This window comes from Escherichia sp. KS167_9B, from assembly GCF_030295215.1.
GTDB lineage: Bacteria > Pseudomonadota > Gammaproteobacteria > Enterobacterales > Enterobacteriaceae > Escherichia > Escherichia coli_F.
On record NZ_AP025754.1, the window covers coordinates 3,494,638 to 3,550,642 of the forward strand.

At 51.7% G+C, this 56,005-nt stretch carries 64 protein-coding genes and 1 tRNA gene (2 of these 65 running past the window's edge); 16 read left to right on the plus strand and 49 right to left on the minus strand.

What is annotated here, in order from left to right; genetic code table 11:
• The 30 genes from QUE34_RS17535 to QUE34_RS17675 all read right to left on the minus strand — a co-directional run.
• A protein-coding gene (locus QUE34_RS17535) for a phage GP46 family protein (RefSeq protein ID WP_000130548.1) crosses the window boundary here: on the minus strand, positions 1-98 show its beginning. Its footprint begins 340 nt before the window's first position; the window shows 98 of its 438 coding nt (coding positions 1-98); its start codon is at positions 96-98; its stop codon lies off the left edge, out of view.
• Positions 95-688, minus strand: coding sequence for a phage baseplate assembly protein V (locus tag QUE34_RS17540; protein WP_096938418.1), 594 nt, complete (start codon positions 686-688; stop codon positions 95-97). Before QUE34_RS17540 ends, QUE34_RS17535 begins: the two co-directional genes overlap by 4 nt.
• Positions 676-1,815, minus strand: coding sequence for a phage baseplate assembly protein (locus QUE34_RS17545; RefSeq protein WP_105268652.1), 1,140 nt, complete (start codon positions 1,813-1,815; stop codon positions 676-678). Before QUE34_RS17545 ends, QUE34_RS17540 begins: the two co-directional genes overlap by 13 nt.
• Positions 1,808-3,295, minus strand: a complete 1,488-nt coding sequence (locus tag QUE34_RS17550; RefSeq protein WP_105268653.1) for a DNA circularization protein — start codon at positions 3,293-3,295, stop codon at positions 1,808-1,810. The genes QUE34_RS17545 and QUE34_RS17550 overlap by 8 nt, the downstream gene beginning before the upstream one ends.
• Positions 3,296-3,299: 4 nt before the next feature.
• The gene (locus tag QUE34_RS17555; RefSeq protein ID WP_105268654.1) at positions 3,300-5,372 is read right to left on the minus strand and encodes a tape measure protein; all 2,073 of its coding nucleotides are present in this window, start codon (positions 5,370-5,372) and stop codon (positions 3,300-3,302) included.
• 144 nt (positions 5,373-5,516) lie between these two features.
• Positions 5,517-5,951 (minus strand): phage tail assembly protein, encoded by a 435-nt coding sequence (locus tag QUE34_RS17560; protein ID WP_105268655.1) that lies wholly within the window; start codon positions 5,949-5,951, stop codon positions 5,517-5,519.
• Between the two features lie 9 nt (positions 5,952-5,960).
• Positions 5,961-6,317, minus strand: a complete 357-nt coding sequence (locus QUE34_RS17565; protein ID WP_105268656.1) for a phage tail tube protein — start codon at positions 6,315-6,317, stop codon at positions 5,961-5,963.
• Between the two features lie 9 nt (positions 6,318-6,326).
• A complete protein-coding gene (locus QUE34_RS17570; RefSeq protein ID WP_096938421.1) occupies positions 6,327-7,814 on the minus strand; it encodes a phage tail sheath subtilisin-like domain-containing protein in 1,488 nt (495 codons plus the stop codon).
• A complete protein-coding gene (locus QUE34_RS17575) occupies positions 7,811-8,017 on the minus strand; it encodes a DUF2635 domain-containing protein (RefSeq protein WP_000979224.1) in 207 nt (68 codons plus the stop codon). Before QUE34_RS17575 ends, QUE34_RS17570 begins: the two co-directional genes overlap by 4 nt.
• Positions 8,001-8,549, minus strand: a complete 549-nt coding sequence (locus QUE34_RS17580; protein ID WP_000888927.1) for a phage protein Gp37 — start codon at positions 8,547-8,549, stop codon at positions 8,001-8,003. The genes QUE34_RS17575 and QUE34_RS17580 overlap by 17 nt, the downstream gene beginning before the upstream one ends.
• Entirely contained in the window at positions 8,549-8,974 is a 426-nt protein-coding gene (locus QUE34_RS17585) for a gp436 family protein (protein WP_001104972.1), read from the minus strand. The genes QUE34_RS17580 and QUE34_RS17585 overlap by 1 nt, the downstream gene beginning before the upstream one ends.
• On the minus strand, positions 8,971-9,381 hold the full coding sequence (locus QUE34_RS17590) for an HI1506-related protein (RefSeq protein WP_096938422.1): 411 nt from the start codon (positions 9,379-9,381) through the stop codon (positions 8,971-8,973). Before QUE34_RS17590 ends, QUE34_RS17585 begins: the two co-directional genes overlap by 4 nt.
• A gap of 66 nt (positions 9,382-9,447) precedes the next feature.
• Entirely contained in the window at positions 9,448-10,365 is a 918-nt protein-coding gene (locus tag QUE34_RS17595; protein ID WP_105268657.1) for a Mu-like prophage major head subunit gpT family protein, read from the minus strand.
• Positions 10,362-11,447, minus strand: a complete 1,086-nt coding sequence (locus QUE34_RS17600; RefSeq protein ID WP_105268658.1) for a phage protease — start codon at positions 11,445-11,447, stop codon at positions 10,362-10,364. Before QUE34_RS17600 ends, QUE34_RS17595 begins: the two co-directional genes overlap by 4 nt.
• A gap of 196 nt (positions 11,448-11,643) precedes the next feature.
• Positions 11,644-12,114 (minus strand): phage virion morphogenesis protein, encoded by a 471-nt coding sequence (locus QUE34_RS17605; RefSeq protein ID WP_000050890.1) that lies wholly within the window; start codon positions 12,112-12,114, stop codon positions 11,644-11,646.
• The gene (locus QUE34_RS17610) at positions 12,111-13,430 is read right to left on the minus strand and encodes a phage minor head protein (RefSeq protein WP_286338867.1); all 1,320 of its coding nucleotides are present in this window, start codon (positions 13,428-13,430) and stop codon (positions 12,111-12,113) included. The genes QUE34_RS17605 and QUE34_RS17610 overlap by 4 nt, the downstream gene beginning before the upstream one ends.
• On the minus strand, positions 13,411-14,949 hold the full coding sequence (locus tag QUE34_RS17615) for a DUF935 domain-containing protein (protein ID WP_000532643.1): 1,539 nt from the start codon (positions 14,947-14,949) through the stop codon (positions 13,411-13,413). The genes QUE34_RS17610 and QUE34_RS17615 overlap by 20 nt, the downstream gene beginning before the upstream one ends.
• On the minus strand, positions 14,949-16,604 hold the full coding sequence (locus QUE34_RS17620) for a hypothetical protein (RefSeq protein WP_105268660.1): 1,656 nt from the start codon (positions 16,602-16,604) through the stop codon (positions 14,949-14,951). Before QUE34_RS17620 ends, QUE34_RS17615 begins: the two co-directional genes overlap by 1 nt.
• Positions 16,605-16,611: 7 nt before the next feature.
• Positions 16,612-17,187 (minus strand): DUF3486 family protein, encoded by a 576-nt coding sequence (locus QUE34_RS17625; RefSeq protein WP_001725316.1) that lies wholly within the window; start codon positions 17,185-17,187, stop codon positions 16,612-16,614.
• Between the two features lie 11 nt (positions 17,188-17,198).
• On the minus strand, positions 17,199-17,489 hold the full coding sequence (locus tag QUE34_RS17630; protein WP_000606409.1) for a VpaChn25_0724 family phage protein: 291 nt from the start codon (positions 17,487-17,489) through the stop codon (positions 17,199-17,201).
• Entirely contained in the window at positions 17,486-17,785 is a 300-nt protein-coding gene (locus QUE34_RS17635) for a DUF2730 family protein (RefSeq protein ID WP_000364295.1), read from the minus strand. Before QUE34_RS17635 ends, QUE34_RS17630 begins: the two co-directional genes overlap by 4 nt.
• Positions 17,785-17,979, minus strand: coding sequence for a hypothetical protein (locus tag QUE34_RS17640; RefSeq protein WP_001001316.1), 195 nt, complete (start codon positions 17,977-17,979; stop codon positions 17,785-17,787). Before QUE34_RS17640 ends, QUE34_RS17635 begins: the two co-directional genes overlap by 1 nt.
• Positions 17,936-18,241, minus strand: coding sequence for an Rz1-like lysis system protein LysC (lysC, locus tag QUE34_RS28645; protein WP_032141865.1), 306 nt, complete (start codon positions 18,239-18,241; stop codon positions 17,936-17,938). The genes QUE34_RS17640 and lysC overlap by 44 nt, the downstream gene beginning before the upstream one ends.
• Complete coding sequence (locus QUE34_RS17645; protein WP_000141671.1) at positions 18,138-18,524, minus strand: hypothetical protein; 387 nt, start codon at positions 18,522-18,524, stop codon at positions 18,138-18,140. The genes lysC and QUE34_RS17645 overlap by 104 nt, the downstream gene beginning before the upstream one ends.
• The gene (locus QUE34_RS17650; RefSeq protein ID WP_000907406.1) at positions 18,508-19,023 is read right to left on the minus strand and encodes a lysozyme; all 516 of its coding nucleotides are present in this window, start codon (positions 19,021-19,023) and stop codon (positions 18,508-18,510) included. Before QUE34_RS17650 ends, QUE34_RS17645 begins: the two co-directional genes overlap by 17 nt.
• 94 nt (positions 19,024-19,117) lie before the next feature.
• Positions 19,118-19,540: a Mor transcription activator family protein gene (locus tag QUE34_RS17655; protein ID WP_001163385.1), complete on the minus strand. Its 423-nt coding sequence runs from the start codon at positions 19,538-19,540 to the stop codon at positions 19,118-19,120.
• A gap of 112 nt (positions 19,541-19,652) precedes the next feature.
• Positions 19,653-19,883 carry a hypothetical protein gene (locus QUE34_RS17660; RefSeq protein WP_021526011.1) on the minus strand — a complete coding sequence of 77 codons (231 nt, stop codon included), beginning with the start codon at positions 19,881-19,883 and terminating at the stop codon, positions 19,653-19,655.
• Positions 19,876-20,436 carry a glycoside hydrolase family 108 protein gene (locus tag QUE34_RS17665; protein WP_001113880.1) on the minus strand — a complete coding sequence of 187 codons (561 nt, stop codon included), beginning with the start codon at positions 20,434-20,436 and terminating at the stop codon, positions 19,876-19,878. Before QUE34_RS17665 ends, QUE34_RS17660 begins: the two co-directional genes overlap by 8 nt.
• 82 nt (positions 20,437-20,518) lie before the next feature.
• Positions 20,519-20,908, minus strand: coding sequence for a Mor transcription activator family protein (locus QUE34_RS17670; RefSeq protein ID WP_001725322.1), 390 nt, complete (start codon positions 20,906-20,908; stop codon positions 20,519-20,521).
• Positions 20,905-21,456, minus strand: a complete 552-nt coding sequence (locus QUE34_RS17675) for a gp16 family protein (protein WP_105268661.1) — start codon at positions 21,454-21,456, stop codon at positions 20,905-20,907. Before QUE34_RS17675 ends, QUE34_RS17670 begins: the two co-directional genes overlap by 4 nt.
• A 69-nt stretch (positions 21,457-21,525) precedes the next feature.
• Here QUE34_RS17675 and QUE34_RS17680 point away from each other — a divergent pair, with 69 nt between their 5' ends.
• Positions 21,526-21,792: a hypothetical protein gene (locus QUE34_RS17680; protein WP_105268662.1), complete on the plus strand. Its 267-nt coding sequence runs from the start codon at positions 21,526-21,528 to the stop codon at positions 21,790-21,792.
• On the opposite strand, the gene QUE34_RS17685 is transcribed toward QUE34_RS17680, so the two are convergent.
• The 14 genes from QUE34_RS17685 to QUE34_RS17745 all read right to left on the minus strand — a co-directional run bounded on the left by QUE34_RS17685 (position 21,731) and on the right by QUE34_RS17745 (position 28,895).
• The gene (locus tag QUE34_RS17685) at positions 21,731-22,033 is read right to left on the minus strand and encodes a hypothetical protein (protein WP_105268663.1); all 303 of its coding nucleotides are present in this window, start codon (positions 22,031-22,033) and stop codon (positions 21,731-21,733) included. The genes QUE34_RS17680 and QUE34_RS17685 overlap by 62 nt on opposite strands.
• A complete protein-coding gene (locus QUE34_RS17690; RefSeq protein WP_001059084.1) occupies positions 22,030-22,338 on the minus strand; it encodes a hypothetical protein in 309 nt (102 codons plus the stop codon). The genes QUE34_RS17685 and QUE34_RS17690 overlap by 4 nt, the downstream gene beginning before the upstream one ends.
• Before the next feature lies 1 nt (position 22,339).
• Positions 22,340-22,522, minus strand: coding sequence for a hypothetical protein (locus tag QUE34_RS17695; protein WP_000429706.1), 183 nt, complete (start codon positions 22,520-22,522; stop codon positions 22,340-22,342).
• Positions 22,509-23,039, minus strand: coding sequence for a Mu-Gp12 family protein (locus tag QUE34_RS17700; RefSeq protein WP_000465549.1), 531 nt, complete (start codon positions 23,037-23,039; stop codon positions 22,509-22,511). The genes QUE34_RS17695 and QUE34_RS17700 overlap by 14 nt, the downstream gene beginning before the upstream one ends.
• On the minus strand, positions 23,039-23,569 hold the full coding sequence (locus tag QUE34_RS17705) for a hypothetical protein (protein ID WP_105268664.1): 531 nt from the start codon (positions 23,567-23,569) through the stop codon (positions 23,039-23,041). Before QUE34_RS17705 ends, QUE34_RS17700 begins: the two co-directional genes overlap by 1 nt.
• A 98-nt stretch (positions 23,570-23,667) precedes the next feature.
• Complete coding sequence (locus QUE34_RS17710; RefSeq protein ID WP_001107930.1) at positions 23,668-24,192, minus strand: host-nuclease inhibitor Gam family protein; 525 nt, start codon at positions 24,190-24,192, stop codon at positions 23,668-23,670.
• A 19-nt stretch (positions 24,193-24,211) separates the two neighbouring features.
• On the minus strand, positions 24,212-24,499 hold the full coding sequence (locus QUE34_RS17715; protein WP_198600484.1) for a hypothetical protein: 288 nt from the start codon (positions 24,497-24,499) through the stop codon (positions 24,212-24,214).
• 12 nt (positions 24,500-24,511) lie between these two features.
• A complete protein-coding gene (locus QUE34_RS17720; RefSeq protein ID WP_001101153.1) occupies positions 24,512-24,931 on the minus strand; it encodes a hypothetical protein in 420 nt (139 codons plus the stop codon).
• Positions 24,932-24,945: 14 nt separating this feature from the next.
• Positions 24,946-25,209 carry a hypothetical protein gene (locus tag QUE34_RS17725; RefSeq protein WP_001151291.1) on the minus strand — a complete coding sequence of 88 codons (264 nt, stop codon included), beginning with the start codon at positions 25,207-25,209 and terminating at the stop codon, positions 24,946-24,948.
• A gap of 11 nt (positions 25,210-25,220) precedes the next feature.
• Positions 25,221-25,451, minus strand: a complete 231-nt coding sequence (locus QUE34_RS28650; protein WP_001474059.1) for a hypothetical protein — start codon at positions 25,449-25,451, stop codon at positions 25,221-25,223.
• Positions 25,452-25,453: 2 nt separating this feature from the next.
• A complete protein-coding gene (locus QUE34_RS17730; RefSeq protein WP_000968313.1) occupies positions 25,454-25,681 on the minus strand; it encodes a Kil protein family in 228 nt (75 codons plus the stop codon).
• Between the two features lie 15 nt (positions 25,682-25,696).
• On the minus strand, positions 25,697-26,635 hold the full coding sequence (locus tag QUE34_RS17735; RefSeq protein WP_001026710.1) for an AAA family ATPase: 939 nt from the start codon (positions 26,633-26,635) through the stop codon (positions 25,697-25,699).
• A gap of 38 nt (positions 26,636-26,673) precedes the next feature.
• On the minus strand, positions 26,674-28,674 hold the full coding sequence (locus QUE34_RS17740) for a transposase domain-containing protein (RefSeq protein ID WP_097483554.1): 2,001 nt from the start codon (positions 28,672-28,674) through the stop codon (positions 26,674-26,676).
• Between the two features lie 2 nt (positions 28,675-28,676).
• Positions 28,677-28,895: a helix-turn-helix domain-containing protein gene (locus QUE34_RS17745; RefSeq protein WP_000985458.1), complete on the minus strand. Its 219-nt coding sequence runs from the start codon at positions 28,893-28,895 to the stop codon at positions 28,677-28,679.
• A 200-nt stretch (positions 28,896-29,095) separates the two neighbouring features.
• On the opposite strand from QUE34_RS17745, the gene QUE34_RS17750 reads away from it, so the two are divergent.
• Positions 29,096-29,611 (plus strand): DNA-binding protein, encoded by a 516-nt coding sequence (locus QUE34_RS17750; protein WP_000191335.1) that lies wholly within the window; start codon positions 29,096-29,098, stop codon positions 29,609-29,611.
• A gap of 573 nt (positions 29,612-30,184) precedes the next feature.
• Here the strand turns inward: QUE34_RS17750 and QUE34_RS17755 are convergent.
• Together QUE34_RS17755 and actS are read right to left on the minus strand one after the other, a co-directional pair.
• Positions 30,185-30,258, minus strand: a tRNA-Gly gene (locus tag QUE34_RS17755).
• 78 nt (positions 30,259-30,336) lie between these two features.
• A complete protein-coding gene (gene actS, locus QUE34_RS17760) occupies positions 30,337-31,089 on the minus strand; it encodes an amidase activator ActS (RefSeq protein ID WP_001309712.1) in 753 nt (250 codons plus the stop codon).
• 415 nt (positions 31,090-31,504) lie between these two features.
• Between actS and xdhA the strand changes: the two genes are divergently transcribed.
• The 3 genes from xdhA to xdhC are packed head-to-tail and all read left to right on the plus strand — an operon-like array spanning position 31,505 to position 35,167.
• Positions 31,505-33,802 (plus strand): xanthine dehydrogenase molybdenum-binding subunit XdhA, encoded by a 2,298-nt coding sequence (xdhA, locus tag QUE34_RS17765; protein WP_103253730.1) that lies wholly within the window; start codon positions 31,505-31,507, stop codon positions 33,800-33,802.
• Positions 33,803-33,812: 10 nt separating this feature from the next.
• Positions 33,813-34,691, plus strand: a complete 879-nt coding sequence (gene xdhB, locus QUE34_RS17770; RefSeq protein ID WP_088541702.1) for a xanthine dehydrogenase FAD-binding subunit XdhB — start codon at positions 33,813-33,815, stop codon at positions 34,689-34,691.
• Positions 34,688-35,167: a xanthine dehydrogenase iron sulfur-binding subunit XdhC gene (xdhC, locus tag QUE34_RS17775; RefSeq protein WP_103253729.1), complete on the plus strand. Its 480-nt coding sequence runs from the start codon at positions 34,688-34,690 to the stop codon at positions 35,165-35,167. The genes xdhB and xdhC overlap by 4 nt, the downstream gene beginning before the upstream one ends.
• A gap of 39 nt (positions 35,168-35,206) precedes the next feature.
• Here the strand turns inward: xdhC and QUE34_RS17780 are convergent, their stop codons facing one another.
• Positions 35,207-36,985: a sigma-54 interaction domain-containing protein gene (locus QUE34_RS17780; RefSeq protein ID WP_000417774.1), complete on the minus strand. Its 1,779-nt coding sequence runs from the start codon at positions 36,983-36,985 to the stop codon at positions 35,207-35,209.
• 478 nt (positions 36,986-37,463) lie between these two features.
• Between QUE34_RS17780 and ygeW the strand changes: the two genes are divergently transcribed.
• From ygeW to arcC, 5 genes are read left to right on the plus strand one after another with little or no spacing between them, the layout of a single operon-like run.
• Positions 37,464-38,651, plus strand: a complete 1,188-nt coding sequence (ygeW, locus tag QUE34_RS17785; protein WP_123059881.1) for a knotted carbamoyltransferase YgeW — start codon at positions 37,464-37,466, stop codon at positions 38,649-38,651.
• Between the two features lie 58 nt (positions 38,652-38,709).
• Positions 38,710-39,906, plus strand: coding sequence for a diaminopropionate ammonia-lyase (gene dpaL / locus QUE34_RS17790; protein WP_105268666.1), 1,197 nt, complete (start codon positions 38,710-38,712; stop codon positions 39,904-39,906).
• Between the two features lie 57 nt (positions 39,907-39,963).
• A complete protein-coding gene (locus QUE34_RS17795) occupies positions 39,964-41,175 on the plus strand; it encodes a YgeY family selenium metabolism-linked hydrolase (RefSeq protein ID WP_105268667.1) in 1,212 nt (403 codons plus the stop codon).
• Positions 41,176-41,227: 52 nt separating this feature from the next.
• The gene (gene hyuA / locus QUE34_RS17800) at positions 41,228-42,613 is read left to right on the plus strand and encodes a D-phenylhydantoinase (RefSeq protein ID WP_103253726.1); all 1,386 of its coding nucleotides are present in this window, start codon (positions 41,228-41,230) and stop codon (positions 42,611-42,613) included.
• 47 nt (positions 42,614-42,660) lie between these two features.
• Positions 42,661-43,593 (plus strand): carbamate kinase, encoded by a 933-nt coding sequence (gene arcC / locus QUE34_RS17805; RefSeq protein ID WP_105268668.1) that lies wholly within the window; start codon positions 42,661-42,663, stop codon positions 43,591-43,593.
• A 40-nt stretch (positions 43,594-43,633) separates the two neighbouring features.
• Here arcC and yqeB read toward each other — a convergent pair whose 3' ends face one another.
• Both yqeB and yqeC read right to left on the minus strand, forming a co-directional pair.
• Positions 43,634-45,259 (minus strand): selenium-dependent molybdenum cofactor biosynthesis protein YqeB, encoded by a 1,626-nt coding sequence (yqeB, locus tag QUE34_RS17810; protein ID WP_001020405.1) that lies wholly within the window; start codon positions 45,257-45,259, stop codon positions 43,634-43,636.
• 47 nt (positions 45,260-45,306) lie between these two features.
• Positions 45,307-46,077, minus strand: coding sequence for a selenium cofactor biosynthesis protein YqeC (yqeC, locus tag QUE34_RS17815; RefSeq protein WP_001604791.1), 771 nt, complete (start codon positions 46,075-46,077; stop codon positions 45,307-45,309).
• Between the two features lie 102 nt (positions 46,078-46,179).
• Here yqeC and mocA point away from each other — a divergent pair, with 102 nt between their 5' ends.
• From mocA to xanQ, 6 genes are all read left to right on the plus strand, one after another.
• Positions 46,180-46,758, plus strand: coding sequence for a molybdenum cofactor cytidylyltransferase (mocA, locus tag QUE34_RS17820; protein WP_001272839.1), 579 nt, complete (start codon positions 46,180-46,182; stop codon positions 46,756-46,758).
• 321 nt (positions 46,759-47,079) lie between these two features.
• Entirely contained in the window at positions 47,080-50,178 is a 3,099-nt protein-coding gene (gene ygfK, locus QUE34_RS17825; RefSeq protein ID WP_105268670.1) for a putative selenate reductase subunit YgfK, read from the plus strand.
• A 2-nt stretch (positions 50,179-50,180) separates the two neighbouring features.
• Positions 50,181-51,509: a putative aminohydrolase SsnA gene (gene ssnA / locus QUE34_RS17830; RefSeq protein WP_103253723.1), complete on the plus strand. Its 1,329-nt coding sequence runs from the start codon at positions 50,181-50,183 to the stop codon at positions 51,507-51,509.
• A gap of 50 nt (positions 51,510-51,559) precedes the next feature.
• A complete protein-coding gene (ygfM, locus tag QUE34_RS17835; RefSeq protein WP_000572477.1) occupies positions 51,560-52,339 on the plus strand; it encodes a molybdopterin-dependent oxidoreductase FAD-binding subunit in 780 nt (259 codons plus the stop codon).
• On the plus strand, positions 52,336-55,206 hold the full coding sequence (locus QUE34_RS17840; protein WP_000583669.1) for a molybdopterin-dependent oxidoreductase Mo/Fe-S-binding subunit: 2,871 nt from the start codon (positions 52,336-52,338) through the stop codon (positions 55,204-55,206). The genes ygfM and QUE34_RS17840 overlap by 4 nt, the downstream gene beginning before the upstream one ends.
• Before the next feature lie 164 nt (positions 55,207-55,370).
• Positions 55,371-56,005, plus strand: partial view of a xanthine/proton symporter XanQ gene (xanQ, locus tag QUE34_RS17845; protein WP_286338868.1) — the 5' end (the start) only. 766 nt of this gene lie beyond the right edge of the window; only the first 635 of its 1,401 coding nucleotides appear in the window; the start codon lies at positions 55,371-55,373; its stop codon lies off the right edge, out of view.

Below are 56,005 nucleotides of genomic sequence, written 5' to 3' on the forward strand. Positions count from 1 at the left end.
GTCACATCGGTTGTCAGGCTGTCGTCGGTCAGCATATCAATACCATCCTGCGCAATATCGCCGCGTCCGTTCGTCCAGATAATGGCTAAATCGGTCATTGCATCGGCCCTGTGGTTCCGCCGCTGTCGCCACGGTGGATATGCTTATCCGTCGATTTGCCATTGATGATGGCATCCGGGGCAGTAATATTGCTGTCGAACTGGCTTTTACCTTTAACGCCCAGACCTTTCTGGATCTCAACGTCGCCGGTAAACGTGGTTCTGGGTGTGTCAACGGTCATACTTTCATCAGCGTAAACCTCAACCGTTTTACAAGTAATGATGCAGCGCCCGTCCTTTGTCAGCCTGATACGATGCCCCTCGTGGTGGTAAATGCCTGCATCACCCGGTTCAAGATTTGTCGGGCGGTAGCGGCGGTCTTCCACCACAACGGCAATCCCCTGATCACGTTGTGCGCCTACACAGGCAATCAGCGCCTCTGCGCCCGGCAGGGGAACGCTGAAATGCCCGTAATTTTGCAGGCGCTCCACTTCATCGGCTTCCTCATCATCCAGCAGACCGACCTGCAGGTTCTGAACCTTTCGCCCGTCGTTAATCACGTTAACAACGGCACGCGCAAGCATCAGACGCACACGACGCATCAGCGGTGTCAGCAGGCGGTTCATGGCGGAATCATTTACTCTTTCCACGGCGGCGTTTTCTCCGGGTGTCTGCGATAATAATCTTCAACCAGCGCATCAATACCGCCGTTACTGTCGCCGCCTTTCCTGTTTTTACGGTCGCTTTCAACCGGCACCAGAAAGCCTTCGCGTGGTGCAAGGCTGACGCGGGTTTTCAGCCCGTCCTGGTCATTCAGTATCAGGGTGACTTTGCTGACCAGTAATTCCGTGGTTTTGATGGCATATTTCGAGGCATCAATAGTGACCAGCAGGTTCGGCATCCAGAGTTGCCCGTCCTTGCGTGTCCATCCGTCAATTTCAGCCTCAAAGGTGATGGATTTTGCCAGTCTGCGGCGTTGCTCACGCAGGGCGCGGGCCTGTGCATCCTTCGCCGTAATTTTGCTGTCAGCAATGATGATCATCGGTCTGTAACGGGTCACATCACTGTCAGTGGCGGTCCCTTTCCGGGAGACGATACTTTTCGCATCAATATCATCACCCTCAGCACCATTTGCGCGGGCATACCCCTTGACGGTGTATTCGCTGAACCGGTCGCGGAAGTCTTCCTCAAAATCCAGTGTCAGCAGATTTTCTCCGAGAACCAGCTCATCAGTGGCTGTGCTGGCAGCCCGGCTGAATACCAGCTCTCCGGCGGCATTGCTGGTCATCAGTACACCGCGTGCGCGGGAGGCACGCACCAGCGCCTCATAAACGGTTTCTGAATGGTCCAGCGTGAAGCCGGGAAAAGCTGCCGAACTTTCCTTATCGGAAAGCTCCCAGCGAACGGTAACGCCATAAGGGGTGCACAGGTCACGCGCAATCTGCTCCAGTGTGCGGTTTTTCCACTGTCCGCCACTGTAAACGGCAGCACAGTCAATCAGGTCAGCCGTTTTGTCACGTCCGGCGATAGTGATTTTCATACTGTCAGCGGTCATCTGGCGTCGCCGTGAATCGATATAACCGGTGCAGACAATCTGCCCCCCGATTTCCAGCGTGAACGCCTTCCCCGGTGCCAGACCGGATAAATCCGTACCCGGTGGCACGTTCACCCCCAGCTCAAAATATCCGGCTACGGATTCAATCGAGCGGGTGACAGAGACTGACGTCCAGCCGGTAAAAAGCCTGCCATCCGTTCGCAGCGTGACGGTATTACTCATTAATCACCTCAATACTGACACCACCGGGAACAAACAACGGGTTGCTGATACCGTTCCTGCGGGCCAGCCGTTGCCAGTTCCGGCTGTTTCCTGTGTAACGGTACAGGGCCACCATTGCAGGCATCGTCTCCGGCAGGCGGTGCGTTTCACTGCCCGCCAGTTGCAGCCCGCGTTTTTCCAGGTCGGCAACAACCAGCAGACGCAGTTGCGTAAGCTGAACGCTGTCTGTCGAAAAGCCCTGCTCAGATGCCGTCAGAATGACGGTATCCAGTGCAGCCCCCAGCATGGCGGCTGTTTTTCCGATATCGGACACACTTTCAAATACCGGGGGCGTGGCTGTACCACTGTCTGAAAAGGATACCTGTGAAAAGCCGCCGTCCGGGGTTATGGCAGTTAACTGTAACTGTCCCTGTGTGACGGTAGCAGATGTGCTGCTGGCCCCGCTGGCTGTGCCGGTTGTGGTGGACGGGGCATCCAGTACAGGTGCACGGGCGGCATTATCCATCCGGCGACTGAAATCCAGTGCCGCAGTCAGTGCCTGGCTGGCAGCTTCTGCCCGGTATGTCTGCGCCGCTGCCAGCATGACGTAGTTCAGTGTGGCAATATTTTTTTCTGCAACCGGACTGTTGTACGAGGTTGTGATTGTCCCCTGTCTGCCTGCGGTGGCGGCATGGCGACGTTCTAATCGCTGCGCCAGACGGTTCCATGTGGAAAATGCTGTCCGGGTATCGCATAACGATGAAACGCCGGACAGCGCCCCCATCAGCGAGGAGGCCAGCATGGCAGGCTGGTTAATCAGGCTGGTCACAGAGCCTTTCATCGCAGAAAGCGATCCCATCAGACCGCTGACAGTCTGCGTAACCCCCAGATTGTCCACCGCATCACTGATATCATCGATGACACCGGTTACAGCTTCCATCACGGCGGTTGCCGCCGCAGTGCCATCTTTTACGGTCTGCCAGACAGAGGACAGCGTATCTCCCAGAGAACCGGTTACAGCAACAGCCTGTGCCGGTACGGCTGCACTGGTGTCTGTTTCTGCGTCCGGGGCAGTATCCTGCAACGACGGATAAACGGTAACGGTGAACGCGTAATAATTCAGTTCATCCGCTTTAGTGCGGCATTCCCATGAATCCACCATGACGTCCACAGTGCCGAAATCAGGATGTACCAGCTCACCGCTGCCCGGAGCATCAAGAGCATCCATCAGCGCACCCGCTTCATCTCTGGCTGTTTCTGCGTTGCTGTTCAGAATGCAGGCGCTGAATGTACGGGAGCGAAGCTTTTTCCCCAGGTCATTGACGCCGCCGGTATCACGTAACGGGTACTCACGTTTAACCAGGCGACGTCCGCCAGCCTGTTTTTGCTCCTCGATGACGAGAAACGGCACGTTACGGAACGTGCCTTTGCCGGTTGTTTTCCTGCCTCCACCGGTTTTATCCCGGACAGCATTAACGGCATTTAAAGCATCTTCAAACATGGTTTTACCAGCCCGTAATGTAGTTATCGCCCGCGTAAATATTCAGCCCCATACCGTCCTCGGTGACGCGGGAACTGGTCAGACGTAACCCCTCGCCAAGTTCGACGCGCAGCGAGGCTTCCGCATTCACTTTTTGCTCCTGCGGCTCCTTATCCGGGGCCGTCCATTTCTGATACAGGTCGGTTACAAAACCGCCCAGATACTCCCCGGCGACACTGCCCAGCGTGGCACCGGCAACCGTACCCAGCGGTCCGGCAAGGCTGCCAACGGCACCGCCGAGCCATGCACCGGCTGTACTGCCAATTGCGCCTGCTTTTTCATGGGTTGACGCCTGCTCATCCATCAGGACGGGGGCAAGCTGGAGTGCCCCCATTACCGGGCCACCCAGACGTGACAACGCACGACCGGCACCTTTCCCCATCCAGCCCAGCGCCCCGGCACCTTTTGTCACAACCCGACCGATCGCACTGCCTGCAAGTTTGTTTCCGATACCGGAAAACCACCCGCCAACAGCACGCCCGGCATCAGCCAGCTTTCCGACCGTTCCCGTAACCAGTTGCCCGGCAGCACTGCCTGCAAGCCTGCTCAGAAGACCGGATTTACCGGGTAAAGGTAATGGTGCAGGCCGTGCCGTTACCGGTACGCCGGGTGGGGGTAATGCCAGTACAGGGCGTGGTGCAGGTAATGCCAGCGGCTGTGGCCCGGACAGCAATAACGGCTGGCGGGGTAACAGCTGGGCCATTCTTCCGCCGCTCCGTCCGCGACGACCGCCGCCACTCCCGTAGCCACCAAATCCACGGGGCCAGTTGATGACAAACACACGCTGAATGCCGATACCCTGCAACAGCGTCTCAGACGTCATGGCATCCGGGACCGGCAGACCTGCCTGCCCACGTTTGCGGTTTCGCATCCAGCGCCACATACGACGCCCGGTTTTAAACGGATAACTGGCAACCTGCCATGAGGGTTTTGCCACGGCCCAGCCTGCTCTCAGGGCTTTATTGGCAAGCCAGACAGACACCAGAACAGCAGCCAGTTTTTTCAGGCTGACAATATTCTGGTCAACCCATGCCAGCGCATCTTTACCCGGTTTCAGCCAGCGCCATAATTCCTGCGCCGCGATTTTTACCGTTCTGAACGTGGTCAGAAATTTCTGACCAATGTTTTCTGCCAGTGCGTCAAGTTCCCCGGATTTATCCGCCATGTCGTGCCAGTTAAGCACCCGGCGCATCTCGTTCTTGATTTCTTCAAAGGGGCCGCTGTTTGCCACCTTTATGCGAAATTCAAGCAGGTTAGCTTCCATCTGGGCGAACATCCCGTCCCAGGAGTTCATCGCACTGGCCTGTGCACCTTTTGACTGTTCTGACAGCGTTCTGAATACCGTCAGAATGGATTTCATGCCCAGCTTGCCCTTTGTACCCAGATCACGGATTTTTTTAACGTCCGTTCCCGTTGCATCCGCCAGCGCCTGATAAACGTTGATACCGTAACCGGTCAGCAGGTTGGCATCCGCCGCTGTGATTTGCTGGCGGGCAAACATCTGTTTCAGTTGCAGTGAGGCACCCTGTGCAGTGGGTAAATCCCAGCCGTGCATGGCCCCCTGATCCTGCAACATGGTGATGAACTGTTTCGTCTGTTCATCCGTCATGCCGAAGCCTTTCGACGAACGGATCTCATCAAGGACACCACTCAGCCCCCACGTGGTGTCCTTCGCGTTCTGCTTCGCCCAGGCCATCATGGCCTGCGCTCTGACCTTATCGCCGTGATACAGCGAGTTCATGGCGATGATCTGTTGCTCACGCTGGGCGGCTGCACCAATAAACAGTTTATTGGCGGTGTAACCCACGCCAGCGATACCCAGCGCCCCGGCTGACAGCATTCGGAATGTACGGGTTGACAGTGAACCCATTCTGTCAATGGCACCAGAAACGCGCACAACCTCCATACGCAGGGCACGAAGGGAACTTTGCCCGCTACGGGACAGGGCGTTTATCTGGTTCGAATACTGGCGGGAACGCCGGGAAAGATTGCCATTAAGATCAATAATGACAGACGCCTTTAAGCGTTTCCCGGTCATAGAGATTTCCTGATTTAACGGTGATATTGAGAGAGGGTTTTAGCCTGCTGGCAGTGCCGGAAAAAGCGGGACAGCGGGAGAGACAAGGCCCATTCCGGGCCACTTTTCAGAATAACGCCAATCGCTGTCGCCGCTTTCTCAATATCATTCCGGCACCGCAGCCACTCGCCCCCGTTCTTGTGTCAGCGATGCCGCCACAGCCATGTCGTGCATCTCTGTAGCCAGCGACAGACGCTGGAAGTCATCAACAGACAGCTTGCGCATCAGCGCCAGCGATAACGGGCCTTTGATGCAACCCACGCTGGCAATCTGTCGGCGCAGCATTTCCAGTCCCATCCGGGACGGGGAACTGACCAGCACCGGGCCTTCCTTGCTCATTACCAGCTTTTCAGCAGCCGCCTGGGCATCAATCAGATCGCCTGCGGTCAGTTCACGCAGTGTGACGTCATACTGCATTTCAGTCTCGTCACCGGTGCCGAACGGCAGGCCGTCTTTCAGTTTCAGACCACCGGACTGAAGCTCAGCCACAATGCTGCCACGCAGTTCTTGTGCTTCAGGACTTAAATTCATTTCGTCCATTGTTTCCCCTTATGCAATGCGTTTGCTTTGTTTTGCCATCAGTACCAGCGAAATTTCGCCGCCGTCGTTTTTCGGTTCATCTGCCTGCCAGGCATTCGCCATCATCCAGGTTTCACCGGTGTCTGCCTGAAACTCTGCCGTGATGTTTTCCCAGCCGATGATTTCATCAAGACCGATATCACCACCGCCCGGAATTTTGCATTCCAGCTTTGCGGCACGTGGTTTACCTTTCCAGCCATAAACCCGCGAGCCGGTCACTTCTTCACGGGTGATACCGGAAGGCGTGAAGGAGGAACCTTCCATCGTTTCAAGCTCCATGCCATTGACACGGATGAACGCCACCCCCTGACGCTGATTTCCAGCCATAAATGCTCCTTACAGAATGAACTGAACTTGTGCCGCGAAAATGCGGAACTGGTTAATCAGATTCGGGCCGCACAGCACATCAAGACGGTCTTTGTCGTCCTTGTTACGTGCCACATACAGCTCCTCTTTGAACGTGTCGAAATCCTCGACCAGTCCGGCGTTTTCCCATTCTTCAAACAGTGCCAGCAGCTCCGTTTTGATCACGGATGGCGTCACCACGGCCTGACCGGTGGCAAAGCGGGTGCCATCACTTGCCAGCTTGTAGTTCGGGAATTTCTGCGTGATGCGGGTTCGCAGCGAATAACGCAGATAACTCAGCGTGGCGATGGTATTCACGTTCAGATAAGACGGATCGCTGTCACCGTACTTGTTTGTGCGGTACATCGTGATCATGCGTTCAATCTGCATTTCACCACCATCATTCACGTTAAACGTGGAGATGCCGTCAAACAGCAGCGCATTACGTTCTGACCAGGTGAAACGATCCCCCACCGCAGGCGGCATTCTTCCGGGCAACGTCAGCGTCTGGAGTGGACGCGCCGGGTCGATGGAAAGCGCCTGGCTGGCAACGGCACACAGTGTGGCGGCGTACAGATATGACGGTTCCGGTGCACCGGCAATCCCCATACAGGAAATCAGATGGTCATTACGGCTGACACCAAACGTGGAAATGTCCCCATACGTGCCGGACAGCACTGTCACGGCAAAGCCATCAGCCTGATTGACCGGTCCCCAGCGTTCCTGCAATTCAGTGCGTAACAGATTCAGGTTCGGTTCATCGGTATAGGGCATCACAATATATTTGTATTGCAGATCGCCCATTCCCGCGATACTTGCGCTGATATCCGGGTTGCCATTTTTCCCGGAGGCGGCTTTGAATGCTGTGATAATCCCGTAAGGGGTGGTTTCACCCGCATAATAGTTCCAGCGCACGTCCACGGCAGATAATGCACCCGTAAATTTTGCACTCAGAACCACATCTGCATGGGTGTCATCATCCCCGCTGTCTGCGCGAACTTCTGCCGTCACCGGTAAATCCGGCTGGCCTTTGATTCGGGCAACCAGCAGGTCAGCCAGCGCCGCTCCCGTTGCACCTGCTGCGACAGATACCGCCAGTCGCTGACCGGCAATGTAAGTCACAAGCGAGCCGTTTTCGCCTGCCGTTCCTGACAGTGAAATTTCACCGACAGCAGCATTACCGGTGCCGTTCCCCTGCGGAATACACCACAGCTCCGCCACGCGGTTAGCGTTCAGGAATGCATCTGCCATCAGTGCCAGCATGGAACCCTGACCAAACGCCGCACTGGCCTGTGAGCCGGAACGGATACGGACAGGCACGTCTGGTGCCGCACTGGCTTGACTTCCGCTTTGCCCGAACATCAGCACACGCTGACGGGGTGCCGGTGTTCCACTGACGGCATTACTGTTATCAAATTCGATATACGTCAGAGGAACGCGAACATCTGACGGGATCGCGTTAAATGAAATATCGCTCATTTCGATTTACTCCGTTTTTTCGGCGCAGCGTCGGTATCATCCGCCGTGTTTTCGGTGCTCCCGACTTCAACCACATCACCGGCTGCAAGGCGACGTATCCAGAAACTGTTACGGGGCTTTTCTTCTCCCTCCGGAGCCAGTAATTTCATCGTGAGCGGGTCACGGATGGCTTTTCCCGCTGCGGGTTTAATTTTCAGCATCATGATCCTTTTCCTGATTCACATTGATATGTGCGGCAAATTCCGGGGTTTCATCCGGGAATTTCCAGGTCTGCCAGTGACGCTCGTAATCATCCAGCGAATCCATGTCCACCACGGATGGCAGCGGGGTAGTGCCACTGAACAGAACGCCGTAAAGCACCACACCGGCATTGATACGGTTGTCGTCACAAAGATTTCTGACCTGCGTCAGTCTCATCCCGGTGGTCGGGCCAAACGTCTGACCGTTAACACCGGCAATCAGTCGCTCCACAATCTGATAAATACCGGGCCGGTTTACCGGTTCCCCGTTCAGCAACTCCGCCACGACAAAAAATGCCCAGCGACTTTCAACTTCCCGACGCGTACGCCCCTCACCACAGCCCATCCATGCCAGAAATACCGATGGCGGGGCCAGAAAGAGACGGTGCACATCCTCGTTAGTCCATGTGCCGGTAAGGGGTTCCACCTGCCGCAGGGTTGCCCCAAACAACTCACGAACGCGCGCCAGCAGTGCGGCTTCGGTTTCTTCCAGCATCAGATAAACCCCTTCTGTTTTCGTGAGAAGACCGGCGCGTCAGACTGCACCTGCACAAGGTTTTCACCATCCGGCGAGGCTGCCGTCCTGCTTTCCACGCCGGGATCTGTTTTGCCATCGCGCACCTGTTCCAGCCAGCGCACTGTGTCCCTGTAGGCAGCGGTGATCTGCTCGGTGGGTTGTGATTCATTCAGATAAAACCAGGCCACTACGCAACACTGCCGTTTCAGCAGTGAGGGGACGACGGTAAGCGGCAGAACAAAACGCGCGGCGAGATAGCCATCAATAAAGGCCGAAGCATCTGCCAGTGCCTGTTCTGCCACGGCATCATCCGGCTGCCCGTCCGCTGTTTTAGGGCGGGTGAGAATATCCAGCCGCGTACGCGTATAGCGGGCGCACAGGTCATTTACCGTCGCGTAATTCATGCATCTGCCTCAGCCAGCGCCGCTTTGATTTGCGCACTGCTCACCGATTCCCCCAGCGCCGCACTGACGGCTTTCACTTTGGGTTCTCCCCCTGCGGTAAAGTGCTCCGGGTTTGCCTTATCCAGACCGGCAATGGTCGCACGGATACGGGCGTTCAGATCGCCCACACCCAGAACGTCCAGCCCCCCAGCCTCAGCGAGCGTTTCTGCTGACGATGCAGATACCACAGACAGCACGCTGTCGGCACGAATGATCGCCAGTTGTTCTTCGGTGACTTCCACGGTGTTTTCGCCACGAATAAAGGCGATTCCGGCGCGGCGGTAGACCGGACGAAGGCATTTAATAATCGCCGTGCAAATGATGCGAGAAGTGTCCAGCCGTTGTGAATTAAACGAAGTGCCTGACATAACACATGCTCCTCCTTTTCCTTTAAATCAGGTTAAAAGGCGGTCTGAACCGCCTTTTAATGACGGTTACAGGTAGTCAGCGACAACCAGTTGCAGCTTGCCCTTCATCTCGTTGGAGACGGTGGTATTGCCATCCGCGAACAGCTCACGGTTAAGCAGTTGCTCTGCGGCTTTTTCCAGCCCGACCGGTACAACGATATGCGTCGGCTTCAGGCCCAGCTTCTTACCGCCATCACCTTCAAAAGATCGCATCAGTTGCCAGCCCTTCCAGAGGTTATCCAGCGTCAGATCGCCTTTTACCGCGACAGCCATCTGCCAGAAGCCGTAACCGGCAGCACGGCGGGCGCTGGCACCAAACAGGAACTCGTTATCCATAAAAACGTGGTCGTCATCGATACGGGTACGTGCGACCAGTTCCGGTTTGCGGCGCTCCTGGAAAATCAGCGGTTTGACTGCGCGGGAGCAGTCCAGCAGATAGAATGGCAGACCGCTGAAGCTGTCCTGTTCAACGATGTTGGAGGTATTCGTTGCGTCGCCCGTGCCGTCCACATTCGGATATACCGGATGCTCCTTGTCGAAGAAGTTCTGACCGTCATAGCAGGGCTGGGTAAAGCCATCTTTCAGAAGTTTAAAAATCAGCTCATCCGGCTGAACTGCCGCAGAACGCCCCATCTCCTGAAAAATCGGCGCATAAATACCCAGATTGTCATCCTCGAAGTCATCACGGGAAATACCCACGGTGCCTTCAAACGTTTTATTGGCGATGGAGTAGCCATGCGCTTCCATTTGCTGAATGGTTCGCTTACCCACCCATTCTTTCATGGCAGGGAATTTACCCAGCCAGCCATAGGTATTACTGCGGGTGGAAGAGTTCACCACCATTGCAATTTTGCTGTACTGCGACGGGGCGTCTTCAAGACCGCCCTGAAAATCCTTACGCCAGGAGGTCATCAGGGCTTTAATGGATGCCGGGGTGACAATCATTTTTCTTGTTCCTGTTTCATTTTCAGATACTCAGCCTCTGTAATGCCGAGCGCCTTCACTGCTGCCTGTTCATCAGCAGACAGCACCGCCACAGCCGTTTTTTCCTGCGACGGGATTTTCGCTGTGGTGGTCTGCATGGCAGATAACGCAGCGATGGGCTGTTTTTTCTCAAGCTGTGCCGACAGTGCCGCCACGCCAATCTGACCGCCAAGCTGTTCCAGATAGGCACGTTCGCTTTTGAAAATGCGGCCTTCCTGTTCCGCCTTGTCCAGAACGGCGCTCAGGCTGGCTGTGGCGCTTAGTGCAGTCGCCTGTGCCAGTTCATCACGCAGGGCGTTGTAGCTTTCCACCGGGACGTATTTCGTCAGGTCAACGGCGGCTTTCTGTGCCTTTTCCAGTTCGGCGGATAACGACGCCACTTTTCCGGCATCTGTTTCGAGCGCATCAAGCGCACTCAGGGCCGCGCTGGCCTGTTCATCGGTGATGTCTGCATTTTCGGGGACAGTCACCCCAAGACGCGCAAGCAGCTTGCGCAGCGTTTCATTCATGGGTTTGTTCTCCTGTTGAAGGATGTCGGGAAGGTCTGCCGCCAGTGCGGTCAGCTTTTTCATGCCGGTGGCACCGGGGTCATTGGTCAGCGCAGCAAGGCGGATTTGCAGCACCGCACCGGTGGCGGTGTCATACGGAAAAACCGCAGAGAGATAACCAAATTCGCCGTCATCGATGCGCTGCTGGGCCGCCGCCGTCCAGCGTGGGTGGATAAATAACCCTTCACCTTCACGCCACTGCATTTCATCGGCGTTAAACCAGCCAGCCGCGACGAGTTGTTCCGGGGGTAATCCTTTGTCCTTACGTAGCTGGTTATGCTCGTAATCAATCAGCACGTCCTGGTTGAGCGCGCGAACGCCTTCAACCAGACGCCCGGCAATCTCACCGTCGATGAACCACCCCTGACCACCTGTCACATCAAACGGGCGACCATCACGGGCACTGAAATGACCGGCAGGCAATAGCTGGCACCAGCCGTTATCGTCAATGGACAGCGCATTCAGTGCGGCAATGCCAATCGCGTGTTTTTTCATGTCCTGCTGCTCATCATGGTTTGTGAGCAGTCAGTTTGCGGGAGGTGCGGGAAAATCTGGGGTTATGCTATTTGAGTAATGGAGAAAGAAAGTGAAAGGAAGATAAAACGGGATTCATACACCGTTAAATACCGGTTTAAAAATCCCGTGGCGCGTTTTAAAAAATCTGTGCGGCTGATTTCATGTCTGATTCCGTTTATTGCCTCAGAGCGGCGCTGACGCGTTTTCTGATGGCATCAAAAATTTCCTGTTCCCCGGTCTTATCCAGCCCCATATAAGGACGCGCAGGAACGCCTGCCGGGCGGGGTGCCATATCGGGTGTACCGCCCCACTGATGAATGGCAGCATAAATTTTTGGCGAACCAATCAGGGCATAATCCTGTCCATAATCGGTGGTAATGCTGCGTGCCAGATCGCCATGCAGGGTAAGAATACTGCCCGGAACAAAACCATGATCCTGACGCCATGCCTGCCACGAATCGCTCCACGCTTCCCAGCCTTTCCCTGTATCCGGGTCTGCCTGCCGTTCAAATGCCTGTTCCGTGGATGACAGCAGCGCCGCAGCCATCACACGGGGAATGGCGCGGTCACGTGTAACGGTTCCCAGTTCATCCAGTGCAAGCTGAATACGTCGCACATCCACGGCAACGTTCATATCAAGACTCACTTATTCACCTCCACATGCCCCTCCAGTACGTCAATCATCCCGTCAGCAATCGCGGCTTCAAGCGACTGTGCAGATACGCGGCTGATACTGACCAGCACATCCGCACGGTCATTCTGTCTGCCGACTGTCTGTGATGTTCTGACCACAATCCGGGCCATGCCGTCACGGGTTGCCACAACATACAGCAACTGGTGGTTCTCCCTGTCCCACAATACCGCCTGTGGTTTTGCCATCAGCGACGGCAGACGCTGTAAATCCTCCGGTTTCAGGGCGGCATCAGAAGTGGTCGCCAGACTTTTCCCGTTCATCACAAGCAGACGGGCTGGCATATTCCCGGTGCGCTGATATACGGCCTCCGCCACGGATCCCGTCATAAAACCCAGCGCACGGACCTCATGTCCTGCCCGGCGTGATTTCGCCAGACGTTTAAGCCAGAGGGAAAAAGCAAGCTGACGCTCCCGGCTGTTATTCAGCGTCTGAACAACCTGCTCACGCAGCTGCGCGTCACGAACTTCCACCAGTTTTCGAATCAGTGCCTGATCCGTACCAAATGCCGCCGAACCGGGGTTATATGACCAGCCCACATCTGGCGTCATTTTTACCCGACCGTTGTCAAACGTGGTTGACGATGTGCGGAAAATCTCTCCGGTGCTTTCATCCGTACCGGCATCCACTTCGCGGGTATTCATGAATGACGCACCATAACTGACCTGTAGCCCCAGTTCTTTCATGCGGGCCGCAGACAGCGCCCGGACGCGACAGCGGCAGTTCCAGCCATTGGGCGGGTAATGCGTCTGCCAGAAAATGTCGTCATACCGGAAAACCATATTGTGCAGCCGCGCATGTTCCGGGCGTGTTCTGCCATCCATAACGGCAACGTACTGCCAGTACGGGTACAAATCGGCGGTATTCATCATCTGCGCATAACGTCCTGCCCCATACGCCGTACGGGTATTGACGTTATAAATGGTTGCCAGACGACGCGGACTGCCCAGTTCGATTTCCTTCGCGTTTCCCTCTGCATCCACGATGATTTGTTTTCCCCACCATCCGAGTTTTTGCAGCCGGGGGGCCAGTGTGCGGGTAAATTCCTCACGGGTGATGCCTTCACTGACAGCCCGCTCCACTTCCTCACGGATTGTGGTCAGGACATCCATCCGGGTGGCTTTGGCAACGGTAAAGGCGCGGGCGTGCGCGTCTGCCAGTTGTTCGTACCAGTTCCAGGTGATGTTGTAGCCTTTGGCGCGGAAATACGCGACAGCCTCCTTTGGCGGGAGGCGTGCGGCATACGCCAGATCAATGGTCTGCTGCGGCATCCAGACGCCCCCATATATCGGCAACAAAAATGGCACGGGTCAGCATGTCGATAAGTTCTGCATCATCCATCTGCGGATATAATGAAGCGGCTTTGTTCATGGCGGCTTCCGGGCCATCTTTCAGCACAGAAAAAATGACGGGTTTCAGCAGGGGGTCAACCGAACGCTGCCAGTCTTCCGGTGAGACGCCCATCCGGTCGATATCATCCTCCTGCGGGATATCTTCAGCGGATAATGCGGCCTCTTTCTGCGAACCGTTATCCGGGACAACCGGTTGTATAGTAAACACGGCTTCATCACCGACCGGCTGTGGAATATGAAGTTTTTCCTGTATCCAGGAGACCGGAATACGCATTCCCGCCGCCAGTTTCGGAATGGCGTCAGACAGTGCCGTAATATCACCCGCTTCACTGGTATCAAATACAATGCCCGGCAGGCGGTTAATATCAATGGTGCTGTCACTGTTCAGTGCCAGCAGGGGATAAATCAGGTCACGGTTAATACTGCGGGCAAGCTGGCCCACATCCGCATTACGGATTTCCCGGCGAACCTCATCATGCACTTCACCCAGCGACCGCGCACCTTTATCGCCAGCCTCTGTGGTCAGGGTGCCGCCCAGAATGGCTTTTGAAATCGCTTTTTCTGCCCAGCCAATCATCGCCATAAAAGGGTCTGACTGACCATCTGCGGCGCTCTGAAAATCCAGCGTCATCCCCATCGGAATAATGCCACCGGCACGTCGCCCGATATCCATCACGGCCTGCATCAGCGTGGCTTTCTCGCGGTTCGTTGAGCCGGTCGGATATTTACCGACGCGCATGGGGAGTCCGTAAATTTCCAGAAACTCTGCAAAATCACGCACGGAATAGTTTTTAAAAATAAAAGGCCAGATAAGCGTGCGCACAAGGCCATTGGTGCCGACATACCCGGTGCGGGATTTGGCCCGGTGCATAAACCAGCCGAACGGTTGCAGCTCCAGCCCGTGATAAGACGCATCACGCAGGCGTAATTCGTTCAGATTGTCGGGGTTCGCGCAGAACAGCGCCGGATCGCGATGATGCAGCGCCACCGGCACGCGCATTTTCCCCAGCCAGCCCCATTCAATCTCCTGCATGGAATAGCCCTTGAGAATGGCATCACCGGCATCAAACAGGGCATCTTCAAACCACGCCGCATCATGCAGATATTCATTCAGCATGTCAGCGTCTTTTTTCTCCTGTGCGCTGGCATCACGTGCCGGAGCGATGCGCCATTCCAGCGCCTGAATGGCAAGGCGGCGTTTGCTCAGTTCGGAAAAAAGGTGGGTGTCCTTTTCTTCCATATCAAAGGCCAGGTCAGCCTGTGCTGTCAGATCACCGCGTTCGGCATCACGCAGCATCTGCGCGGCCCGGTTCGGCGTCACACCACTGGAAGGATGCTCCTGCGTACGCTTCATGACCATTGCCAGCTCATCGCTGCGGGTCTGCATTTCATCGTCAAAATCAAACGGCTGCCCGGAAATATCCAGAATACGGCCCATTACCAGCCCCCTCGTTCAAACTGGTGATAATCATCAAAATCATCGTTATCAACACCATCACCACGGTGGCGTGGTGGCAGCGCCTGTATGCTGTCCTCGTCGATAACAAAACCATTCATATAAGACGCCCTGACAGCCATACAGAGCGCCACGGCAAAGTCGCCATGTCGTCGGCCTTTACCGCCTTCGTCTTTTGTGCGCCCCTTATCAATCTGCGGAATACCTTTGTCCACCTTGATGTGGAGCAGGTCATCAAGTGTGGTCTGGTGCCGGGCAATCGTGATGTTCTGCGCTTCAAACTCGCCTTTCAGTTTCGGCATCCACTCCTGATACCAGGATGCGGTCAGATTCACACAGTCGATCATCTCCGGGCCATAAATCAGACGGGCGGCTTCTGCCAGATAACCGCCGTTACCGGTGGCATCAAATGCAGCGCCGGTAAAACGGGGCAAACGGGACAGAATGAATAAAAGGATTTGTCGCTGCTGGTCATAGGTCACATTACGCAGCTCCACGCGGAAACATTCGTGTTTGCGTAAGTCAGGAGTGATGGCAAGCGGCACAAACACCGTCAGGTCGCCACGGCGTGCAAAGTCTTCGCCCAGTACGTGTTTATTGAGCGGCGACAGCGCATCGAGCAACGGGAGCAGCTCCTGTTCACACCAGTCCTGAACGATGCCGTGGCGCATTTGTGGTGTCAGCGATTCAAAATCGTCCGGGGCTTCAAAACGCAGAATCGGGATATCCCGCGCTGGCGTCATGGCGGCTTCAATCAGCACGCGTGACAGATAAGCGCCCCCGGATTTTTTAGGAATGCAGCCGTATTCCTCGTCGGCACTCTCTTTATTCGGCGCATTACGGTACAGGCCATCACGCCAGGCTTTTTCCGCTTCCGGCGACCACGACTGATTCGTGACGTAACAGATACGCCGGTACAGTCCGTCAGCGATGGCATCATCCAGCGTGATGCGGTGAACGCTGTAATCCTTGCGCCCCTCGCGCGCATCCTGAATGTACTGGTTAAACAGGTTATCGACGCCGTTATGTGTCGATATGATGCGCACGCTGGCACCCCACATGTTTAGTGCAAAGGCCGCTTTCAGCAGTTCGTCCAGGGCTTCATGGAATGCCGCCTCATCAATCACCACGTCCCCCTGCAAACCACGCAGGTTAGACGGGCGGCTTGACAGCGCCTGTATCTTAAATCCGCTGTTCGGAAAGCGGATCATGTAGGTGAGGATTTCTTCTTTTTTGTCGCTGTCCCAGAAGGTCTGCTCCCAGACGTCAGCCTTTGCCAGCTGGTTAAAGGCGCGGGCAAACAGGGCACAGGCGGCGATGTATTCCAGCGCCATTTCCTGACGGGAACCCACATAAAAGACGTTGCGACCACCGCGACGCTTCGGCTTTGCTGCCGTCATGACATTGCGGCCCGCTTCAGCCCATGTCAGACCGGTACGACGGGATTTTTCAGCGATGCAAATCTGGCTTTCATCCTCAAACCAGCGCCGCTGATAGCCCAGAAAAACCGGTTCATTGCGGGGCTGTGCTTCCCCGATATCGGTCACGATATTCACGCCGAGCAGTCCGGCTTCCTCACGCAGGTTGATTTTGCGGGGGGCATGAAGGGCTTTAAGGTTGTTTTCTCTGGTGTTCATAACCCTCTCATGCCTTACCCAGCAGTACATCACGGATACGCTGCTCCAGCTCTTCGCTGATGCCATCCTGCCCGCGCAGTTCTTCACTCACGGCGTTTGCCGCTTCTTCTGCGAATGCCTGGCGGATTTCTTTCTCGCGCCGGTGGCTGGACATTGCCGTGGATTCCAGACGCTGTGCCGCCAGCATGGCATTTTTCAGCAGGTCAATATCCACGTCAGATTCCGGGGTTTCGATTTGCCGCATCATGGCCTTAAAAAGCTGGCTGCGGGCCATTTCCAGAATCAGCTTTGTGGTTTCTCCCATTGGCTTGTCGCCAAGTTCTGCGGTCAGTGCTGACGTCATTTCACGCATCTGTCGCAGGTTATGGCCTACCTGCTCGACGTTCGTCGCGTAACGGTTCAGACCGGAACGGGAGAGTTTCATCTCATCCGGCAGGCCAGCGTCTTCAATCAGTACGTTAATTTCTTCCAGAATGCGGGCCTGTGGGATCGCTTTATCACGCAGCATTTCATGCAGCGTTTTACGTACGTTTTCCGGCAGTAAATCCACTTTTGAAGCCCGGCCCCGTGTTTTCCTGTCCATCACGCCTCCTGTCATGCACGGGGACGAGGACGCTTGACACCGGCAACGCGGGCACGACCTTCTGCCACATCCTGACCTCGGGAGGTCAGCGTTACGACATAAAAGCCGCGCAGGTTTTCCACGGTGACCAGTTGCTGCTCTGCCAGCCAGTCAATCTGGCCGCGAACCACATCGCGGGAAACGTTGTGTCCGTATGCATCCAGACAGTCCTGAAGGATGGATTCGTTTGCTTCGTTATTGCAGTCCATCAGGGAACGCAGGATGACCAGACGACGGTCTTCGGTCAGAATATCGTTAATCATGAATTACTCCGGTTTACTGCGTTTTCAAGCAGCAGCTCCAGTTGATGGGAAAATGACTGCACCCGCTGGGACAGCACCCGGATATCGCCGGACAGCTCTGCAATTCGCAGGCGCATTTCGTGTACATCTTCTGTGCCAGGGATGCTGGCGTAGCGGGTTTCCATTTCGGTCATCCGGTTTTCAAGACGCTCCACACGCTCAGTGCTGGCAAAACTACGACGCATTGCCCAGACGGCCCCACCGGCCACAACAGGCAACAGGTAAGGCCATAACGCTAAAACTGAAATCAAATCCATTATTCTGCTCCACGGCACCAGTGGCAGTAGTTCGCCATCGGCTGCTGTCTCAGCACATCAGGCCGCAGCTCACGACCGCAACCGGCACACAATACAGGCGGGTCATACGCCGCCGGGCGGGGAATATCACGGGTATCCCCCTGCCAGAGTTCAGCGAGCAGCAGCGCCACCGCCCGGTTCTGGTCTTCGTTCATAAATTTCTTTCCTTCGGGTCTCCTGTTCCCGGACTGATGCCTTGTCGCGGTTGCACTGCCCGAGCGCCATCAACAGGTCAGCATTCCAGAGAAGGGATGCTCCCCACGTCAGGGGCTGTGGCATGGGCGGAACGGGCGTTGCTTCCGTCAGTTCTGCATCAGTTTCGGGCAGGATCACCACCGATGGCACGGGTGCGTTTTTCGAGTTCCCGCAACCTGTCAGCAGCAACGGCAGGCACAGGACGAGTGCTGCAATTGTCACCGGTAATGGCGGTTGTAATTTTTTGTTTTGCATCATGATGTTCTGTCTCATCTGCCAGCCGCGCGGCACGATTTGCGGCACGGATAGCGGAAAATACCTGCATCGTCTGTTCCTGACCGTGTAACAACCATTCAGCCGTGTTGCGGGCCTGTTGCTCCGTCTGTAATTCACGGCGCAGCGTCTGGTTATCGTGGCGGGTGCTGTCCAGCCTGTGCCACAACACCCCGGACAGAACGGCGGCAAACACGGCTGCCAGCAGTAAACTTTTACTGGCGAAGGTCATCCGCCCCCCTGATATTCCAGATAGCCATTTCCACTTCGCGACGGTTCATCAGTCCTTTCCATTTATGGCCTGCGGCAAACACCCAGCGGGCCATCTGGTCACGCGCTCCGGCGTAATCACCGGCATTGAGTTTTTTCAGCAGCGTTGATTTACTGAATGCGGTAACACCGGTGTTGAAAATAAACGTTGCCAGCGCCGTTTTCTGATATGGCGTCAGCGGCACCCTGACAAGACGATCGATTGCCGCATAAACCGGTTTTAAATCACTGTCGAGGAGAGCCATACACTCCGCATGGCTGTAACGGCGCATTTCGATATCCGGCCCGGTATGCCCCACACAGACCGAAAGCACACCGCCAATATCGCGGTAAGGCATATAAGCGATATTTTCCAGGTGGATCAGAGACTGACGGGTCATTTCCTGATAACCACCCACACCGCCACCGGCAATCGTTACAGCCAGCAGTGTGGCTTTCAGTTTTTTTGGTATCCCCGCCATCATGCTTCCCTGAAAAAATGCTCTGATGGCAGTCTAAAAAATCAGGTGGCAGGTGCGGGATTATGGTGACAGGAAATAACCGGCAGGATGCCGGTTATTTTGGGCTTTCAGGTGAGAACAGATCAGGCTGATGACGTCGTGTATGCAGCTTTCTCTGGCGGGCAATAATCTGGTAGATCTGCGGCTGGGACAGGCGGTACTGGCGACGCAGTTCTTCCATGTTACGACCATTAAACTGGCAGTAAAGCAAATCGTCGCGTAACGCGGTCAGGATCGTATCGCCGCAGGGGATGTAAAACTGCCGTCCACCCAGAAAACAGGACAGGGCAACGGCCTGTTTACGGGCAAGTTCACGGGGATTGCTGACGTTCTGGCGTTTCAGTTCGTTTTCCAGAACATCAATCAGATCAACCACCGAACGGGGCCAGCGTGATTCCAGTTCCGGGGCCGGGATGTTATCAATATGTCCGATTAACTGGCGAATTGCCGGATCGTGTTCAAATAAATCATGCTGCATATTTTCCCCCGGTTAACAGACAGAAAGATACACCACGGCACTGATGGTTATCAGAACCACAAGGGCAATCACTTTTATCGCACTCATCAGCGTGGACGGCCCGAAACATTCATCACTGAATTTTCTGTACATGGTATTTTTCTCTGTAACGCCGGCAATGGTGGATAATTTCTGGCATATCAACGGACTGCCAGCCTTTCATGTAATAACTTCCGTGGGTGCCATCGTGCCCTGTGTAATCCATTGGCTTTGGTGGTGGGCCTCCGGCCTCCCGATGTAATACCTCCTGTCGTAAACGTTCACGCCTGCCGAACTGAAAGGACGCATCCCACCCTTTACCCATGCAGAACCTCCCGACAGGCGCTGGCGAGCAGATCCAGACGGTTAAACCAGCCATTCAGATATTTCCCCTGCGAGGCACTGGATTTGATAATCCCTGCGTAATAGCGGGAACGACGCAGGAAGCACTGCAACAGCAGCCAGTCAGTATCGGCACGCAGAACGGCTGCGCGTGTGTTTTTACCGACGATGCCATCATCATCAACACCTGCTGCCGCCTGGAGGATCTGAATCGCGCGTTTAACACCGTGCTGAACGGCAGCATCAAAAACGAATAAGGAAACGCCATCAGGCCATTCGTTACACTTTGCCGCCAGCCAGTAATCACGCCAGTAGATCTGCGCCGCCTGCTCGCGGGTTAAATCCTTAATGCGGGTATCAGGTTTTCCGTCACCGTTAACATCGGTTTTGCCATCAATAACGCCGTCGCGACGGTCAGAAATACCGTATTTCGTTTCGCCGCCACGGTCGGCAGGATCATTAACATAGCCACCTTCAACATCAGGGCGTATAACGAAATTCAGCGAATGAAGGAATGCAGGGGAAAACTCAGGCATGTTGCCCTCCTGTCATGAACGTTTTATCGTCACAACAGAATATTGAGGGCGTAAAAAAAGCCGGATTAACCGGCTTTACTGTTTAAAACAAAGGGGGGGAATACTGACGATACTTTATACGCCGCATTCGTCGGATGGCTTTATAGACTGTGTTAAATGTCACACCATGACGGATTGCCAGTTCGTGAACATTGCGACCGTTGAAATCATTCCAGATACGCAAATCCCGAATAAGCGAATCCAGAACCTGACCGCGTGGAATGTAGACCTGACCGCCGCCCAGATGCTTACAGATAGCCACAACAATCTCCAGTGAATGGGCCGGGTCAACACCTAACCGGGACAATTCCCCGCGCAGTAAATCGTTCAGCTCCGCCAGCAGTGCCGGAAAGCGTGACGTATCCTCTGCGGGATTGTCAAGATGTGCCAGGATGGTGTCATCCTGCAAATCACCAAATAAATCTTCCGTCATTGTGCCATCCTCCGTGTCTTTCTGGCACGGGCATAAGCCGCCGTCATGGCATCATAGCCGCGCAGTTCACGCCCGGACGGACTGACTGGCAACGGAAGCCCGTGACGGGAAAAGGCTTCACGAATACAGCGGATATGCCACTGCTTGAGAGTTTCGAGAACAATCAACAGGGTGTCGCCATGACACCACGCCAGCGTGGAAACACCCTGTCTGCCATTACGTTTCGCCGTCAGGCGCTGAACATATTTATCCAGCGCCACATCACCGTCATCGGTAATAAAACCGTCTTCTGCCATCTGCTGCCAGACTTTGTATACCTTCTCGCGGGGCGTGACATGCCCCTTAAAGCGGCGACGTGGATGTTTATTCAGCTTCTTAAAGCCGCGTTCTTTCATGGCATCGAGCACCTGTTCCAGTTGCGTAACCGTCAGCTCGCGGCAACTGATTTTGCCCGTTTTCTGCATCAGAAAAGCGCGGTAAGTGTCGTCGTCGAGTTGTAGCTCCCGACGGGCGACATGGATTAATTTAATCAGGGATGTGCGATTCATGATCGTACCTCCGGAAAGAGGCGGTGCTGCAACACCGCCTGAATTTACACATCAATCAGAGAGGATTTTATGGAAAATAATGTACAACCTTATGATGTTGCAGGTTATGCGATTGCATCAGCACTGGTGCGCCTTCTGGTGAAGAAGGCGATCATCACCGCAGAAGAGGGCCAGGCCATTTTCAGCTCTTCAGCAGAGATTTTAAAAGATGCGCCTGCAATAAGAACAAGCCGCCGCGAAAACATGCAACTGTCAAAGATCATGGAAGACATTATCAGTTCGTTATACCCAGATGCTGACGGATCTCAAAAGCCTCAAACACATGAGCGTCAGTAACAATATCCTGGTCTGATAACCCCAGCCTGCGGCGGATGTACTCCTCGCGGGCTGTTTCATTTTGCAGTGCCACTACTGTTTCCAGACGATTCATTTCGCGGTTGATAATGTCACGGACTTCTCTGGCGGTGAGATTATGCTTAATACCATATTCAACGATAGCGCGAACACGTTCCAGCATCCCTTTTTCAGCCATGACGTTATCAATATTAAGGGGAGTAAATTTATCTTCATTTTTCATTTTGCGGCCCTCAGAATAAATTCAGGATAAAATTTCAGACTCATTTGCCGTAACACATCCAGTGCAGCAACGGCTGCTGATTTATCGTTGCCATCAGCAATAGCGCGGAGATTTTCAATAATCCAGTGAGGACTCAGTGACTCAGCAATAATGCCAAACCGGTACGCCATGACCTCATCAATAGCTTTTTCATGAGACGGCTCATATACAAAATTCACAAAGTCATGCACTTCTTTTTTCGGCAAACCACCGGCAATCAGCAGGGCGGCAAGCTCTTCTGATTTTGAAAATACACCATTATTCATGTCACTCACCTTCACAATTCATGCACGCCGTGTCATCGCCCATATCGCAGTGGTTACATTTCTGCCCGCCACAATGAGGGCACTCTTTCAGATATTCAGGGGATTCATTACCGCAGGTCGGGCATTCCTGTTTCACCGTGGTAAATTTCCCCAGCCACGAATACGATGTTTCATTGTTTTCCATTGTTTACCTCCGCCTGTTTTTGCGCCCGGATAAATTCGTCAGAAAGGATTTCAGTCATGCGGCCCTGTGCGGGAGTCATCCCTGTCATGACGTAAATCACATCACCAACACGGAACCACCGGAGCGGGCCGAATATTGTTGCGCTGAAATCCAGTCCCAGTGCGGGTAAGAGAGCGTCAGTACGGGCATAAGTGACCGGAATATTCTCCTGCCATATTTTCGCCAGCTCTTTTGACTGCTCCCGCAGATGTGCAGGAATGCGCGATGTTCTTGGCCTGCAACTGTTACCTGATGCGGAGCGTTGTACAGTCCACAACTCCGGCGAGAAAGGTCGCTCATTCCCCGGAAAATTCACGCCATGAAAATGACGCCCACCAATACCTGTGCTGAATACTGACCGGCAACCACAACCCAGAACCTTATCAAGATGGCGGGCTTCTTCGCGTAGTTTCAGGCAGTCCGCCATAAACTGGTCCCATGCCAGCAGTGCTGCGGGATTTGACGTTTTAAAAAACATCACGCCACCTCCTGCATCGTTGCGGGAGCCGGAGAACAATCAAGAATGAGATAACGCAGTACATGGTCGGTGATATTCCAGGCGCTTGAACTGCAAATAAAACGCCCCAGCCGGATATCGATATAAGCCATCACAAAACGGGGCATTCCCTGTTCGCACATTTCGTCATCCACTTCCGCAACGATGTAAACCGACTCGCAGGTCAGTACGCCTGTTGCAAATTCTTTTGCCAGTGCCGGAATGGCATTGCCTTCCAGCCAGGGCAATGAGCGGCGGAAGGAACACCACGCGGCATCATCAACAGCAGGCTGCTCAGTTGCGTTTCGTCTTACAGGCGGCGTCGGACGCGGGCGCGGAACGTCATAAAATCCGTTGCATTCGGTGAGCACTCCGGCATCAACCGCATCACGCAGGAAATACACCATTGACGAGGGCAGCATATTCATTTTTTCAGCCAGAACTCCGCAGGTCAGGCGTCCGTAAGCCCGTAATAATGTGCTGACACCATTCAGAATTTTTGCATCAACCATGTTTTATTCCTCAGTAATCTGTTTCAGGCGCGAGCAATCCCCTGACGCATCGCGCCATAATTAAAAGAATGTGAATTAATTAAATATTAATGGTGGTATTAAATACCGGCTTCCTGTTCAAATGGAATAATGGAAAAATCTTCAATTCCCGATTTAACCGTAATTCCGGCAACACCTGCGACGGCTTTTGGTTCCAGTAAAATCGCCTCCTTGTTGATTTCCTGCTTCGTGCGAATAAAGCGTTGCAGGCCAAGACGCTCCAGCGTTTCCATCACTGCATCCATACCACGAATACTTACTGATGGTGGACGGACCCGCCACGATACATCACCGGTGACAAGATTTGCCGTCTTCACTTTGCCGCCGTTCGTCAGTTCGTCGCGGTTCGCTTCACACCATCCCTGAACGCCTTTTGAAAGGGTTTCAATATCGGTTTTAATCGGTGCAATCCGGGCCGCAAATTTCTCCGTAATTTCCGCGATGGCATCATTCATTTCCGTTTCCAGACGTGATGCTTCGCGCTGTAAATCCCCGATGCGTTTAATATCGGTAATCACCGCATCGCGGTTTTGTGGCACATAAGCCGCTGCGGCACTTTTGATACGTTTTGCTGGTTTAGCCATAAATTAAAGCTCCTGTTAATTAATATCCGCTGTATACAATGCTGGATACATCTCGATTGCTTAATTCCATCTTTCGGGCAATGACATGAATATCCAGTCCTTCTTTATAAAGTTCACGACATAAATATTTGTCGTGTTCACTGATTCGGTATACACACAATGATATTCCGTGCCTTCTGGCATGTGCCCGGAGGGCGGTTGTGGCGACTTTCAGTTTTTCCGCCATTTCTTCAATGGTCATTTTCCCGACGTTGGCTTCGATAAATTCCCGGTCTTCGCGTGACCAGCGCTTACGATTACACTTCATGTCAGTCACCATTCAGTACAGCAGAGGCTCGCGCAGTGATGCCGGAATATGCCGCAGCGATAACTGAACCGCTTTCAGGGCAAGCGAGGAATAACAGCAGCGCGCCCAGCCTTTTGCCATTAACCGGTAATCGCGCCAGATACGCTGCCACATTTCACGGGCTTCAGGGTCTGATGCGCAGATGTATTCCCGGTCCATGACGTACTCCCATAAATCCACGTTGAACGCACCGCCAAATGCAATGGCGCGGGATATGCTTTCGCCGCAATAACGCGCACAGATGCTGTAATGGTCGAAAGCAATCAGGTAAGTCTTTTCACCACAATCATCAACTTTCCGGGCGCAAATAAACTCGCGTAATTCACCACCGTTGTTATTGCGTTCCTGAATTCGGATTAATGCCTGAATTTCATTTCGGATTTTGACATTCATTGTCAGCGTTCCTTTTAGTGACATGTTTTTTCAACAGCCATTTCAGTGACACTGCCACCTGTGATGACACCATCGTTTTTCAAAATCTCAATGGCTTCATGAGCTGACTCATTAATTATTTTCTGGCTTTTGTTAAGCACCAATAACGCCACCAGACCTGCAAGTGTAGCCTCATCCCCTTCCATTTCCACACTACCACCTACCGCAATACTGGTGCGCAAATGCCGTCCTTTAGTTCCAGATACTGTATTTTTAATTTCAATAATTACCTTTGCCATTTTGTTTCTCCTTATTGATTCTGAATAACTGCGCTGGCTTTTACCTTTGCGCCTTTTACCTGCTTAAAGAAAACCACGCTGCACCACGGACAACATGCAAAGGAGTCCCATACTTCATTTTCTGGTGAGCATTGCGTCATAATTTGCTCTTTGCATTTGGGGCAATTAAATGCAGTCAGAGGCACATTGTTATTCTGTACCCGTTTAACCCATTCAATATATTTTTCAGCTTTAGTACACATCGTTATCTCCAGATAATCTGGCAACCATTAAGACGGGCCGTCCATACAGAACGGGCCACCCCGGACTTATGCTCCATAATTCTGACCGCGCTTTTTACCAGTTCCACCGGTGGGTAAGTGATTTCAAGAATCGGACGCGCCACGCCGAGATATGATTCATTTACATGACTCCCGCGCGCCTGTAACCAGTTCTGCGCATCCGTTGCCATTTTTATATTTCGGGCCATCATAATTTCTTCTCCTTCTTAATTACGCAGCAGCGTTGAAATATCAACGTCCAGGTCTAATTCACGGAAAGCCTGACGCAGATAATCTTCGTTAACACGCTCACCTTTACCGTGAGCCGTCATGGCGGCAAGGCGAAGTGAATGATTCAGAATGCGAAGCGCACCTGGTTTCTGCGCAATCTGCTGTAATAACTCCAGTTCTTTTTCGCCGTTAATCTGCCAGGCATCCGCAATAGCTTTTACATCGGCTTTTTTGGTTTTATTAATTGCAGTACGCTTTGCAATACGGGAAAACAGACGGGCAAATTCAACCGTTCTGTTACCCCCCGTCATATTTGAATAAACCCGGTGATTTCCCATCAGTACAAGGCCAATACGGGTTGATTCCTGTAACAGGCGGAGTTCTTCCAGAACTTCGGCACCAAGATGATCAGCTTCGTCGATGATAACCAGCCCCTGTGTACCTTCAAGGCGACGTCGCAGGGCGCGGGAGAGCGGCCCTTTACGGCGTGGTGCGTCATTCATTCCCAGCTCAAACGCCAGTTCAGTAAGACATTCCAAAACGCTGGCACAGGATGGCGTAATGGTGATCATCCAGACATTGTTATTGGTGCGGCGATATTCACGGGCCGCTTCGGTTTTGCCCACACCAGGATTGCCACATACAACAGCAATACTTTCAGTCAGGCTGGCAAAACGCATACTTGTCCAGATTTGTTTTACCGTCTGCGTTTCCACAAAGCGGGGCGGTTCAGGTAGTTCTGCAACTGCATGATATTTTTCCAGCCAGCGTTGCAGCATTTGTGAAACACGCTCGTTATCCCCGTTGTACTTATCATTGATAAAACTACTGATAGTTCCGGTAGAAAGTCCGCTCTCAAGAGCAATTTGTTTAAAGGTGGTTTCTTCATTTTCTACAAGCGTGCGCAGTCCTGCGCGAATATCGGAAATATTCATCTGAATAACCTCGTAATTAAATTTTGTTAAAACGTTAATTAAATGACTTTTTTACGTCTGTTCTGTTCCAGAATATCCAGTGAATGATTCAGATATTCATCACGATCAGTTTCATATTCATCATCGGCTTCCTGGTATTTCACCTGCACCGTGTTACCGGAAGGCCGGAAAATACCAACAACCCTTGATTCTGGTGCTGCTGGTTCGGCTATCTGCGGCAGCAGTTCAGCAACTTCCAGCGCGTCCATTTGTTTCTGCGCCTTAATGGCTGCTTTAGTTGCAGATTTCAGTTGTTTCTGGCGGCGGCGATATTCACGGCCTGCCGCTGCATCATTAAATGCAACAGGTGCCAGACATTCCGCTTCACAGATAAACCGACCGTCCAGGGTGTAACAATAAACCGTGCTGTGTAGCTGCTGCGGATCAAACCTGACCACAACTTTTTTCACGCCGGCATTCATTAATGCCATGTTGTAATAAACGTTTTTTGCGCCTTTAAGGGAGCCGCCAACTTTAAGCGTAAACTCGCCTTTGCGTGAAACGTTCACCGCCTCGGCAGGCAGTAACAGCATCCGTTTTTGTTCTTCGGTTGGCTTACGCACAATCGTTCTGGCGTATTCACGCTCGAAAACATCATCAAACGAGAGTTTGCCCCCGCACATTTCTGTTTCACGGCCTGTTCTGGCATTGAACATCGCCACACCTTCGGCAAGGGTTTTCAGAAACAGCTCTGCATCAACAGCGCGGTCGCCATAGTTATCAGGTTTTGCCTGCGGATTTGGCCCCGTATATGCGCCAGCCAGTGCCGGATGCTTATCAACGTATTCCTCAAGCCCACCAACACCGAAAGCACGTTCAACAGGTTTTGCCTGGCCCCAGCCTTTACCGGCAACAACGCTTGTCCAGTGCATTTTCGCGCCCATCAGTAAAAACAGTCCCTTTGGATCGTCCTCTTTTACCTTAAAGCGGTAACGATTGGGCGCGCCCCCCGTCAGCCATTTATTCGCTGCACCACGGGTGTTATCAATGGTGATGTGAAAATCCTCCGGGATGCCGTAGCGTGTCACCACATCCATAAACGAGAGGCGAATTGAGTCGATGTTCTCGCTTACATCGCAACGCCAGCCCAGAATTTTTCGGGTTTTCACATCCTGCCAGAACCATGTTTTCGGGCGGATCACATCACCGTTAAACCAGCGTACAAAGACGTTATGCAGATAACCGTCGCCGTTGATCCACTGCATGGCGTCCAGGTGTTCCACAGTTCGCTGCTGTGCCGGTATCAGATGCATCAGTGCATGTTCACCTTCACGACAGGCAACAACCATTGCCTCGTCCAGTTGCTGAATCCGGCGAAAGGCCGTGGCACGGGAGGGAATACTCCAGCCATGCTCGCGGGCTGCCAGTTCCAGACGCTCATAACATTTGCGGAAGGCGGGCTTTTCCGGTCGCAGATAATCTGCAATCAGAAACTGCCAGGCATCCTCGTCAAATTCACTTTTGTGAACGTTGCGACGGGATGCACCACGTCCATCAACAAGCGCAGCCGCCCAGTCAGGCTTCGCAAACTTCTGTACCTGGTAATACTTGTCCCGCAAAGTGGATGCGCTGACCTGGTAATGCCCTGCAACGGTCGCAAAAGCCGTTTTTGTTGAAATCCCCTGGTTCAGCATTTCGTCTGCGGCCTGAACCGCAGGCAACCATTTTTCAGCAAGTCTGCGCTGGGAATCGCTGGCGTTATCCCATTTGCTCCACAGTGCCTCACGATCATAATCATGGGCTTCCAGCGTGGGGCGGGCGATTTCAAAACGGCCCTGGCTTGTTTCGATCTCTCCTTGTCTAAGCAACAACGCAGCTTGCGTTTCCTTTGGTAAAGATGAGATATGAAACTCATAGGCTACTCCTCTTACCCCGTGTATCTGTCGAAACACCCACTGTTCTAACCTTGCTTTACGAGAGATCGCGCTAGAGGATTTTGGAAGACCTATCAGCCCTTCTAATTTCTTTGCAGAAAACCAATCATTACATTGTGGTTGCATTTTCAATACCTCGAAGGCCAGATGTCTCGTGGCTCAACTCCCAATGCATCGGCAATGATTCTTTCCCCCCGAGGGTAAGGTTTATCCAAGGCATTTTTTACCGTAGAGATAGAGAGACCGTTCTCACGACCAAGAGCTGCTAGGCTTTTTCCTCTTTTGCGCAGATCAGCAACAATGTCGTATCTACTTTTGTCTTCACATTTACTTTTCTTTATCGCCATAAAATGCAATCCTCACAAGCTACGCCATCAGCTACGCCGCAAGGTAGCTGATAAGGTATGCAGCAATGCTAGTGTGAATACATTGTCAATACAATAGTGTATTCAAATGTTTTGTTTGAAATTCATCTATCTCGATGATTTTAAAGTGAATATATTTTTCATTTCTTTGAATACATCGTGTATTTAAAGCGAGGTTTGTGATGACACAAGAATGGTTTTCAGCTAAAGAGCTACAAGGGGTTGCTGGTCTTCCGTCTTCAGCAAGTAGTATTAGCCGCAAAGCAACTAATGAGGGATGGAAAAAGAGACAGATCAAAGGAGTAAAGGGTGTTGCTTATGAATACCATATCAGCTCATTACCTGATGCCACTCAGGCAGAATTAGGAGGGGCGCAGTTATTAGATAACGATAAGTCAGCTTATAAGTTAGCTTCTGTGTTAATGGCTTTGGTTGCAGAGTTAGAACCAGAGGAAATCCAGAGGGCATTAAAGCTACTTAGTAAAGGTGGACTTAGTGCACTAATGCCAAGTATCTTTGATCAGACTCAAATCCAATCTCTGCACGGCGTATCGCGTGAGTGCATACAACTCGCCCAAATGCTAGAAACTTTACCAGCAGAAGAGCGCAAAGAGATTTTGTCAGAGCATGGTATTCATGAACAGGAAGGTCTTGTAGCTCCTTCGCAAGAACCACAAGATGTAAAAAAAGCCGTATAACAACCATGAACCAGCTAAAACATACTTCACCTCACATAATCACACATGTAACATACCTAAACGGCATGAGCTGATTTGTGATATGAGTCATTTGGTTACAGCCTGGTTGTTATCGGTTTTGAACGTTTTTTGAAGCTGTTATTGAAATGATTTGCAGTGTTTTTGTTTTTCGTATTTTCAATGAAACAAAAGCAATTTTTTACTATCTTTCGCGTTTCATTGATTAACGACTAAAATTTGCGCTACAGGCTTGCAAGCCCCACCAAATCTAATCCCATCAGATCCCGAATAATCCAATGTCCTCCCGGTTTTTTTCGTACTTCAAGTGAATCAATACAATAAAATATTCCATCTATCGTTTGTTAAAAGCGTAGATAACCACTTATTTAACAACTTGAAAATAAGGTATTTTACCTGGGTTGTTACAAAAGGATTGCATTGCGTAAACGCTTTTTATTTACAAAAAAATGGGGAAGTGTTACAGCGATTGCGAAAAGTCTGAAGCAATTGAATTAAGATAATATAGAAAATCAGATACAGCAAAAATGGCAGATTGATGAGGTGAAGATAAATTGGAGCGGGCGAAGGGAATCGAACCCTCGTATAGAGCTTGGGAAGCTCTCGTTCTACCATTGAACTACGCCCGCTTCGAGATGCGTAAGGCATTATAAACCTTACGCTCTCCTTAGCAAGTGCCGCGCTGCTGACTGCTGATTAATTCGCCATCAGCATTTTGGCTTGCTGCCCTGAGGCGGCAAGTAACGTAGCGGATCAATTGCCGTTGCACGGTAACGAATCTGGAAATGCAGGCGAACCGATGCCGCATCAGTGCTCCCCATAGTGGCGATTTTTTGCCCAGCCTTCACGCTTTGCCCATTATTTACCAGCATCGTGTCATTATGGGCGTAAGCCGTAATGTAATCTTCACTGTGTTTAATCATGATGAGATTACCGTAGCCACGCAGCTGGTTGCCCACATACACCACCTTTCCTGCACCCGCGGCGTAAATAGGTGTACCCCGTGGAGCTGAGATATCAATCCCTTTATTGCCGCCATCAGCTGTCGAATACGGCATGATAACTTTCCCTGTCGTTGGCCATAACCAACAACGTTGCCCTACTGGCGGCCAGGAAGATTTTGGTACTGCTGATGACGGTGTAACCGATGCGGTTTTGGTCGTTGATTTGGCGGTTGATTTACGTGTACTGCTACTTTTCGCCCCACCCAGTTTTAGTTTCTGACCAACTTCAATGGTGTAAGGGGGGGAAATGCCGTTCAGCCGCGCCAGCTCTTTTACGCTGGTTCCCGTGGTGCGCGAAATACGATATAGCGTATCCCCCCGTTTCACGGTGTAAACGGAGCCGGAATACGTTCCTGTATCGGATGATTTGCTACCCGAACAGCCCGCCAAAAGCAGTCCAACCGATAACAACATCACGATACCCAGAGATTTTTTATTCAGGCGTCCCGCACTCAAAATCTTTCCTCGCTTAAAAAACAAGACGCCATATCATAGCAGCCAGCCTCTGGATACCCAATCTCTCGCTTCTGGAAAAACGAGGTAATTGAGAAAGAGATTAATTTCATTTGGCAAAGGGAAGTATCATAAGCAAAATATTTGCTGTGGTGGTATCGAAGTTCCTGACTCTTTTACCCTATTTCCCATCCTGATGCGTAATAATCCTGATTTATCACATTGATTTTATCGCCACTCATATTGATACGTATCACTGTCCCTATTCAGGGTCCTGTTTCGTATCGTATCTGTATTTTTTTAACGTCATCACACTTCCTTCCTCCCCTAACGTTTATCGTCGTTTCTGGCGTAAATCTTGCCTGCTTAGACTAAATCTTTGCCATAAGAACCAAATGTTCAAATCGAGGGGATTTCTATGGAAGCGCGGGAAGCAACCGCTACGGGTGAATCATGCATGCGCGTCGATGCCATTGCTAAGGTCACTGGGCGGGCACGATATACTGACGATTATGTTATGGCGGGCATGTGTTACGCGAAATATGTACGTAGCCCTATCGCACATGGTTATGCTGTAAGTATTAATGATGAACAAGCCAGAAGTTTGCCTGGCGTACTGGCGATTTTTACCTGGGAAGATGTGCCTGATATCCCATTCGCTACAGCGGGGCATGCCTGGACACTTGACGAAAATAAGCGCGATACCGCCGATCGCGCACTACTAACTCGCCATGTTCGTCATCATGGTGACGCAGTTGCCATCGTCGTTGCCCGCGATGAACTTACTGCAGAAAAAGCGGCGCAATTGGTCAGCATTGAGTGGCAAGAATTACCTGTTATCACCACACCAGAAGCGGCGTTGGCAGAAGATGCAGCACCAATCCATAACGGCGGTAATTTACTTAAACAAAGCACGATGTCGACGGGCAATGTCCAACAAACAATTGATGCCGCCGATCACCAGGTCCAGGGGCACTATCAGACGCCGGTCATTCAACATTGTCATATGGAAAGCGTGACATCGCTGGCATGGATGGAGGATGACTCTCGAATTACCATCGTTTCCAGCACCCAGATCCCGCACATTGTTCGCCGCGTAGTTGGTCAGGCGCTGGATATTCCCTGGTCATGCGTACGAGTCATCAAACCGTTTGTCGGTGGCGGTTTTGGTAATAAACAGGATGTGCTGGAAGAGCCCATGGCGGCTTTTCTGACCAGCAAGCTTGGCGGCATTCCGGTGAAAGTTTCCCTTAGCCGTGAAGAGTGTTTCCTCGCAACCCGTACCCGCCACGCTTTTACTATTGACGGGCAAATGGGCGTAAACCGAGACGGAACGTTGAAAGGTTATAGTCTGGATGTTCTGTCTAACACTGGCGCTTATGCATCTCACGGGCACTCCATCGCTTCTGCGGGCGGAAATAAAGTCGCTTACCTTTATCCTCGTTGTGCCTACGCTTACAGTTCAAAGACCTTTTATACCAACCTCCCCTCGGCTGGAGCGATGCGCGGTTATGGCGCGCCACAAGTCGTATTTGCCGTTGAGTCAATGCTTGATGACGCCGCGACAGCGTTAAATATTGATCCTATTGAAATTCGTTTACGCAACGCTGCCCGCGAAGGAGATGCTAATCCGCTCACGGGCAAACGTATTTACAGCGCAGGGTTACCGGAGTGTCTTGAAAAAGGCCGGAAAATCTTTGAATGGGAAAAACGCCGTGCAGAATGCCAGAACCAGCAAGGCAATTTACGCCGGGGCGTTGGCGTCGCCTGTTTTAGCTACACCTCTAACACCTGGCCTGTCGGCGTAGAAATAGCCGGCGCGCGCCTTCTGATGAATCAGGATGGAACCATCAATGTGCAAAGCGGCGCGACGGAAATTGGCCAGGGTGCCGACACCGTGTTCTCGCAAATGGTGGCAGAAACCGTAGGGGTTCCGGTCAGCGACGTTCGCGTTATTTCAACACAAGATACCGACGTTACGCCGTTCGATCCCGGCGCATTTGCTTCACGCCAGAGCTATGTTGCCGCGCCTGCGTTGCGCAGTGCGGCACTGTTATTAAAAGAGAAAATCATCGCTCACGCCGCTGTCATGCTACATCAGTCAGCAATGAATCTGACCCTAATAAAAGGCCATATCGTGCTGGTTGAACGACCGGAGGAATCGTTATTGTCGTTAAAAGATCTGGCGATGGACGCCTTCTACCACCCTGAACGCGGCGGGCAGCTCTCTGCCGAAAGCTCCATCAAAACCACCACTAACCCACCAGCATTTGGCTGTACCTTTGTTGATCTGACGGTCGATATTGCGCTGTGCAAAGTCACCATCAACCGCATCCTCAACGTTCATGATTCGGGTCATATTCTTAATCCGTTGCTGGCAGAAGGTCAGGTACACGGCGGAATGGGGATGGGCATTGGCTGGGCGCTATTTGAAGAGATGATCATCGATGCGAAAAGCGGCGTGGTACGTAACCCCAATCTGCTGGATTACAAAATGCCGACCATGCCAGATCTGCCACAACTGGAAAGCGCGTTCGTGGAAATCAATGAGCCGCAATCCGCATACGGACATAAGTCACTGGGTGAGCCACCAATAATTCCTGTTGCCGCTGCTATTCGTAACGCGGTGAAGATGGCTACCGGTGTTGCAATCAATACACTGCCGCTGACGCCAAAACGGTTATATGAAGAGTTCCATCTGGCAGGATTGATTTGAGGATAACATCATGTTTGATTTTGCTTCTTACCATCGCGCAGCAACCCTTGCCGATGCCATCAACCTGCTGGCTGACAACCCGCAGGCCAAACTGCTCGCCGGTGGCACTGACGTACTGATTCAGCTCCACCATCACAATGACCGTTATCGCCATATTGTTGATATCCACAATCTGGCGGAGCTTCGTGGAATTACGCTAGCGGAAGATGACTCGCTACGCATCGGCTCAGCAACGACATTTACCCAGCTCATTGAAGATCCTGTAACTCAACGTCATCTCCCGGCATTATGTGCTGCGGCATCATCCATTGCCGGGCCGCAGATCCGTAACGTCGCTACCTACGGAGGAAATATTTGCAACGGAGCCACCAGCGCGGATTCTGCCACGCCAACGCTAATTTATGATGCGAAGCTGGAGATCCACTCCCCGCGCGGTGTTCGTTTCGTCCCGATTAATGGCTTCCACACCGGACCGGGCAAAGTGTCCCTTGAGCATGACGAAATCCTTGTCGCCTTTCATTTTCCGCCCCAGCCGAAAGAACACGCAGGCAGCGCGCATTTCAAATATGCCATGCGCGATGCGATGGATATTTCAACGATTGGCTGTGCCGCACATTGCCGACTGGATAACGGCAATTTCAGCGAATTACGCCTGGCATTTGGCGTTGCCGCGCCAACGCCGATTCGCTGCCAACATGCCGAACAAACTGCACAAAATGCGCCATTAAACCTGCAAACGCTGGAAGCCATCAGCGAATCAGTCCTGCAGGATGTCGCCCCGCGTTCTTCATGGCGGGCCAGCAAAGAGTTTCGTCTGCATCTCATCCAGACGATGACCAAAAAAGTGATTAGTGAAGCCGTCGCCGCGGCGGGGGGAAAACTGCAATGAATCACAGCGAAACAATTACCATCGAATGCACCATTAACGAGATACCTTTTCAGCTTCACGCCACGCCAGGCACGCCGCTCTCGGAATTACTCCGCGAACAAGGGCTGCTAAGCGTCAAGCAAGGTTGCTGCGTGGGTGAATGTGGTGCCTGTACGGTGCTGGTCGACGGTACTGCGATAGACAGTTGCTTATACCTTGCCGCCTGGGCTGAAGGCAAAGAAATCCGCACGCTGGAAGGTGAAGCGAAAGGCGGAAAACTTTCTCACGTCCAGCAAGCTTATGCGAAATCCGGCGCGGTGCAGTGCGGGTTTTGTACGCCTGGCCTGATTATGGCTACCACGGCAATGCTGGCGAAACCACGCGAGAAGCCATTAACTATTACGGAGATTCGTCGCGGCCTGGCGGGAAATCTTTGTCGCTGCACGGGGTATCAGATGATTGTAAATACAGTTCTGGATTGCGAGAAAACGAAGTAAAAGGATATCCGGCCTGAACTCAGGCCGGATTTACTGAGGTTATGCGTTTAACAACTCATATTTCTTTATCTTGCGATAGAGCGTAGCAATGCCGATACCCAGTTCATCAGCAACTTGCTTCTTGCTGTTATGACGTGAAAGCGCCTCGCGGATCATTTGCTTTTCCATCTCCTCCAGCGCCGTGCCGCCCGCATCATCGAGTGCCAAGTGCGCCTCGCTGACCTCTGTTACATCACTTTGCTCCGTTGTGCCATTATTCAGCAAATTTGGAGGCAATAGCGTGCTGTCGATAACTTCACCTGAAGGAACAACGTTAACCAGATATTCCATTAAATTGCTTAACTCGCGCAGGTTTCCGGGCCAACGATGCTTACGCAATATCTCGACGACATCGGGAGCAATACCCGGATAAACCGATCCCAGACGACGGGTATGCAGATGTAAAAAGTAATGTACCAGCAGTTCAATATCTTCCTGACGTTCACGCAGCGGTGGAAGAGTGATCGGGATAACATTGAGTCGGTAGAAGAGATCTTCGCGGAATTTACCTTCGGCAATGAACTGGGCCAAATTCTGGTTAGTTGCAGAAATGATTCGGATGTCGACCTGAATTGGGCTACTGGCACCAATCGGCAGTATTTCACGCGCCTCAATAGCGCGCAGTAATTTAGCCTGCAACATTAATGGCATATCACCAATTTCATCGAGAAACAGCGTGCCCGTATTCGCCGCCTGAATCAACCCTGTTTTACCGTTGGCTGAAGCGCCAGTAAATGCGCCTTTAACATAACCGAATAGTTCGCTCTCCAGAAGTTGTTCAGGAATCGCGGCACAGTTGATAGCAATAAAGGGTTTATTTCGTCTTCCACTCAACTTATGGATTGCACGCGCGACGACTTCTTTACCCGTGCCGCTTTCACCAACCACCATAACGCTGGATGGGCTGGGCGCAATACGGCTAATGAGTCGTTTTAATTGCCGCATAACACGGCACTCGCCAACCAATTGTTCAATATGCGGTTCATCAGGTGCATTTGCTACAGAAAAACTGGTATGCGATTGGTGAAACGCCATTAAAAATAATTGTCTGCCCTGAATGTTATGCAATTGACCAATGATTAATTCACTTTTATCGTCCCACGAAACAATATGTTGCATATGTCCGTGGGTAAAATTACTCTCAAATGTTAATGGTCTGAAACGGATAGGTTTCCCAATAATATTATTTTGCACAACACCGAGTGTTTTTAAGGCCGTCTGATTAACAAACTGAACCCGATTATCGTCATCAACAACTAATACGCCCTGATCCATATTATCGATCATGGTCGCGAATATTTTACTGATGTTATCTCCTGGTCCCTGATCCTCCAGAAGTTTCGAAACAAAAATGGTGGATATATGGCGAACGTAATCAGAAAACTCGCGTAAATTATCACTGATATGTTCTTGTTGCTCGTGGGTAACTGCAATCAAACTTATCACCCCAACACAACGATCCTGTAAAATGACAGGCGTACCCAGAAATGCTTTTTCGCGACAATTATCTTTATTATCGCAACCTTCGCAAAGGGGATCGAAGCGAGACTGTGTCACAACTTTTTCAGTTTTCGTTTCCAGGACGTGGCGGAGCAGGCGTGAGTTGCCGCTCAACTGGCGGCCAAGAAACTTCCCATACGCGCCCGTTCCGGCGACGCGACACAAGTTTTCATCAACGATCTCAACCTCAAGCTGCAAAACGCTGGCAAGCATTCTGGCAAAACGCTGAATTGTCGGTTGAATTTGCATCAATACTGACTGCGTAGTAGCAAGCTCCATAGCTTTACCTTCCAGACTTACTTAAAAGTCGATCATTGAAGACGTTGATGGTTCACAGATCATCATGATATTAACTCAGGCGAAATTGGCTTTGATAAAAACATAAGGTTTTTATCACTTTCTAATGAAATTATGGAAGAGATATCACATTTCTATATCAATATGAGAATTACAGCGGTGAGTTTATCAAACTGACGAGGGATAGCCTGCCCCTTTATCTTATTTCTGATACTTAGCAGCAAATAAACAACGCAATAAAAAAAGCCAAACGTTTTCGTATTTTACACACAACCGGAAGCTGGCATCAATTTGTGATCTACACCACACATTACCCGTCAAATTAGTCTTTTATAGCCGCGTGGATAATTCTGGCACACTTATTGTTAGTCCCTGGTATAGCTGTGAAAACACCAATCACTTTGGCAAGTCACAGTGAAATAAACCACTTTGCCTGTCATTCCACTACCGGGACTTTATGATGAAAACTGTTAATGAGCTGATTAAGGATATCAATTCGCTGACCTCTCACCTTCACGAGAAAGATTTTTTGTTAACGTGGGAACAGACGCCTGATGAACTGAAACAAGTACTGGACGTTGCCGCAGCATTAAAAGCACTGCGTGCTGAAAACATCTCAACCAAAGTCTTTAATAGTGGATTAGGTATTTCCGTATTCCGCGACAACTCCACCCGTACCCGCTTCTCTTATGCTTCCGCGCTTAACCTGCTCGGCCTTGCACAGCAAGATCTCGACGAAGGCAAATCACAAATCGCTCACGGCGAAACCGTACGTGAAACCGCCAATATGATCTCCTTCTGCGCCGACTCTATTGGTATTCGTGACGATATGTATCTGGGCGCAGGTAACGCCTATATGCGTGAAGTTGGCGCTGCGCTTGATGACGGCTACAAGCAGGGCGTGCTTCCACAGCGTCCGGCTTTAGTGAACCTGCAATGCGATATCGACCATCCGACTCAGTCAATGGCTGACCTGGCATGGTTGCGTGAACACTTTGGTTCGCTCGAAAACCTGAAAGGTAAAAAAATCGCCATGACCTGGGCATACTCGCCAAGCTACGGCAAACCGCTCTCTGTACCGCAAGGCATTATCGGCCTGATGACCCGCTTCGGTATGGATGTCACCCTGGCCCATCCGGAAGGCTACGATTTGATCCCGGATGTAGTTGAAGTAGCTAAAAATAATGCTAAAGCCTCTGGCGGTAGCTTCCGTCAGGTCACCAGCATGGAAGAAGCCTTCAAAGACGCAGACATCGTTTATCCGAAGTCATGGGCACCTTACAAAGTGATGGAAGAGCGTACTGAACTGCTGCGTGCGAACGATCACGAAGGCTTAAAAGCACTGGAAAAACAGTGTCTGGCACAGAACGCGCAACACAAAGACTGGCATTGCACTGAAGAGATGATGGAACTGACCCGTGATGGCGAAGCCCTGTACATGCACTGCCTGCCAGCAGATATCAGCGGCGTATCCTGCAAAGAAGGTGAAGTCACTGAAGGCGTATTCGAAAAATACCGTATCGCGACCTACAAAGAAGCCAGCTGGAAGCCATACATCATCGCAGCAATGATCCTTTCCCGTAAATATTCCAAACCAGGCGCACTGCTCGAACAACTGCTGAAAGAAGCGCAAGAACGCGTGAAATAACCCCCTCGGGCCGATCGACAGGTCGGCTCTCTATTTCCAGAGGCCAAAAGGATAGGATATGTCCGTTTTCTCATTGAAGATTGATATCGCCGATAACAAATTTTTCAACGGCGAAACATCACCGCTCTTTTCGCAAAGCCAGGCAAAACTGGCGCGCCAGTTCCACCAGAAAATTGCTGGCTATCGCCCAACACCACTTTGCGCGCTGGACGATCTCGCAAACCTTTTTGGGGTAAAAAAAATTCTCGTTAAGGACGAATCAAAACGATTCGGTCTGAACGCATTCAAAATGCTCGGCGGCGCATATGCCATCGCTCAGTTGTTGTGCGAAAAATATCATCTTGATATCGAAACACTGTCATTCGAGCATCTGAAAAGTGCCATCGGCGAAAAAATGACATTTGCTACAACGACCGACGGCAACCACGGGCGCGGTGTTGCCTGGGCAGCACAGCAACTCGGTCAGAACGCGGTAATTTACATGCCGAAAGGTTCCGCTCAGGAACGCGTTGACGCCATTCTGAACCTCGGAGCCGAGTGCATCGTCACTGATATGAACTATGACGATACCGTTCGTCTGACCATGCAACACGCGCAGCAACACGGCTGGGAAGTGGTGCAAGATACCGCCTGGGAAGGCTACACCAAAATCCCAACCTGGATCATGCAGGGCTATGCCACTCTGGCAGATGAAGCCGTCGAGCAAATACGTGAAATGGGCGTAACCCCAACTCACGTTCTGCTGCAAGCCGGTGTCGGCGCGATGGCTGGCGGCGTACTGGGTTATCTGGTCGACGTCTACAGCCCGCAAAATCTGCACAGCATTATTGTTGAACCTGACAAAGCTGACTGTATTTATCGCTCCGGCGTCAAAGGCGACATCGTCAACGTTGGCGGCGATATGGCCACCATCATGGCGGGTCTGGCCTGCGGCGAACCTAACCCGCTGGGCTGGGAGATTCTACGTAACTGCGCCACCCAATTCATCTCCTGCCAGGACAGCGTTGCCGCATTAGGTATGCGCGTGCTGGGTAATCCGTACGGCAACGACCCGCGCATCATCTCCGGTGAATCCGGCGCTGTCGGTTTGGGCGTTCTCGCGGCGGTTCATTATCACCCGCAACGTCAAAGCCTGATGGAAAAACTAGCGCTGAACAAAGATGCCGTGGTGCTGGTTATCAGCACTGAAGGCGACACCGACGTGAAGCACTACCGCGAAGTTGTCTGGGAAGGCAAACACTCTGTAGCACCTTAATCACCCTATTGGAACTGCTCCCCGCCAAACGGGGAGTAAAAAATCTGGAGAAAAATAATGGCTAAGAATATTCCATTCAAACTGATTCTTGAAAAAGCAAGAGATTACCAGGCAGACATGACTCGCTTCCTGCGCGACATGGTTGCGATCCCCAGCGAAAGCTGCGACGAAAAACGCGTAGTGCATCGTATTAAAGAAGAGATGGAAAAAGTCGGCTTCGATAAAGTTGAAATCGACCCGATGGGCAACGTGCTCGGTTATATCGGTCACGGCCCGCGTCTGGTGGCGATGGACGCGCATATCGACACCGTCGGCATTGGCAACATCAAAAACTGGGACTTCGATCCGTACGAAGGCATGGAAACTGATGAGCTGATAAGCGGCCGTGGTACTTCCGACCAGGAAGGCGGCATGGCATCTATGGTTTATGCCGGTAAAATCATTAAAGACCTCGGTCTGGAAGATGAATACACCCTGCTGGTCACCGGCACTGTGCAGGAAGAAGACTGCGACGGTCTGTGCTGGCAGTACATTATTGAACAATCTGGCATTCGCCCGGAATTTGTGGTCAGTACCGAACCAACCGACTGCCAGGTATATCGTGGTCAACGCGGTCGTATGGAAATTCGCATTGATGTTCAGGGCGTTAGCTGCCACGGCTCTGCGCCAGAACGCGGTGATAACGCCATTTTCAAAATGGGTCCGATTCTTGGAGAATTGCAGGAACTCTCCCAGCGCCTGGGCTATGACGAATTCCTCGGCAAAGGCACCCTCACCGTTTCTGAAATCTTCTTCACATCTCCAAGCCGTTGCGCTGTAGCAGACAGCTGCGCAGTTTCAATTGACCGTCGTCTGACCTGGGGCGAAACCTGGGAAGGCGCGCTGGACGAAATCCGCGCCCTGCCTGCGGTACAGAAAGCTAACGCGGTTGTTTCTATGTACAACTACGACCGTCCTTCCTGGACTGGCCTGGTTTACCCAACCGAATGCTACTTCCCGACCTGGAAAGTGGAAGAAGATCACTTCACTGTTAAAGCCCTGGTGAACGCCTACGAAGGGCTGTTTGGCAAAGCGCCGGTTGTTGATAAGTGGACCTTCTCAACTAACGGCGTCTCCATCATGGGTCGTCACGGCATTCCGGTGATCGGTTTTGGCCCTGGTAAAGAACCTGAAGCGCACGCACCTAACGAAAAAACCTGGAAATCTCACCTGGTGACCTGTGCCGCTATGTACGCTGCAATCCCGTTAAGCTGGCTGGCAACCGAATAATTACTCTTCACTTATTCCCCTCCGGTTCGCCGGAGGGTTTTTGGAGTTTGCTATGCGCGTATTGATCAAAAACGGCACTGTCGTTAACGCAGATGGACAAGCCAAACAAGATTTGCTGATTGAGAGCGGGATTGTTCGCCAATTGGGCAGCAATATTTCGCCGCAGCTCCCGTATGAAGAAATTGATGCCACTGGCTGTTACGTTTTCCCTGGCGGCGTGGATGTCCATACGCATTTCAATATTGATGTCGGCATCGCGCGCAGTTGTGATGATTTTTTTACCGGTACCCGCGCAGCTGCGTGTGGCGGTACAACAACCATTATTGACCATATGGGATTTGGCCCGAATGGCTGCCGGTTACGCCATCAACTGGAAGTTTATCGTGGTTATGCCGCCCATAAAGCGGTTATTGACTACAGCTTTCACGGTGTTATCCAGCACATTAATCACGCCATCCTCGACGAAATTCCGATGATGGTCGAAGAAGGACTGAGCAGTTTTAAACTCTATTTAACCTATCAATACAAACTCAACGACGACGAGGTTTTGCAGGCGTTACGCCGCTTGCATGAGTCCGGCGCGCTGACCACCGTGCACCCGGAAAATGACGCGGCTATCGCCAGCAAGCGGGCGGAGTTTATCGCCGCAGGGTTAACCGCGCCGCGCTATCACGCCTTGAGTCGCCCTCTGGAATGCGAAGCGGAAGCCATCGCACGCATGATTAACCTGGCACAAATTGCCGGTAACGCCCCGCTCTATATCGTCCACCTCTCTAACGGCTTAGGTCTGGATTATCTGCGTCTTGCCCGCGCGAATCACCAGCCAGTCTGGGTTGAAACCTGCCCGCAATATCTCCTGCTGGACGAACGCAGTTACGATACAGAAGACGGCATGAAGTTCATTCTTAGCCCACCACTGCGTAACGTGCGTGAGCAGGACAAACTGTGGTGTGGCATTAGTGATGGTGCGATTGACGTAGTGGCGACCGATCACTGCACCTTCTCGATGGCCCAGCGCCAGCAAATTTCTAAAGGCGATTTCAGCCGCTGCCCAAATGGCTTGCCCGGTGTGGAAAACCGCATGCAGTTGCTGTTCTCCAGTGGCGTGATGACGGGACGTATCACACCGGAGCGTTTTGTTGAATTGACCAGTGCGATGCCCGCCAGGCTATTTGGCCTGTGGCCACAAAAAGGATTATTAGCGCCCGGCTCAGATGGTGATGTGGTAATTATCGACCCACGTCAGAGTCAACAAATTCAACACCGCCATCTCCACGACAACGCCGACTACTCGCCCTGGGAGGGTTTTACCTGTCAGGGCGCAATTGTCAGAACATTATCCCGTGGTGAAACGATTTTCTGTGACGGCACCTTTACAGGTAAAGCCGGGCGAGGTCGTTTCCTGCGACGCAAACCGTTTGTCCCTCCCGTGCTCTAACCACTGCCAGGGATCTATACACAATCAAGAATGATGAGTGAGGAAAAATGAGTAAGAAAATTGTTCTCGCCCTGGGCGGGAATGCGCTGGGCGACGATCTAGCCGGACAAATGAAAGCGGTAAAAATTACGTCTCAGGCAATTGTTGATTTAATTGCCCAGGGACATGAGGTCATCGTCACTCATGGTAACGGGCCGCAGGTGGGCATGATTAACCAGGCCTTTGAAGCTGCCGCAAAAACGGAAGCGCACTCGCCAATGCTGCCGATGTCTGTCTGTGTTGCCTTAAGCCAGGGTTATATTGGTTACGATCTACAAAACGCCTTAAGAGAAGAACTGCTTTCTCGTGGCATTAATAAACCTGTAGCAACGCTGGTTACCCAGGTCGAAGTCGACGCTAACGATCCGGCATTCCTCAACCCGACCAAACCAATCGGTTCGTTCTTTACCGAGCAGGAAGCCGAGCAACTGACAAAACAGGGTTACACTCTGAAAGAAGATGCTGGTCGCGGCTATCGCCGTGTTGTTGCCTCGCCAAAACCGGTTGATATCATTGAAAAAGAAACGGTTAAAGCTCTGGTAGATGCAGGCCAGGTAGTGATCACCGTTGGCGGTGGTGGTATTCCTGTTATTCGTGAAGGTAACCATCTGCGTGGTGCCAGCGCGGTTATCGATAAAGACTGGGCCAGTGCCCGTTTAGCAGAAATGATTGATGCCGATATGCTGATCATTCTGACCGCGGTAGAAAAAGTGGCCATTAACTTCGGTAAAGAGAATGAGCAGTGGCTCGACCGCCTGTCATTGGTCGATGCTGAACGCTTTATCGAAGAAGGTCATTTTGCGAAAGGTTCTATGCTGCCTAAAGTGGAAGCAGCCGCCTCGTTTGCTCGCTCTCGCGCTGGACGCGAAGCACTGATTACCGTATTGAGCAAAGCGAAAGAAGGGATTGAAGGCAAAACCGGAACGGTGATTTGTCAGTAATTTAAAGGCCGGGTGGGTAATACCATCCGGCCATTTTCATTTAAGCCACTTCCAGCACTTCTTTTGTCGCTTTAACGCCCTGATGCATCAACATCATTAATGCCTCAAGTACGCCGCCGCCAATTGCCCGGGCTTTATCAGAAACGCTGGTGAAATCAGCCGTTTCACCACGTGGATCGATATCACCAATTTTAAAACCACCGACCACCGCCAGTCCGTCGTTCAACAAGCCACGCACCATCCCCGTCAACGGTGCTTTAATTTCATGCTCACCAATCCAGGCAATCACATCGCCCTCTTTCACCAGATCGCCTAATTTCACGTTGGATCGCATAATGCCTGCAGCAGGAGCACGGATCACCCGTCGGGTGGTATGCCCCATAATATTGCCGGGAACACCGGTATTCTCCTGCGCACAACCAGAGTAAATCACCTGACCGAGCCAGTGCCCGCGATTTGTTTCAATTACCGCATGGCAATCCTTCCCAGCAGTAAAGCCCGGCCCAAGCGCGATTGTTACTGGTGCCATATCTGCCCGCGTACCCAAATTCTGTTTCGCCAGAATAGCGTCCACCACGCAAAGCGGTTTCAGTTCATCAAGCAATGAACAGGCGGGATCTACCATCACAGGGATGAATCCGCGTTCGGTAAGTTTCATCGCTTCCGCAGAGCTGGTTGCCAAGCGGGCAGTGACGCCTTCGACCGTCATTTCGCCATCGAACACGGCCTGGGCAAACGCCACGGTACAACGAATCACTGTCGGTTTTTCCACTTCCAGCATGATCACTTTAAAACCCGCATGATACAGACGTAGCGCCACACCACTGGCGATATCCCCCGCACCGCGAATCACCACCAGCTGGTGTCCGGAAGGATGAGAAGGTTTCATCATCAGCCCACCCGGCGCGTTATTTTTCACCTGTAATATTTCTGCCAGCACGCTGATGGCGATCTCCTGCGGCGTTTCCGCACCTATGTTGTAACCAACGGGCGCATGTAAACGGGCAATATGTTCTTCAGCCACGCCTTTCTCACGCAATTGACGTAGGAAAAGCTGAACCTTGCGGCGACTTGCCAGCAACCCCAGCCATGCAATGGGCTGTTCAATGAGTTTGTCGAGGGCTTCACGATCCTGATTATTCGTGGCAATCAGGACAAAATTATCAGGGCGAATATCCAGTGCTTCCACTGCCGCACCAAACGACTCAGCATGGAGAAGCGTGGTTGATGGTGGGAATAATTCAGGATTAAGGCTTTCGCGATAAATATCGGCAACGGCAATATCAAATCCTAATAGCGCCGCACTCTGGGCTATCGCCCGGTTGACATGCCCCGCGCCAATCAACACCAGACGAGGACGCATACCATGGACGCTGATAAACACGGACATTGCACCTCCACAATCTGACCCGACAGCATCCACACCGTTACGAGCCATACGTCCATGGAATAATCGCGGCTTACGTTCCTGCAATGCCTGAAGCGACTCTTCAATCACCTTCCGCTCAACCATTCCACCACCAATTGTACCGACGATAGAACCATCGGCGCGCACTAACATTTGTGCAGAATGGCGGGGAGTCGAGCCTCGGCTATCAACAATTTGCGCCATCGCAAACGGACAATTTTGCTCTTCAAGTTTTGCAGCCTCTGTGAAAATATTCATACCAACCTCAATGGATATCCTTTCAGTAACCCGGAATACCCGGGCCGCTAATTCACAAATCTGCGCGCGATTGCAGGATGTTCTTGTATATCGCCCAGCCAGATTGCCTCTACGTCGTGTTGTTGCAGCGGTTGAAGGAGCTCGCTTTGCGCAATCGCATTCTCACATTGAGAAAAACGGTTAATGAACCAGACTCGCCGACAACCTTGCGGTACGTTTTTAAATGCGCCCTGAGGGTGGCGAACCAGCGCAACGAGATCGCTCAGTTGCAAGGTTGCATCAGGTGTTAACCCGGTAATATCAGCAAACTGCGACCAGCGATGGACATTTTCTGTGCTCACTTTCGCACCCAAAATATGTCCTCCCATCACAGCAATCACGCAGCAACTGCTTTTGGGTATGCAAGGTTCGTGCTCATCAGGCGCTTTTAACGGCATTCCACGCGAGCCATCTGCCTCAATGAGAATTACGTCACACTCTGGTCGTTGCACCAGTGCATCAATCGCTTCTGGCATAAATCCCTGCACTTTTCCCTGGTTCGCTTTCCAGCTGTGAAAACAAAATGAAATGGGGGATGTAAGAGACGCATGAGGAAGCATGGCGGGATCACGACAGAAAACCACGGGCCAGTGAGACGTTGGCATAAACATATGTGTCGTCGTAGTGATTAACACACGCCTGCCGCTAGCCTGGAGCAGTTCTGCCAGCCAAAAAAGCAAGCTGGTTTTCCCCCCAGCCCCAACAACAGAAATCACAGTGGGGCGTTTCTGCGCGCCTAAATCAATGAATAATGCCGATGGGTCAACTATACTTTTCACGAGTCTTTATGACCTCTCTGGGATAAATTATCCCCAACTTAATCCATCAGGAAGTAACGCAATTATCAGGCGTTATTAGCCCCTATAAATAATGGAACCACTATGTCAGCCATCGACTGTATAATTACCGCTGCCGGATTATCATCAAGAATGGGGCAATGGAAAATGATGTTACCCTGGCAACAGGGAACAATTCTTGATGCAAGTATCAAAAATGCGTTGCAGTTTTGTAGCCGAATTATTTTAGTCACCGGCTATCGTGGTAATGAACTGCACGAACGTTATGCGAACCAGAGTAATATCACTATTATCCACAACCCAAATTATGCGCAGGGTTTACTGACATCAGTAAAGGCCGCAGTACCCGCGGTGCAAACCGAACATTGTTTTCTCACCCACGGTGACATGCCAACCCTCACCATCGATATTTTTAGAAAAATCTGGTCGTTACGTAATGATGGCGCAATACTGCCACTCCATAAAGGTATCCCCGGCCATCCGATTTTAGTGTCAAAGCCATGCCTGATGCAGGCAACCCAGCGACCCAATGTCACCAATATGCGTCAGGCACTCCTTATGGGAGAACATTATTCCGTCGAAATAGAGAATGCAGAAATAATTTTAGATATTGATACTCCGGACGACTTTATTACAGCGCAAAAAAGGTATACTGAAATTTAGAAAACGTAGTTAAACGTTTGCGTTCAAATATTTAAACCATCCAGCCTGCTTTATCATTATGATAAGGAATCACTGATTTTGAGAAAAGAGAAAAAGTGATAAATGGGCTGGTAATAATAATTTCCAGGAGTGATTTTAATTCTCATTTGGCACCTGTGAGTTCATTCACAAAAAGCCCTTAAGTTTCGAGCCGCCTCACATTTTTTTATATTTCCCGCCAAACCTGGCAAGAGTGGTGCGATTGTTGCTCTATCCCCCTAAACCACCGGATTTCTCAACACCGGTCACTCAATGATATCTGTATAAGCTAAGGAGAGGGTTATGGGGGATATTATGCGTCCCATTCCGTTTGAGGAACTTTTGACGCGCATATTTGATGAATACCAACAACAACGCTCAATCTTTGGTATTCCCGAGCAACAGTTTTACTCACCCGTAAAAGGTAAAACTGTTAGCGTCTTCGGTGAAACCTGTGCCACTCCCGTCGGCCCTGCCGCTGGTCCGCACACGCAGCTCGCGCAAAATATTGTCACATCCTGGCTGACTGGCGGACGCTTCATCGAACTAAAAACTGTCCAAATTCTTGACCGCCTGGAACTGGAAAAGCCCTGTATCGACGCTGAAGACGAGTGCTTTAACACCGAATGGTCTACCGAATTTACCCTGCTTAAAGCCTGGGATGAATACCTCAAAGCCTGGTTTGCCCTGCACCTTCTCGAAGCGATGTTCCAGCCTTCTGATTCCGGTAAATCGTTCATCTTTAATATGAGCGTCGGTTACAACCTCGAAGGTATTAAGCAACCGCCAATGCAACAGTTCATCGACAATATGATGGACGCATCTGACCATCCGAAATTCGCTCAATATCGCGATACGCTGAATAAATTACTCCAGGATGACGCATTTTTAGCCCGCCACGGCTTACAGGAAAAACGCGAATGCTTGCAGGCCTTACCCGCTCGCATCCCCACCAGCATGGTGCAGGGCGTCACCCTCTCCACGATGCACGGCTGTCCTCCGCATGAAATCGAAGCCATTTGCCGCTACATGCTGGAAGAAAAAGGGCTCAATACCTTTGTGAAACTCAACCCGACCTTACTGGGGTACGCGCGTGTTCGTGAGATCCTCGATGTCTGCGGTTTCGGTTACATAGGCTTAAAAGAAGAGTCATTTGATCACGACCTCAAGCTGACGCAAGCGCTGGAAATGCTGGAACGCCTGATGGTACTGGCAAAAGAAAAATCACTCGGCTTTGGCGTAAAACTGACTAACACTTTCGGCACCATCAACAATAAAGGCGCACTGCCTGGTGAAGAGATGTATATGTCAGGCCGTGCGCTGTTCCCGCTCTCCATCAATGTTGCAGCAGTTCTCTCTCGCGCCTTTGACGGCAAACTGCCCATTTCTTATTCCGGTGGTGCCAGTCAGCTGACTATCCGCGATATTTTTGATACTGGTATTCGCCCTATTACTATGGCAACCGACCTGCTGAAACCTGGCGGCTATCTGCGCTTAAGTGCCTGCATGCGCGAGCTGGAAGGCTCCGACGCCTGGGGGCTTGACCATGTTGACGTCGAACGACTGAACAAACTGGCAGCAGACGCGTTAACCATGGAATACACTCAGAAACACTGGAAGCCAGAAGAGCGTATTGAAGTGGCAGAAGACCTGCCGTTGACCGACTGCTACGTTGCACCGTGCGTTACTGCTTGCGCCATTAAACAGGATATTCCGGAATACATCCGTCTGCTTGGCGAACACCGCTATGCCGACGCACTGGAACTCATCTACCAACGCAACGCCCTGCCCGCCATTACCGGTCATATTTGCGATCACCAGTGCCAATACAACTGTACCCGCCTGGATTACGACAGTGCGCTGAATATCCGCGAACTGAAAAAAGTCGCGCTGGAAAAAGGTTGGGATGAATATAAGCAACGCTGGCACAAACCAGCCGGTTCTGGTTCACGCCATCCGGTTGCCGTGATTGGTGCAGGTCCGGCGGGTCTGGCAGCAGGTTACTTCCTTGCCAGAGCGGGCCATCCGGTTACGCTGTTTGAACGCGAAGCCAATGCGGGCGGCGTGGTGAAAAATATCATTCCTCAGTTCCGTATTCCTGCAGAGTTAATTCAGCACGATATCGATTTTGTTGCCGCTCACGGCGTGAAATTTGAGTATGGCTGCTCACCCGATCTGACCGTTGAACAGTTAAAAAATCAGGGCTTCCACTATGTTCTGATTGCCACCGGCACTGATAAAAATAGCGGTGTGAAACTGGCGGGCGACAACCAAAATGTCTGGAAATCACTCCCCTTCCTGCGTGAATACAACAAGGGCACAGCGCTCAAGCTGGGCAAACATGTGGTCGTTGTCGGGGCGGGTAACACCGCAATGGACTGCGCTCGTGCGGCGTTACGCGTTCCAGGCGTAGAAAAAGCAACGGTCGTTTACCGTCGTTCACTGCAAGAGATGCCAGCATGGCGCGAAGAGTATGAAGAAGCGTTGCACGACGGCGTGGAGTTCCGTTTCCTGAATAATCCGGAACGTTTCGATGCTGATGGCACCTTAACCTTGCGCGTTATGTCGCTTGGCGAACCTGATGAGAAAGGTCGTCGCCGTCCGGTTGAAACCAACGAAACAGTAACACTGCATGTAGACAGCCTGATCACCGCCATTGGTGAACAGCAGGATACTGAAGCCCTGAATGCGATGGGCGTGCCGCTGGACAAAAACGGCTGGCCAGACGTCGACCATAATGGCGAAACTCGTCTGACTGACGTCTTTATGATCGGCGACGTACAGCGCGGACCATCCTCCATTGTCGCTGCTGTCGGAACCGCGCGTCGGGCGACCGATGCCATCCTTAGTCGGGAAAATATCCGTTCCCACCAGAACGATAAATACTGGAACAACGTCAATCCGGCGGAAATCTATCAACGCAAAGGCGATATCTCTATCACCCTGGTGGATAGCGACGATCGTGATGCGTTTGTCGCTCAGGAAGCTTCTCGCTGTCTTGAATGTAACTACGTTTGCAGCAAGTGTGTGGATGTCTGCCCTAACCGCGCCAATGTCTCAATTGCGGTCCCTGGATTCCAGAACCGTTTCCAGACGCTGCACCTCGACGCTTACTGTAACGAATGCGGCAACTGCGCCCAGTTCTGCCCGTGGAACGGTAAACCATATAAAGACAAAATCACCGTATTCAGCCTGTCGCAAGACTTTGATAACAGCAGCAACCCAGGCTTCCTTGTGGAAGATTGCCAGGTACGCATACGTCTGAATAACCAAAGCTGGGTGTTAAACATCGACAGCGAAGGTCAGTTCAACAACGTACCACCGGAGCTGAACGATATGTGCCGCATCATTAGCCATGTCCACCAGCATCATCATTATCTGCTGGGCCGCGTGGAGGTGTAATCATGTTGATTCTGAAGAATGTCACCGCAGTGCAGTTACACCCGGCGAAAGTGCAGGAAGGCGTTGATATCGCCATCGAAAATGATGTGATTGTCGCTATAGGCGATGCTCTGACGCAACGCTACCCCGATGCCAGCTACAAAGAGATGCATGGTCGGATTGTGATGCCGGGAATTGTCTGCTCGCACAACCATTTTTACTCGGGGCTTTCCCGTGGAATTATGGCAAACATCGCCCCCTGCCCGGATTTCATCTCAACGCTGAAAAATCTCTGGTGGCGACTCGATCGCGCCCTTGATGAAGAGTCTCTCTATTACAGCGGACTGATTTGTTCCCTGGAAGCGATTAAGAGCGGATGTACATCTGTTATCGATCACCATGCCTCTCCGGCGTATATCGGCGGGTCGCTCTCCACATTGCGCAACGCATTTTTAAAAGTTGGCCTGCGTGCGATGACCTGTTTTGAAACCACTGACCGTAACAACGGCATTAAAGAACTACAGGAAGGAGTAGAGGAAAATATCCGCTTCGCCCGTCAGATTGATGATGCGAAGAAAGCGGCAACTGAACCGTATCTGGTAGAGGCTCATATTGGTGCTCACGCGCCGTTTACTGTGCCGGATGCCGGTCTGGAAATGCTGCGTGAGGCCGTGAAAGCCACAGGCCGTGGTTTACATATTCACGCTGCGGAAGACCTTTACGATGTTTCCCATAGTCATCACTGGTACGGCAAAGATCTGCTGGCACGATTAGCGCAATTCGATCTCATCGACAGCAAAACGCTGGTCGCTCATGGGCTTTATCTGTCTAAAGACGACATCGCGTTGCTCAATCAGCGTGATGCATTCCTGGTGCATAACGCCCGTTCAAACATGAACAACCATGTCGGCTACAACCATCATCTTTGCGACATCCGCAATCTGGCGTTGGGAACGGACGGAATTGGTTCGGACATGTTTGAAGAGATGAAATTTGCCTTCTTTAAACATCGCGATGCGGGTGGTCCGCTGTGGCCTGACAGCTTTGCCAAAGCTCTGGCTAACGGCAACGAACTGATGAGCCGCAACTTTGGCGCGAAATTTGGCCTTCTTGAAGCCGGTTATAAAGCCGATTTAACCATTTGCGATTACAACTCACCGACGCCACTGCTGGCAGACAATATCGCTGGACATATCGCTTTCGGCATGGGTTCAGGCAGCGTTCATAGCGTGATGGTCAATGGCGTTATGGTCTATGAAGACCGTCAGTTTAACTTCGATTGCGATTCCATTTATGCGCAAGCCCAAAAAGCCGCCGCCAGTATGTGGCGTCGGATGGATGCGCTGGCATAAATGACAGATACCCTCTTCCTTAAAGGAAGAGGGTTAAATAAGGAAAGAAGATGATTGAACAATTTTTCAGACCCGACTCTGTCGAACAGGCGCTGGAACTGAAGCGCCGCTATCAGGATGAAGCTGTCTGGTTTGCCGGAGGCAGTAAACTCAACGCCACACCAACCCGTACCGATAAAAAGATTGCCATATCCTTACAGGATCTGGAACTGGACTGGGTTGACTGGGATAACGGTGCATTGCGGATTGGCGCGATGTCTCGCTTGCAAACACTGCGTGATGCACGGTTTATTCCTGCAGCACTGCGTGAGGCTCTCGGCTTTGTCTACTCTCGCCATATTCGTAATCAGTCGACCATTGGTGGTGAAATCGCCGCCCGGCAGGAAGAGTCGGTGCTGCTTCCCGTCCTGCTGGCACTGGATGCCGAACTGGTTTTTGGCAACGGTGAAACTCTGTCAATTGAGGAGTACCTGGCCTGCCCATGCGATCGCCTGCTAACCGAAATCATCATTAAAGATCCGTATCGCACCTGTGCGACTCGCAAAATTAGCCGTTCTCAGGCTGGGTTAACGGTAGTAACGGCAGCCGTTGCGTTAACCGATCACGACGGTATGCGAATTGCGTTGGATGGCGTGGCCAGTAAAGCACTGCGTCTGCACGATGTTGAAAAACAAAACTTGGAAGGCGATGCCCTTGAACAGGCTGTCGCCAACGCCATTTTCCCGCAGGAAGATTTGCGGGGCAGCGTGGCCTATAAACGCTATATCACGGGAGTTCTGGTAGCCGACCTTTATGCCGACTGCCAACAGGCTGGGGAGGAAGCCGTATGATCATCCACTTTACATTAAATGGCACGCCCCAGGAGCTAACCGTTAATCCTGGTGAAAACGTGCAAAAGCTGTTGTTTAACATGGGAATGCACTCTGTACGCAACAGCGATGATGGATTCGGTTTTGCCGGTTCTGACGCAATTATCTTTAACGGTAATATCGTCAACGCGTCCTTACTTATTGCCGCACAGATAGAGAAGGCTAATATTCGTACCGCAGAGTCTCTGGGAAAATGGAACGAGTTAAGTCTGGTTCAACAGGCAATGGTTGATGTTGGCGTGGTGCAGTCTGGTTATAACGATCCAGCTGCTGCTCTGATTATCACTGATCTGCTCGAGCGTATCGCCGCACCGACCCGCGAAGAGATCGACGACGCGCTTTCTGGTTTGTTCAGTCGCGATGCAGGCTGGCAACAATACTATCAGGTCATTGAACTGGCGGTTGCACGTAAAAATAACCCGCAGGCCACCATTGATATCGCTCCGACTTTCCGCGATGACCTTGAAGTCATTGGTAAGCATTATCCTAAAACTGATGCCGCAAAAATGGTGCAGGCGAAACCCTGCTATGTTGAAGACCGCGTAACGGCTGACGCCTGCGTCATTAAAATGTTACGTAGCCCTCACGCTCACGCACTGATTACTCACCTGGATGTCAGCAAAGCTGAAGCCTTACCAGGCGTCGTTCACGTTATTACTCATCTGAATTGCCCGGATATCTACTACACCCCGGGTGGTCAGAGCGCACCGGAACCGTCACCGCTTGACCGCCGTATGTTCGGCAAGAAAATGCGTCACGTCGGCGATCGCGTTGCTGCGGTAGTCGCTGAAAGTGAAGAAATTGCGCTCGAAGCACTGAAGCTCATCGACGTTGAATATGAAGTGCTTAAGCCTGTAATGTCGATTGACGAGGCAATGGCGGAAGATGCGCCTGTCGTACACGATGAACCGGTGGTGTATGTGGCGGGTGCGCCAGACACTCTGGAAGACGATAACAGCCATGCAGCCCAGCGCGGCGAGCATATGATTATCAACTTCCCTATCGGTTCTCGCCCTCGTAAAAATATCGCCGCCAGTATTCATGGTCATATTGGCGATATGGATAAAGGCTTTGCCGATGCCGATGTGATCATTGAGCGAACCTATAACTCAACTCAGGCGCAGCAATGCCCGACTGAAACTCATATCTGCTTTACCCGTATGGACGGCGATCGTCTGGTTATCCACGCCTCCACCCAGGTACCATGGCACTTACGCCGCCAGGTCGCGCGCCTCGTGGGCATGAAACAACATAAAGTTCATGTCATTAAAGAGCGAGTTGGCGGCGGTTTTGGGTCTAAACAGGACATCCTGCTGGAAGAAGTGTGCGCCTGGGCAACCTGCGTGACCGGGCGTCCGGTACTGTTCCGCTACACCCGTGAAGAAGAGTTTATTGCTAACACCTCTCGTCACGTCGCGAAAGTCACCGTCAAACTGGGGGCAAAGAAAGATGGTCGCCTGACGGCTGTGAAGATGGATTTCCGCGCCAACACAGGCCCTTACGGCAACCACTCACTCACCGTACCGTGTAACGGACCGGCGCTGTCGCTGCCGTTATATCCGTGCGATAACGTCGATTTCCAGGTCACCACCTACTACAGCAACATTTGCCCAAATGGTGCTTATCAGGGTTATGGCGCACCGAAAGGTAACTTCGCTATCACCATGGCATTAGCGGAACTGGCTGAACAGTTACAGATCGATCAACTGGAAATTATCGAACGTAATCGGGTACACGAAGGGCAAGAGCTGAAAATTCTCGGTGCGATTGGTGAAGGTAAAGCGCCGACCTCCGTTCCTTCCGCCGCCAGCTGCGCGCTGGAAGAGATCCTGCGTCAGGGTCGCGAGATGATCCAATGGTCTTCACCAAAACCGCAAAATGGTGACTGGCACATCGGTCGCGGCGTCGCCATTATCATGCAGAAATCGGGTATCCCGGATATTGATCAGGCTAACTGCATGATCAAACTGGAATCGGACGGTACTTTTATCGTTCATTCTGGCGGTGCGGATATTGGTACTGGTCTGGATACGGTTGTGACGAAACTGGCAGCAGAAGTGCTGCACTGCCCACCGCAGGACGTGCATGTTATCTCCGGTGATACCGATCATGCGCTGTTTGATAAAGGCGCATATGCCTCGTCCGGTACATGTTTCTCCGGCAACGCGGCGCGTATGGCGGCAGAAAATCTCCGAGAGAAAATCCTGTTCCACGGTGCACAAATGCTGGGGGAACCCCTGGAGGATGTTCAACTGGCAACGCCGGGTGTCGTTCGCGGCAAGAAAGGCGAAGTTAGTTTCGGTGATATTGCCCATAAAGGCGAAACCGGCACCGGTTTTGGTTCACTGGTGGGAACTGCCAGTTATATCACGCCTGATTTCGCCTTCCCGTATGGCGCAAACTTTGCTGAAGTTGCCGTCAACACACGTACGGGTGAAATCCGCCTGGATAAATTCTATGCCTTGCTGGACTGCGGTACACCGGTCAATCCAGAGTTAGCGTTGGGACAAATCTACGGTGCCACCCTGCGTGCTATCGGGCACAGTATGAGCGAAGAAATCATTTATGACGCCGAAGGCCACCCGTTAACGCGTGATTTACGCAGTTACGGCGCACCGAAAATTGGTGACATTCCGCGTGATTTCCGCGCTGTGCTGGTGCCGAGCGACGATAAAGTCGGCCCATTCGGGGCGAAATCAATCTCAGAAATCGGTGTAAATGGCGCAGCTCCGGCGATTGCTACCGCAATTCACGATGCCTGCGGCATCTGGTTACGCGAATGGCATTTCACACCGGAGAAAATACTCACCGCGCTGGAAAAAATATAAATAATAAATGGCCGCTTCGGCGGCCTGTTTCTCTGTTTGAACGATGACTAAATAGTGACTGCGAAAATGAGATAAGCCGTTCTCAAGGCGTCCTGCGCCCCAAATTCGTGGGAATTTATTTTACTGATTCAGATGATCAAATTTACTTTAAAAGGAGTGAAGGGATGTCTGATATAAACCATGCAGGTTCTGACCTTATATTTGAACTGGAGGATCGCCCTCCCTTTCATCAGGCTCTCGTTGGTGCCATTACCCATCTGTTGGCAATTTTCGTTCCGATGGTAACCCCTGCGTTAATCGTCGGTGCGGCCTTACAGCTTTCCGCTGAAACAACCGCCTATCTTGTTTCTATGGCGATGATCGCCTCTGGTATTGGTACCTGGTTACAGGTAAACCGCTATGGCATCGTCGGTTCTGGCCTACTCTCAATTCAGTCAGTCAATTTTTCATTTGTTACAGTCATGATTGCGCTGGGCAGCAGCATGAAAAGCGATGGTTTTCACGAAGAGTTAATCATGTCGTCGCTTCTCGGCGTCTCCTTCGTTGGCGCATTTCTGGTTGTCGGCTCTTCTTTTATCCTGCCCTATTTACGTCGGGTTATTACACCTACCGTTAGCGGCATTGTGGTGCTGATGATCGGCTTAAGCCTGATTAAAGTCGGCATTATCGATTTTGGTGGAGGATTTGCTGCCAAAAGCAGCGGTACGTTCGGCAATTACGAACATCTCGGCGTTGGTTTATTGGTTTTGATTGTGGTGATCGGCTTTAACTGCTGCCGCAGTCCGTTACTACGCATGGG

Bases quoted from the DNA above. Each gene is read 5' to 3' on its own strand.
- QUE34_RS17580 (WP_000888927.1), bottom strand. From the start codon at position 8,549: ATGCTGGAAGAAACCGAAGCCGCACTGCTGGCGCGCGTTCGTGAGTTG.
- QUE34_RS17840 (WP_000583669.1), top strand. From the start codon at position 52,336: ATGATCATCCACTTTACATTAAATGGCACGCCCCAGGAGCTAACCGTT.
- QUE34_RS17685 (WP_105268663.1), bottom strand. From the start codon at position 22,033: ATGAAAAATGAAGATAAATTTACTCCCCTTAATATTGATAACGTCATG.
- QUE34_RS17675 (WP_105268661.1), bottom strand. From the start codon at position 21,456: ATGAATCGCACATCCCTGATTAAATTAATCCATGTCGCCCGTCGGGAG.
- QUE34_RS17635 (WP_000364295.1), bottom strand. From the start codon at position 17,785: ATGGATTTGATTTCAGTTTTAGCGTTATGGCCTTACCTGTTGCCTGTT.
- hyuA (WP_103253726.1), top strand. From the start codon at position 41,228: ATGCGCGTATTGATCAAAAACGGCACTGTCGTTAACGCAGATGGACAA.
- QUE34_RS17700 (WP_000465549.1), bottom strand. From the start codon at position 23,039: ATGTTTTTTAAAACGTCAAATCCCGCAGCACTGCTGGCATGGGACCAG.
- QUE34_RS17670 (WP_001725322.1), bottom strand. From the start codon at position 20,908: ATGACGGAAGATTTATTTGGTGATTTGCAGGATGACACCATCCTGGCA.
- QUE34_RS17780 (WP_000417774.1), bottom strand. From the start codon at position 36,985: ATGGAGCTTGCTACTACGCAGTCAGTATTGATGCAAATTCAACCGACA.
- QUE34_RS17590 (WP_096938422.1), bottom strand. From the start codon at position 9,381: ATGTCAGGCACTTCGTTTAATTCACAACGGCTGGACACTTCTCGCATC.
- dpaL (WP_105268666.1), top strand. From the start codon at position 38,710: ATGTCCGTTTTCTCATTGAAGATTGATATCGCCGATAACAAATTTTTC.
- QUE34_RS17565 (WP_105268656.1), bottom strand. From the start codon at position 6,317: ATGGCTGGAAATCAGCGTCAGGGGGTGGCGTTCATCCGTGTCAATGGC.
- QUE34_RS17625 (WP_001725316.1), bottom strand. From the start codon at position 17,187: ATGGACAGGAAAACACGGGGCCGGGCTTCAAAAGTGGATTTACTGCCG.
- QUE34_RS17650 (WP_000907406.1), bottom strand. From the start codon at position 19,023: ATGGCGGGGATACCAAAAAAACTGAAAGCCACACTGCTGGCTGTAACG.
- xdhC (WP_103253729.1), top strand. From the start codon at position 34,688: ATGAATCACAGCGAAACAATTACCATCGAATGCACCATTAACGAGATA.
- QUE34_RS17795 (WP_105268667.1), top strand. From the start codon at position 39,964: ATGGCTAAGAATATTCCATTCAAACTGATTCTTGAAAAAGCAAGAGAT.
- QUE34_RS17570 (WP_096938421.1), bottom strand. From the start codon at position 7,814: ATGAGCGATATTTCATTTAACGCGATCCCGTCAGATGTTCGCGTTCCT.
- QUE34_RS17690 (WP_001059084.1), bottom strand. From the start codon at position 22,338: ATGAATAATGGTGTATTTTCAAAATCAGAAGAGCTTGCCGCCCTGCTG.
- QUE34_RS17550 (WP_105268653.1), bottom strand. From the start codon at position 3,295: ATGTTTGAAGATGCTTTAAATGCCGTTAATGCTGTCCGGGATAAAACC.
- ssnA (WP_103253723.1), top strand. From the start codon at position 50,181: ATGTTGATTCTGAAGAATGTCACCGCAGTGCAGTTACACCCGGCGAAA.
- QUE34_RS17695 (WP_000429706.1), bottom strand. From the start codon at position 22,522: ATGGAAAACAATGAAACATCGTATTCGTGGCTGGGGAAATTTACCACG.
- QUE34_RS17620 (WP_105268660.1), bottom strand. From the start codon at position 16,604: ATGAACACCAGAGAAAACAACCTTAAAGCCCTTCATGCCCCCCGCAAA.
- QUE34_RS17585 (WP_001104972.1), bottom strand. From the start codon at position 8,974: ATGAATTACGCGACGGTAAATGACCTGTGCGCCCGCTATACGCGTACG.
- QUE34_RS17640 (WP_001001316.1), bottom strand. From the start codon at position 17,979: ATGAACGAAGACCAGAACCGGGCGGTGGCGCTGCTGCTCGCTGAACTC.
- QUE34_RS17545 (WP_105268652.1), bottom strand. From the start codon at position 1,815: ATGAGTAATACCGTCACGCTGCGAACGGATGGCAGGCTTTTTACCGGC.
- xdhA (WP_103253730.1), top strand. From the start codon at position 31,505: ATGGAAGCGCGGGAAGCAACCGCTACGGGTGAATCATGCATGCGCGTC.
- QUE34_RS17740 (WP_097483554.1), bottom strand. From the start codon at position 28,674: ATGCAACCACAATGTAATGATTGGTTTTCTGCAAAGAAATTAGAAGGG.
- QUE34_RS17680 (WP_105268662.1), top strand. From the start codon at position 21,526: ATGGAAAATAATGTACAACCTTATGATGTTGCAGGTTATGCGATTGCA.
- QUE34_RS17750 (WP_000191335.1), top strand. From the start codon at position 29,096: ATGACACAAGAATGGTTTTCAGCTAAAGAGCTACAAGGGGTTGCTGGT.
- QUE34_RS28650 (WP_001474059.1), bottom strand. From the start codon at position 25,451: ATGTGTACTAAAGCTGAAAAATATATTGAATGGGTTAAACGGGTACAG.
- QUE34_RS17555 (WP_105268654.1), bottom strand. From the start codon at position 5,372: ATGACCGGGAAACGCTTAAAGGCGTCTGTCATTATTGATCTTAATGGC.
- yqeB (WP_001020405.1), bottom strand. From the start codon at position 45,259: ATGAATATTTTCACAGAGGCTGCAAAACTTGAAGAGCAAAATTGTCCG.
- QUE34_RS17600 (WP_105268658.1), bottom strand. From the start codon at position 11,447: ATGAAAAAACACGCGATTGGCATTGCCGCACTGAATGCGCTGTCCATT.
- QUE34_RS17735 (WP_001026710.1), bottom strand. From the start codon at position 26,635: ATGAATATTTCCGATATTCGCGCAGGACTGCGCACGCTTGTAGAAAAT.
- ygfM (WP_000572477.1), top strand. From the start codon at position 51,560: ATGATTGAACAATTTTTCAGACCCGACTCTGTCGAACAGGCGCTGGAA.
- QUE34_RS17730 (WP_000968313.1), bottom strand. From the start codon at position 25,681: ATGATGGCCCGAAATATAAAAATGGCAACGGATGCGCAGAACTGGTTA.
- QUE34_RS17745 (WP_000985458.1), bottom strand. From the start codon at position 28,895: ATGGCGATAAAGAAAAGTAAATGTGAAGACAAAAGTAGATACGACATT.
- QUE34_RS17615 (WP_000532643.1), bottom strand. From the start codon at position 14,949: ATGGGCCGTATTCTGGATATTTCCGGGCAGCCGTTTGATTTTGACGAT.
- QUE34_RS17610 (WP_286338867.1), bottom strand. From the start codon at position 13,430: ATGCCGCAGCAGACCATTGATCTGGCGTATGCCGCACGCCTCCCGCCA.
- QUE34_RS17660 (WP_021526011.1), bottom strand. From the start codon at position 19,883: ATGGGTAAAGGGTGGGATGCGTCCTTTCAGTTCGGCAGGCGTGAACGT.
- QUE34_RS17665 (WP_001113880.1), bottom strand. From the start codon at position 20,436: ATGCCTGAGTTTTCCCCTGCATTCCTTCATTCGCTGAATTTCGTTATA.
- QUE34_RS17630 (WP_000606409.1), bottom strand. From the start codon at position 17,489: ATGATTAACGATATTCTGACCGAAGACCGTCGTCTGGTCATCCTGCGT.
- QUE34_RS17645 (WP_000141671.1), bottom strand. From the start codon at position 18,524: ATGACCTTCGCCAGTAAAAGTTTACTGCTGGCAGCCGTGTTTGCCGCC.
- QUE34_RS17705 (WP_105268664.1), bottom strand. From the start codon at position 23,569: ATGGTTGATGCAAAAATTCTGAATGGTGTCAGCACATTATTACGGGCT.
- QUE34_RS17575 (WP_000979224.1), bottom strand. From the start codon at position 8,017: ATGATGCTGAAAATTAAACCCGCAGCGGGAAAAGCCATCCGTGACCCG.
- QUE34_RS17720 (WP_001101153.1), bottom strand. From the start codon at position 24,931: ATGAATGTCAAAATCCGAAATGAAATTCAGGCATTAATCCGAATTCAG.
- ygeW (WP_123059881.1), top strand. From the start codon at position 37,464: ATGAAAACTGTTAATGAGCTGATTAAGGATATCAATTCGCTGACCTCT.
- xdhB (WP_088541702.1), top strand. From the start codon at position 33,813: ATGTTTGATTTTGCTTCTTACCATCGCGCAGCAACCCTTGCCGATGCC.
- QUE34_RS17715 (WP_198600484.1), bottom strand. From the start codon at position 24,499: ATGAAGTGTAATCGTAAGCGCTGGTCACGCGAAGACCGGGAATTTATC.
- QUE34_RS17725 (WP_001151291.1), bottom strand. From the start codon at position 25,209: ATGGCAAAGGTAATTATTGAAATTAAAAATACAGTATCTGGAACTAAA.
- arcC (WP_105268668.1), top strand. From the start codon at position 42,661: ATGAGTAAGAAAATTGTTCTCGCCCTGGGCGGGAATGCGCTGGGCGAC.
- mocA (WP_001272839.1), top strand. From the start codon at position 46,180: ATGTCAGCCATCGACTGTATAATTACCGCTGCCGGATTATCATCAAGA.
- QUE34_RS17560 (WP_105268655.1), bottom strand. From the start codon at position 5,951: ATGGACGAAATGAATTTAAGTCCTGAAGCACAAGAACTGCGTGGCAGC.
- QUE34_RS17655 (WP_001163385.1), bottom strand. From the start codon at position 19,540: ATGCAGCATGATTTATTTGAACACGATCCGGCAATTCGCCAGTTAATC.
- QUE34_RS17595 (WP_105268657.1), bottom strand. From the start codon at position 10,365: ATGATTGTCACCCCGGCATCCATTAAAGCCCTGATGACCTCCTGGCGT.
- QUE34_RS17710 (WP_001107930.1), bottom strand. From the start codon at position 24,192: ATGGCTAAACCAGCAAAACGTATCAAAAGTGCCGCAGCGGCTTATGTG.
- ygfK (WP_105268670.1), top strand. From the start codon at position 47,080: ATGGGGGATATTATGCGTCCCATTCCGTTTGAGGAACTTTTGACGCGC.